Annotated in this window: 55 protein-coding genes and 5 tRNA genes (1 of these 60 only partly in view); 35 read left to right on the forward strand and 25 right to left on the reverse strand. The window is 70.6% G+C overall.

Annotation, left to right across the window (positions count from 1 at the left end; all coding sequences use genetic code 11):
* Positions 1-83 precede the first annotated feature (83 nt).
* From tadA to ACFVYR_RS14135, 7 genes are all read left to right on the forward strand, one after another.
* A complete protein-coding gene (gene tadA / locus ACFVYR_RS14105; RefSeq protein ID WP_384256142.1) occupies positions 84-515 on the forward strand; it encodes a tRNA adenosine(34) deaminase TadA in 432 nt (143 codons plus the stop codon).
* Between the two features lie 125 nt (positions 516-640).
* Positions 641-728: transfer RNA gene (locus tag ACFVYR_RS14110), tRNA-Ser, on the forward strand.
* A gap of 461 nt (positions 729-1,189) precedes the next feature.
* Entirely contained in the window at positions 1,190-1,369 is a 180-nt protein-coding gene (locus ACFVYR_RS14115; RefSeq protein ID WP_384263829.1) for a hypothetical protein, read from the forward strand.
* Positions 1,370-1,449: 80 nt separating this feature from the next.
* Positions 1,450-1,743, forward strand: coding sequence for a Dabb family protein (locus ACFVYR_RS14120; protein ID WP_062780948.1), 294 nt, complete (start codon positions 1,450-1,452; stop codon positions 1,741-1,743).
* Positions 1,744-2,064: 321 nt separating this feature from the next.
* The gene (locus tag ACFVYR_RS14125; RefSeq protein ID WP_384263831.1) at positions 2,065-2,886 is read left to right on the forward strand and encodes an RNA polymerase sigma factor SigF; all 822 of its coding nucleotides are present in this window, start codon (positions 2,065-2,067) and stop codon (positions 2,884-2,886) included.
* 244 nt (positions 2,887-3,130) lie between these two features.
* A complete protein-coding gene (locus ACFVYR_RS14130) occupies positions 3,131-3,994 on the forward strand; it encodes an RNA polymerase sigma factor SigF (protein ID WP_384263827.1) in 864 nt (287 codons plus the stop codon).
* 590 nt (positions 3,995-4,584) lie between these two features.
* Positions 4,585-4,884 carry a hypothetical protein gene (locus ACFVYR_RS14135; RefSeq protein ID WP_384263825.1) on the forward strand — a complete coding sequence of 100 codons (300 nt, stop codon included), beginning with the start codon at positions 4,585-4,587 and terminating at the stop codon, positions 4,882-4,884.
* 403 nt (positions 4,885-5,287) lie between these two features.
* Here the strand turns inward: ACFVYR_RS14135 and ACFVYR_RS14140 are convergent, their stop codons facing one another.
* Entirely contained in the window at positions 5,288-5,497 is a 210-nt protein-coding gene (locus ACFVYR_RS14140; RefSeq protein ID WP_384263822.1) for a hypothetical protein, read from the reverse strand.
* A gap of 173 nt (positions 5,498-5,670) precedes the next feature.
* Between ACFVYR_RS14140 and ACFVYR_RS14145 the strand changes: the two genes are divergently transcribed.
* From ACFVYR_RS14145 to ACFVYR_RS14155, 3 genes are all read left to right on the forward strand, one after another.
* The gene (locus ACFVYR_RS14145) at positions 5,671-6,210 is read left to right on the forward strand and encodes a MarR family winged helix-turn-helix transcriptional regulator (protein ID WP_384263820.1); all 540 of its coding nucleotides are present in this window, start codon (positions 5,671-5,673) and stop codon (positions 6,208-6,210) included.
* Positions 6,211-6,223: 13 nt separating this feature from the next.
* Complete coding sequence (locus ACFVYR_RS14150; protein WP_384263818.1) at positions 6,224-8,800, forward strand: MFS transporter; 2,577 nt, start codon at positions 6,224-6,226, stop codon at positions 8,798-8,800.
* A 203-nt stretch (positions 8,801-9,003) separates the two neighbouring features.
* A complete protein-coding gene (locus ACFVYR_RS14155; protein WP_384254674.1) occupies positions 9,004-9,825 on the forward strand; it encodes a YceI family protein in 822 nt (273 codons plus the stop codon).
* 40 nt (positions 9,826-9,865) lie between these two features.
* Here ACFVYR_RS14155 and ACFVYR_RS14160 read toward each other — a convergent pair whose 3' ends face one another.
* The 6 genes from ACFVYR_RS14160 to ACFVYR_RS14185 all read right to left on the reverse strand — a co-directional run bounded on the left by ACFVYR_RS14160 (position 9,866) and on the right by ACFVYR_RS14185 (position 14,886).
* Positions 9,866-10,663, reverse strand: a complete 798-nt coding sequence (locus tag ACFVYR_RS14160) for a TetR/AcrR family transcriptional regulator (RefSeq protein ID WP_384254672.1) — start codon at positions 10,661-10,663, stop codon at positions 9,866-9,868.
* A gap of 106 nt (positions 10,664-10,769) precedes the next feature.
* Complete coding sequence (locus tag ACFVYR_RS14165; RefSeq protein WP_384254670.1) at positions 10,770-12,275, reverse strand: MFS transporter; 1,506 nt, start codon at positions 12,273-12,275, stop codon at positions 10,770-10,772.
* Between the two features lie 230 nt (positions 12,276-12,505).
* On the reverse strand, positions 12,506-13,255 hold the full coding sequence (locus ACFVYR_RS14170) for a response regulator transcription factor (RefSeq protein ID WP_384254668.1): 750 nt from the start codon (positions 13,253-13,255) through the stop codon (positions 12,506-12,508).
* A gap of 230 nt (positions 13,256-13,485) precedes the next feature.
* Positions 13,486-14,424 carry a DUF2797 domain-containing protein gene (locus ACFVYR_RS14175; protein ID WP_384254666.1) on the reverse strand — a complete coding sequence of 313 codons (939 nt, stop codon included), beginning with the start codon at positions 14,422-14,424 and terminating at the stop codon, positions 13,486-13,488.
* Positions 14,425-14,509: 85 nt separating this feature from the next.
* Positions 14,510-14,582 (reverse strand) — tRNA-Arg (locus tag ACFVYR_RS14180).
* Positions 14,583-14,795: 213 nt separating this feature from the next.
* Positions 14,796-14,886, reverse strand: a tRNA-Ser gene (locus ACFVYR_RS14185).
* Positions 14,887-15,158: 272 nt separating this feature from the next.
* Between ACFVYR_RS14185 and ACFVYR_RS14190 the strand changes: the two genes are divergently transcribed.
* Positions 15,159-15,581, forward strand: coding sequence for an SSI family serine proteinase inhibitor (locus ACFVYR_RS14190; RefSeq protein WP_384254663.1), 423 nt, complete (start codon positions 15,159-15,161; stop codon positions 15,579-15,581).
* Between the two features lie 217 nt (positions 15,582-15,798).
* Positions 15,799-20,457: a PAS domain-containing protein gene (locus ACFVYR_RS14195; protein ID WP_384254661.1), complete on the forward strand. Its 4,659-nt coding sequence runs from the start codon at positions 15,799-15,801 to the stop codon at positions 20,455-20,457.
* A 74-nt stretch (positions 20,458-20,531) separates the two neighbouring features.
* On the opposite strand, the gene ACFVYR_RS14200 is transcribed toward ACFVYR_RS14195, so the two are convergent.
* Positions 20,532-21,107, reverse strand: coding sequence for a TetR family transcriptional regulator (locus ACFVYR_RS14200; protein ID WP_384254659.1), 576 nt, complete (start codon positions 21,105-21,107; stop codon positions 20,532-20,534).
* A 203-nt stretch (positions 21,108-21,310) separates the two neighbouring features.
* On the opposite strand from ACFVYR_RS14200, the gene ACFVYR_RS14205 reads away from it, so the two are divergent.
* The gene (locus ACFVYR_RS14205; RefSeq protein WP_384254656.1) at positions 21,311-22,624 is read left to right on the forward strand and encodes an MFS transporter; all 1,314 of its coding nucleotides are present in this window, start codon (positions 21,311-21,313) and stop codon (positions 22,622-22,624) included.
* A 119-nt stretch (positions 22,625-22,743) separates the two neighbouring features.
* Here ACFVYR_RS14205 and ACFVYR_RS14210 read toward each other — a convergent pair whose 3' ends face one another.
* From ACFVYR_RS14210 to ACFVYR_RS14250, 9 genes are all read right to left on the reverse strand, one after another.
* On the reverse strand, positions 22,744-24,414 hold the full coding sequence (locus tag ACFVYR_RS14210) for a long-chain fatty acid--CoA ligase (protein ID WP_384254653.1): 1,671 nt from the start codon (positions 24,412-24,414) through the stop codon (positions 22,744-22,746).
* A gap of 115 nt (positions 24,415-24,529) precedes the next feature.
* A complete protein-coding gene (locus ACFVYR_RS14215) occupies positions 24,530-25,111 on the reverse strand; it encodes a SigE family RNA polymerase sigma factor (RefSeq protein ID WP_384254651.1) in 582 nt (193 codons plus the stop codon).
* A gap of 182 nt (positions 25,112-25,293) precedes the next feature.
* Positions 25,294-26,136, reverse strand: a complete 843-nt coding sequence (locus ACFVYR_RS14220; protein WP_384254648.1) for a DUF1906 domain-containing protein — start codon at positions 26,134-26,136, stop codon at positions 25,294-25,296.
* Positions 26,137-26,188: 52 nt separating this feature from the next.
* Positions 26,189-27,355 (reverse strand): lipid-transfer protein, encoded by a 1,167-nt coding sequence (locus tag ACFVYR_RS14225; RefSeq protein WP_384254646.1) that lies wholly within the window; start codon positions 27,353-27,355, stop codon positions 26,189-26,191.
* Positions 27,352-27,759 carry a MaoC family dehydratase gene (locus ACFVYR_RS14230; RefSeq protein ID WP_384254644.1) on the reverse strand — a complete coding sequence of 136 codons (408 nt, stop codon included), beginning with the start codon at positions 27,757-27,759 and terminating at the stop codon, positions 27,352-27,354. Before ACFVYR_RS14230 ends, ACFVYR_RS14225 begins: the two co-directional genes overlap by 4 nt.
* Positions 27,756-28,874, reverse strand: a complete 1,119-nt coding sequence (locus ACFVYR_RS14235; protein ID WP_384254641.1) for an acyl-CoA dehydrogenase family protein — start codon at positions 28,872-28,874, stop codon at positions 27,756-27,758. The genes ACFVYR_RS14230 and ACFVYR_RS14235 overlap by 4 nt, the downstream gene beginning before the upstream one ends.
* Before the next feature lies 1 nt (position 28,875).
* Positions 28,876-29,892 (reverse strand): bifunctional MaoC family dehydratase N-terminal/OB-fold nucleic acid binding domain-containing protein, encoded by a 1,017-nt coding sequence (locus ACFVYR_RS14240; protein ID WP_384254695.1) that lies wholly within the window; start codon positions 29,890-29,892, stop codon positions 28,876-28,878.
* 41 nt (positions 29,893-29,933) lie between these two features.
* Positions 29,934-31,157: an acyl-CoA dehydrogenase family protein gene (locus ACFVYR_RS14245; protein ID WP_384254639.1), complete on the reverse strand. Its 1,224-nt coding sequence runs from the start codon at positions 31,155-31,157 to the stop codon at positions 29,934-29,936.
* Between the two features lie 238 nt (positions 31,158-31,395).
* Positions 31,396-31,707, reverse strand: a complete 312-nt coding sequence (locus ACFVYR_RS14250) for a hypothetical protein (protein ID WP_384254636.1) — start codon at positions 31,705-31,707, stop codon at positions 31,396-31,398.
* Between the two features lie 405 nt (positions 31,708-32,112).
* Between ACFVYR_RS14250 and ACFVYR_RS14255 the strand changes: the two genes are divergently transcribed.
* Positions 32,113-33,075 carry a bifunctional DNA primase/polymerase gene (locus ACFVYR_RS14255; RefSeq protein ID WP_384254634.1) on the forward strand — a complete coding sequence of 321 codons (963 nt, stop codon included), beginning with the start codon at positions 32,113-32,115 and terminating at the stop codon, positions 33,073-33,075.
* Between the two features lie 254 nt (positions 33,076-33,329).
* The gene (locus ACFVYR_RS14260; RefSeq protein WP_384254632.1) at positions 33,330-33,569 is read left to right on the forward strand and encodes a chaplin; all 240 of its coding nucleotides are present in this window, start codon (positions 33,330-33,332) and stop codon (positions 33,567-33,569) included.
* Between the two features lie 161 nt (positions 33,570-33,730).
* Here ACFVYR_RS14260 and ACFVYR_RS14265 read toward each other — a convergent pair whose 3' ends face one another.
* The 4 genes from ACFVYR_RS14265 to ACFVYR_RS14280 all read right to left on the reverse strand — a co-directional run bounded on the left by ACFVYR_RS14265 (position 33,731) and on the right by ACFVYR_RS14280 (position 36,253).
* Positions 33,731-34,282, reverse strand: coding sequence for an EF-hand domain-containing protein (locus tag ACFVYR_RS14265; RefSeq protein WP_384254629.1), 552 nt, complete (start codon positions 34,280-34,282; stop codon positions 33,731-33,733).
* Between the two features lie 209 nt (positions 34,283-34,491).
* Positions 34,492-34,570, reverse strand: a tRNA-Ser gene (locus ACFVYR_RS14270).
* A gap of 121 nt (positions 34,571-34,691) precedes the next feature.
* Positions 34,692-35,453 carry a glycosyltransferase family 2 protein gene (locus ACFVYR_RS14275; RefSeq protein ID WP_389611840.1) on the reverse strand — a complete coding sequence of 254 codons (762 nt, stop codon included), beginning with the start codon at positions 35,451-35,453 and terminating at the stop codon, positions 34,692-34,694.
* Positions 35,441-36,253, reverse strand: coding sequence for a GntR family transcriptional regulator (locus tag ACFVYR_RS14280; protein WP_384254627.1), 813 nt, complete (start codon positions 36,251-36,253; stop codon positions 35,441-35,443). Before ACFVYR_RS14280 ends, ACFVYR_RS14275 begins: the two co-directional genes overlap by 13 nt.
* Positions 36,254-36,888: 635 nt before the next feature.
* On the opposite strand from ACFVYR_RS14280, the gene ACFVYR_RS14285 reads away from it, so the two are divergent.
* The 11 genes from ACFVYR_RS14285 (at position 36,889) to ssb (ending at position 43,864) form a co-directional block, all read left to right on the forward strand.
* The gene (locus ACFVYR_RS14285; RefSeq protein WP_384254624.1) at positions 36,889-37,155 is read left to right on the forward strand and encodes a DUF6284 family protein; all 267 of its coding nucleotides are present in this window, start codon (positions 36,889-36,891) and stop codon (positions 37,153-37,155) included.
* A complete protein-coding gene (locus ACFVYR_RS14290) occupies positions 37,152-37,679 on the forward strand; it encodes a hypothetical protein (RefSeq protein ID WP_384254622.1) in 528 nt (175 codons plus the stop codon). Before ACFVYR_RS14285 ends, ACFVYR_RS14290 begins: the two co-directional genes overlap by 4 nt.
* Positions 37,676-38,683 carry a DUF2637 domain-containing protein gene (locus ACFVYR_RS14295; protein ID WP_384254620.1) on the forward strand — a complete coding sequence of 336 codons (1,008 nt, stop codon included), beginning with the start codon at positions 37,676-37,678 and terminating at the stop codon, positions 38,681-38,683. Before ACFVYR_RS14290 ends, ACFVYR_RS14295 begins: the two co-directional genes overlap by 4 nt.
* Positions 38,683-39,021 (forward strand): RRQRL motif-containing zinc-binding protein, encoded by a 339-nt coding sequence (locus tag ACFVYR_RS14300; RefSeq protein ID WP_384254617.1) that lies wholly within the window; start codon positions 38,683-38,685, stop codon positions 39,019-39,021. The genes ACFVYR_RS14295 and ACFVYR_RS14300 overlap by 1 nt, the downstream gene beginning before the upstream one ends.
* Before the next feature lie 58 nt (positions 39,022-39,079).
* Positions 39,080-39,589: a hypothetical protein gene (locus tag ACFVYR_RS14305; RefSeq protein WP_384254614.1), complete on the forward strand. Its 510-nt coding sequence runs from the start codon at positions 39,080-39,082 to the stop codon at positions 39,587-39,589.
* Between the two features lie 18 nt (positions 39,590-39,607).
* Positions 39,608-40,150, forward strand: a complete 543-nt coding sequence (traA, locus tag ACFVYR_RS14310; RefSeq protein ID WP_384254613.1) for a plasmid transfer protein TraA — start codon at positions 39,608-39,610, stop codon at positions 40,148-40,150.
* Positions 40,151-40,165: 15 nt separating this feature from the next.
* Positions 40,166-42,172, forward strand: coding sequence for a plasmid transfer protein TraB (gene traB, locus ACFVYR_RS14315; RefSeq protein ID WP_384254691.1), 2,007 nt, complete (start codon positions 40,166-40,168; stop codon positions 42,170-42,172).
* A gap of 171 nt (positions 42,173-42,343) precedes the next feature.
* Positions 42,344-42,814, forward strand: a complete 471-nt coding sequence (locus ACFVYR_RS14320) for a hypothetical protein (protein ID WP_384254610.1) — start codon at positions 42,344-42,346, stop codon at positions 42,812-42,814.
* Positions 42,815-42,828: 14 nt separating this feature from the next.
* Positions 42,829-43,188, forward strand: coding sequence for a ParB/RepB/Spo0J family partition protein (locus tag ACFVYR_RS14325; RefSeq protein WP_384254608.1), 360 nt, complete (start codon positions 42,829-42,831; stop codon positions 43,186-43,188).
* A gap of 4 nt (positions 43,189-43,192) precedes the next feature.
* Positions 43,193-43,390 carry a hypothetical protein gene (locus ACFVYR_RS14330; RefSeq protein ID WP_384254605.1) on the forward strand — a complete coding sequence of 66 codons (198 nt, stop codon included), beginning with the start codon at positions 43,193-43,195 and terminating at the stop codon, positions 43,388-43,390.
* A gap of 21 nt (positions 43,391-43,411) precedes the next feature.
* On the forward strand, positions 43,412-43,864 hold the full coding sequence (gene ssb / locus ACFVYR_RS14335; RefSeq protein ID WP_384254603.1) for a single-stranded DNA-binding protein: 453 nt from the start codon (positions 43,412-43,414) through the stop codon (positions 43,862-43,864).
* Here ssb and ACFVYR_RS14340 read toward each other — a convergent pair.
* Both ACFVYR_RS14340 and ACFVYR_RS14345 read right to left on the reverse strand, forming a co-directional pair.
* Positions 43,861-44,490: an HNH endonuclease gene (locus tag ACFVYR_RS14340; protein WP_384254600.1), complete on the reverse strand. Its 630-nt coding sequence runs from the start codon at positions 44,488-44,490 to the stop codon at positions 43,861-43,863. The two genes, ssb and ACFVYR_RS14340, sit on opposite strands and share 4 nt — an antisense overlap.
* A 3-nt stretch (positions 44,491-44,493) precedes the next feature.
* Positions 44,494-45,471, reverse strand: coding sequence for an HNH endonuclease (locus tag ACFVYR_RS14345; protein WP_384254598.1), 978 nt, complete (start codon positions 45,469-45,471; stop codon positions 44,494-44,496).
* 103 nt (positions 45,472-45,574) lie between these two features.
* Between ACFVYR_RS14345 and ACFVYR_RS14350 the strand changes: the two genes are divergently transcribed.
* The 6 genes from ACFVYR_RS14350 (at position 45,575) to ACFVYR_RS14375 (ending at position 50,995) form a co-directional block, all read left to right on the forward strand.
* Positions 45,575-46,660 (forward strand): DNA cytosine methyltransferase, encoded by a 1,086-nt coding sequence (locus ACFVYR_RS14350; RefSeq protein ID WP_384254595.1) that lies wholly within the window; start codon positions 45,575-45,577, stop codon positions 46,658-46,660.
* Positions 46,657-47,553: a bifunctional DNA primase/polymerase gene (locus ACFVYR_RS14355; protein ID WP_384254593.1), complete on the forward strand. Its 897-nt coding sequence runs from the start codon at positions 46,657-46,659 to the stop codon at positions 47,551-47,553. Before ACFVYR_RS14350 ends, ACFVYR_RS14355 begins: the two co-directional genes overlap by 4 nt.
* Before the next feature lie 91 nt (positions 47,554-47,644).
* Positions 47,645-47,923, forward strand: a complete 279-nt coding sequence (locus ACFVYR_RS14360) for a hypothetical protein (RefSeq protein ID WP_384254590.1) — start codon at positions 47,645-47,647, stop codon at positions 47,921-47,923.
* The gene (locus ACFVYR_RS14365; protein ID WP_384254588.1) at positions 47,920-49,182 is read left to right on the forward strand and encodes a DUF3631 domain-containing protein; all 1,263 of its coding nucleotides are present in this window, start codon (positions 47,920-47,922) and stop codon (positions 49,180-49,182) included. The genes ACFVYR_RS14360 and ACFVYR_RS14365 overlap by 4 nt, the downstream gene beginning before the upstream one ends.
* 156 nt (positions 49,183-49,338) lie before the next feature.
* Complete coding sequence (locus tag ACFVYR_RS14370; protein WP_384254586.1) at positions 49,339-49,527, forward strand: helix-turn-helix transcriptional regulator; 189 nt, start codon at positions 49,339-49,341, stop codon at positions 49,525-49,527.
* Between the two features lie 61 nt (positions 49,528-49,588).
* Positions 49,589-50,995, forward strand: a complete 1,407-nt coding sequence (locus ACFVYR_RS14375; RefSeq protein ID WP_384254583.1) for a tyrosine-type recombinase/integrase — start codon at positions 49,589-49,591, stop codon at positions 50,993-50,995.
* Between the two features lie 139 nt (positions 50,996-51,134).
* Here ACFVYR_RS14375 and ACFVYR_RS14380 read toward each other — a convergent pair.
* Positions 51,135-51,219 (reverse strand) — tRNA-Ser (locus ACFVYR_RS14380).
* Between the two features lie 54 nt (positions 51,220-51,273).
* Positions 51,274-52,854: a S1C family serine protease gene (locus ACFVYR_RS14385; protein WP_384254581.1), complete on the reverse strand. Its 1,581-nt coding sequence runs from the start codon at positions 52,852-52,854 to the stop codon at positions 51,274-51,276.
* Positions 52,855-53,108: 254 nt separating this feature from the next.
* Between ACFVYR_RS14385 and ACFVYR_RS14390 the strand changes: the two genes are divergently transcribed.
* The 3 genes from ACFVYR_RS14390 to ACFVYR_RS14400 all read left to right on the forward strand — a co-directional run.
* Positions 53,109-53,945 (forward strand): glycerophosphodiester phosphodiesterase, encoded by an 837-nt coding sequence (locus tag ACFVYR_RS14390; RefSeq protein ID WP_384254578.1) that lies wholly within the window; start codon positions 53,109-53,111, stop codon positions 53,943-53,945.
* Between the two features lie 53 nt (positions 53,946-53,998).
* Positions 53,999-54,616 carry an ATP-binding protein gene (locus ACFVYR_RS14395; RefSeq protein WP_384254576.1) on the forward strand — a complete coding sequence of 206 codons (618 nt, stop codon included), beginning with the start codon at positions 53,999-54,001 and terminating at the stop codon, positions 54,614-54,616.
* Positions 54,617-54,742: 126 nt separating this feature from the next.
* Positions 54,743-55,574: the 5' portion of a DUF5926 family protein gene (locus ACFVYR_RS14400; RefSeq protein ID WP_384254573.1), read on the forward strand. The gene runs 158 nt beyond the window's last position; 832 of the gene's 990 nt are visible here — the first part of the coding sequence; it begins with the start codon at positions 54,743-54,745; its stop codon lies off the right edge, out of view.

Genomic DNA, 55,574 nt, shown 5'->3' on the forward strand with positions numbered 1-55,574 from the left:
CTCCGACCGACCCCGATCCCGATCCCGATCCCGAGGTGCCTTTCACCGGGCAGGATCCCGTACGCGACCGCTGGCGGGCGCCCATGCGGCTCGCTCTCGCCGAGGCCGAGCTGGCCGCCGGGGGTGGCGACGTTCCCGTCGGCGCCGTCGTGCTGTCCCCGGACGGCACGACGGTGCTCGCCACGGGGTACAACGAACGCGAGGCGGCCGGCGACCCGACCGCCCACGCGGAGGTGCTCGCCCTTCGCCGGGCCGCGGCCGGGCTCGGCGAGTGGCGGCTGACCGGCTGCACGCTCGTCGTGACGCTGGAGCCCTGCACGATGTGCGCCGGCGCGATCGTGCAGTCCCGCGTGGGCCGGGTCGTCTACGGGGCTCTCGACGAGAAGGCCGGAGCGGTGGGCTCCCTCTGGGACGTCGTACGCGACCGACGGCTCAACCACCGCCCCGAGGTCATCCAGGGAGTCCTCGCGGACGAGTGCGCCACGCAGCTGACGGAGTTCTTCCGGAAACGGTGAACGGTGATACGGCGGTGATACGGCGGTGGTACGGGCGGTGCTACGAACCGTGATACCGGCGGTGATCCCGGGGGGCGGCCAAACGGATTTCAGAACACGGGCCACTTTGGGCTAGAGTTCCTCTCGGTAGCGTGTCCGAGCGGCCGAAGGAGCTCGCCTCGAAAGCGAGTGAAGGGTAACCCCCTTCCGTGGGTTCAAATCCCACCGCTACCGCTCGATACGAAGGGCCCGTCCAGCTGGACGGGCCCTTCGTCGTACACCCGGGGGGATACGAGGACGCGCGTGCACACGCGTACGTGCGCAGGCACACGTGCGCACGCGAAGAACCCCGGCACCTCCTGGGCGCCGGGGCTCTCTCCCGCAAGGACGGGGGAAGCGGCATCGGGGGGACAAGCCGCTCCCCCCGACGAGGACCGGTCCCTCAGTCAGCGCCGCCGTCGGGGGGAAGCAGACGGCGCGGACCCCGCAGTAGGGCCGGTCCCTCGCCCGTGGATTCCTGCCAGATCCGCCGGGCTCACCATCAATCCTGCGCCCCGTGCCACCCGGTCGGCGCGGGCAAAGGGCCTCTGCTGCCGGGCCGTTGGTCCCTAAAAGCCCCGTGAGTCCGGTCCGGGTTAGACTCACCGCCGTCACAGGGGTCACACGGGGCGCGGGCAATTGGGGAGGCCAGGGACGTGGCAGTGCAGTGGAAGAAGGTCGGCCTCTTCGTCGTGGTCGTCTTCGTGCTCTATGTGATCATCACCGACCCGGCCAAGGCCGCGGACTACGTCCAGATAGGGTTCGAAGGCGTTTCGAGTGCCGCTCGAAGCATCGGTGACTTCATGACGTGGGTCGCCAACGGCGGCAAGGACTGAGCAGCCGCCGCCAAGACTTCCGGCCGCCGGCGCTCCCGGCCGCCGCGTCACCAAAGCCCAGCCCTCTCCAAGGAGTGCCCGTGATCCGCCATCTGGTCCTCTTCAAGCTCAACGACGGTGTGCGGCGCGACGAGCCGCGTGTGGTCGAGGGCGTCGAGGCGTTCCGCGCCCTTGGCGAGCAGATCCCGGAGCTCACTTTCTGGGAGTGCGACTGGAACATCACCGACCGCCCCATCGCGTACGACTTCGCCATCAACTCGGCGGTCGAGGACACCGATGCGCTGAAGCGGTACATCGAGCATCCGGCGCACCAGGCGGGCGTGGCGCTGTGGCGCGAGTTCGCCACGTGGGTCATCGCGGACTACGAGTTCTGACCGCCCCTTCCAGGCTTCCGATCCCAGGTTTCCGATCCCAGGTCCCGAACGGCCCCGCACCACGCCGGTGCGGGGCCGTTCCGTGTCGTGCGCCGGGGCCACCCCGCGACCCTTGCCGCTCCTCAACACGTAGCTATGGGGTGCTTGCACACAGTGCACATGTCTTGTGATGCTATGACCGCTTTTGACGGATGAGTTGACCGAGGTCGACCGAGCTTGACCGTGCCTGTCTGAGAAGGGGTGGCGTTGCCCGTGCCGGCCAGTACTGCGCCCGAAGCTCCACCCGCGAAGGCTGCGTCCGAGGAGACTCCGCCCGCCAAGATCTCACCGGGCTCGGGCTCTGGCTCGGGGTCAGGCTCGGGCCCGGGCTCCGGGAGCACCAGGGGCGCCGACACCCGCGCCCTCACGCAGGTGCTCTTCGGCCAGCTCAAGGAGTTGGAGCCGGGCAGCCCCGAGCACGGCCGGGTGCGCGGCGCGCTCATCGAGGCCAACCTCCCCCTCGTCCGGTACGCGGCCGCCCGCTTCCGCAGCCGCAACGAGCCGATGGAGGACGTCGTCCAGGTCGGCACCATCGGGCTCATTAACGCCATCGACCGGTTCGACCCGGAGCGCGGGGTGCAGTTTCCGACCTTCGCGATGCCGACCGTGGTCGGCGAGATCAAGCGGTACTTCCGCGACAACGTCCGCACCGTCCACGTACCCCGGCGACTGCACGAGCTGTGGGTGCAGGTCACCGGCGCGACCGAGGACCTCACCACCGCCCACGGGCGCTCGCCGACGACCGCGGAGATCGCCGAGCGGCTGCGCATCACCGAGGACGAGGTGCTCGCCTGCATCGAGGCAGGACGCTCGTACCACGCGACGTCGCTGGAGGCCGCCCAGGAGGGCGACGGGCTGCCGGGCCTGCTCGACCGGCTCGGCTACGAGGACCCCGCGCTCGACGGCGTCGAGCACCGCGATCTCGTACGCCACCTCCTCGTCCAACTGCCCGAGCGCGAGCAGCGGATCCTGCTCCTGCGCTACTACAGCAATCTGACGCAGTCACAGATCAGCGCCGAACTGGGCGTTTCCCAGATGCATGTGTCGAGGTTGCTGGCCCGGAGCTTCGCACGCCTTCGGTCCGCAAATCGGATCGAGGCGTAACCGTATCGAGTGGAGTGCCGTCGGAGCCGTTCCCGACGGCACCCGTCGCCGAAAAGCCCCAGACCCCCTCTTTCCTGCACGGATGTCACCCTTGTTTGTCGACAAGTAACTACAGCGTGTTGCCGACATGTGACATTCTGCTGGAACCGCGTTTGCCGTAGCCCCACCTCCGGTATTCAGGTGGAGGCTGCGTTCCTCCGACGGGAGCGCCCGCCGCGACCGTCCGCGACCTCAAGGGGGTGGCATGTCCGCAGACCAGGGCAGCTCGAAGGTGCTCACGCTCACGCTCACGAAGAGCCCGAGCGAATCCGCGCCCGACGCGCTTCACAGCTCATCGGCCCCGGAAGCCATCGACACCCGGACCCTGTCCCGCTCCCTCTTCCTGCGGCTCGCCACGCTCGCCCAGGACAGCCCGGAGCGCGTCTATGTACGCGACACGCTCATCGAGCTCAACCTCCCACTCGTGCGGTACGCGGCGGCCCGCTTCCGCAGTCGCAACGAGCCGATGGAGGACATCGTCCAGGTCGGCACGATCGGCCTGATCAAGGCGATCGACCGTTTCGACTGCGAACGCGGCGTGGAGTTCCCGACGTTCGCGATGCCGACGGTCGTGGGTGAGATCAAACGCTTCTTCCGGGACACCAGTTGGTCGGTGCGGGTGCCGCGCCGCCTCCAGGAGCTGCGGCTCGCGCTGACCAAGACCAGCGACGAGCTGGCCCAGCGGCTCGACCGCTCACCGACCGTCCCCGAACTCGCCCTGGCACTCGGGGTGTCCGAGGAGGACGTGGTCGACGGGCTCGCGGTGGGCAACGCCTACACCGCATCCTCGCTCGACTCCCCGGCCCCCGAGGACGACGGCGGCGAGGGCTCCCTGGCGGACCGCCTCGGGTACGAGGACACGGCTCTGGAAGGCGTGGAGTACCGCGAATCCCTCAAGCCGCTGCTCGCCAAGCTGCCGCCGCGCGAGCGCCGCATCATCATGCTGCGCTTCTTCGCCAACATGACGCAGTCGCAGATCGGCGAGGAGGTCGGCATCTCGCAGATGCACGTCTCCCGCCTGCTCACGCGGACGCTGGCGCAGTTGCGTGAGGGGCTCATCTCGGACTGAGTCGCCTCCGGATGGCGCGTGGTGCTGACGGGGTTCCTAATTGACGGCCCGTCAGCCACACTGCCGCAATGCGACGTGGTCGACGTGGTGTTCTGAACGTGCTCGGCGTCGGTGCCGCCGCCGTCTGCCTGGGTGGCCTGCTGTCCGCCTGCGGTGGTGACAGCGGCGAGGGCTATGTGGCGGCCGGGGCGGGCCCTGGGCGGGGGCCCGGGGCGGGGAAGGCCGTGGGGCCGAGCGGTGAAGTGAGGCTGGTGCCGCTGGATGGCGGCGCGAAGGGTGGTCGTGACGGTGGGGGTGACGGTGGCGTACCGTCCACTTCCGCCTCGGGAGAGGGCGGCTCGGGCGGGAAGTCGCCTGCCGGTAGCGGTGGTTCGGGGCCCGTGGGTAGGGGCCAGGAAGGTGCGCGCGCGTCGGCCGGTGAGGGTGGCGCGCGTTCCGGTCGTACGGGTACGGGTACTGGTACTGGTGCAGGTACGGGTTCGGGGAGCGGCGCCGGTGCGCCATCGTCTCCGGCACCTCCGTCTCCGCCCCAGTCCCCGCCTCCGGCCACGGATCCGGGGACCGGTACTTCGCCCCCGCGGGGGCCCGCCGTGCTGAAGGTCGGCGATCCGGAGCGGAGTCCTGCGGACAAGCGCTGGTGCGAGGAGGTGACGGTCACCTTCCGGAACACCGGGGGTTCGCCGGTGCGGTCGGGGACTGTCACCTTCGGTACGCACGTCATCGGGGGGCTCGGTGTGGACTGGGCCACGATCGAGTCGACCGTGAAGCTGCCGGCGCCGATCGATCCCGGGCGGAAGCGGGAGCGGGGCTGGACGGTGTGTGTTGACGCGTGGCGGGTGCCTTTGGGGATGCGGGTGGAGACGCGGGACGTCTCGGTCGACTGGAGGTAGCCTTCGATCCGCCTCACGTCCGGTGCGGGCCCACCGTGGCTTTCGCGCAGTTCCCCGCGCCCCTGGGGAGCCTTCGATCCGCCTCACGTCGTGTGGCCCCCACCGTGGCTTTTCGCGCAGTTCCCCGCGCCCCTGAGGGACCCTTCGATCCGCCCCACGTCCAGCGGGCCCCACCGTGGCTTTGCGCAGTTCCCCGCGCCCCTGAAGGGCCGAAGGGGGGCCGAGCAATCCGGTAGCCAGGCGGCGGGTCTAACTAAGGGGCGCGGGGAACTGCGCGCTCAAGCCCCGCGGCGCAGCAGCCGGAAACGGAACGCCCACCCGCCCAAGGGGCCCCGCGGCGCCGCAGCCAAGAATGGAACGCCCCCCAACGACCGCGCCCCGGAACCGCTCAAGGCGCCCCGCCCTAAGAAAGCGCCAGCCAAGCCACACCCGCCACAACCAAGATCGCCAGCACCACGCCCACGATCAGACCCACCCGTGGGCCGGAAGAAGTCGCCGCCTGCTGCCTCCGCCCCTGCGACTGCGGCGCCTCGTCGACGAAGGCGCGGAACATCTGCGTACTACCGGCGGGGTCGGGGTTGTTGCCCTGAGGTCCCTGGGGGTTGTGTGCCATGAAGCAGGACCCTAGCGAATCCACCACCCCCCGCCCAACCCCCACTGGCCAGCGCCTTTACGCGCGAGCTTCCAGACCTTTGCCGACTCTTTAGCGCGCCGCCCGACTTTTAGTTTGCCTGCGGCAACCAACTTCTTCTATCGTTGCCCTAAGCAACAAATAGAGGAGGTGCCGTGGCCGCGCAACGTCAGTACGAGGAGCTGGCCCGACAGCTCAGCGCCATCGGTGCCGTGAAGCGCGGTCTCGGCCGGGGTCTCCCCCACGACTGCCCCGGCGGATCCGCCGCCGTACTCGTCCTGCTCGACCGCCACGGCGCGATGCGGATGAGCAGGCTGGCGGAGCTGCTCGCCGTCGACATGTCGGTGACCAGCCGGCACGTCGCCCATGTCGCGGAGAAGGAGTGGATCGTCCGCGATCCCGACCCCGCGGACAAGCGCTCCCGGATCCTGCGGCTCACGCCCGACGGCAAGGCCAAGGTGGACGAGCTCTCCGAGCTCTCCATCCGGACGCTCACCCATTACTTGCATGACTGGAGCGACGAAGAGGTCGTCCAGCTCAGCACGCTGCTCGGGCGCCTGCGCGACAGCTTCGGGGACTGCCGCACGGCTGCGGTCCGGCTTCCCCACGAGGTGCAGACACACGACGTGCAGACGCCCGCCGTGCAGACACCCGACGTGCAGATCACGTCAGAGACCACCCGTACACCCGCGTAAGAAGAGGAAATCCATGGCAACAACCACACCAGCCGGTGTGCGGGGCAGCCATGCCAAGCACGGAGCCCATCACTCCCACCCCGGTGAGAACGCTCCGATGACGCACCGGCAGATCATGGAAGCGCTGTCCGGGCTGCTGCTAGGCATGTTCGTGGCGATCCTGTCGTCGACGATCGTCTCCAACGCCCTGCCCGAAATCATCGGCGACCTCGGCGGCGGCCAGTCCGCCTACACCTGGGTCGTCACCGCGTCGCTGCTCGCCATGACCGCGACGACGCCCCTGTGGGGCAAGCTCTCGGACCTCTTCAGCAAGAAGGCCCTGGTCCAGATAGCCCTGATCATCTACGTCGGCGGTTCGATCGTCGCCGGTCTCTCGCAGAGCGCCGGGATGCTGATCGCCTGCCGCGTTGTGCAGGGCATCGGCGTCGGCGGTCTCTCCGCCCTCGCCCAGATCGTCATGGCCGCGATGATCTCCCCGCGCGAGCGCGGCCGGTACTCCGGCTACCTCGGCGCCACCTTCGCCGTCGCCACCGTCGGCGGTCCGCTGCTCGGCGGTGTCATCACCGACACCTCGTGGCTCGGCTGGCGCTGGTGCTTCTACGTCGGCGTGCCCTTCGCGATCATCGCGCTGATCGTCCTGCAGAAGACCCTGAAGCTCCCCGTCGTCAAGCGCGACGTGAAGGTCGACTGGGCCGGCGCCTTCTTCATCAGCGCCGCCGTCTGCCTGCTCCTCGTCTGGGTCACCTTCGCCGGTGACAAGTACGACTGGATGTCCTGGCAGACCGCCGCCATGGTCGGCGGCTCGATCGTCCTCGGACTGCTCTTCGTACTCATCGAGTCGAAGGCCGCCGAGCCGATCATTCCGCTGCGGCTCTTCCGCAACCGCACCATCACGCTCGCCTCGCTCGCCTCGCTCTTCGTGGGTGTCGCGATGTTCGCGGGCACGGTGTTCTTCAGCCAGTACTTCCAGCTGGCGCGGGGCGAGTCCCCGACCATGTCCGGTGTCATGACCATCCCGATGATCGGCGGACTCTTCGTCTCGTCGACCGTCTCCGGCCAGGTCATCACCAAGACCGGCAAGTGGAAGGCGTGGCTGGTCAGCGGTGGCGCACTGGTGACGGCGGGCCTCGGCCTGCTCGGCACCATCCGGTACGACACCGAGTACTGGCACATCGCGATCTTCATGGCCCTGATGGGTCTCGGCATCGGCATGATGATGCAGAACCTGGTCCTCTGCACGCAGAACCAGGTCGCCCCCGAGGACCTCGGCTCCGCCAGCTCCACCGTCACCTTCTTCCGCTCCCTGGGCGGTGCGATGGGTGTCTCGGCGCTCGGCGCGATCATGTCCACGCGCATCACCGACTACGTCAAGGACGGCATCACCGACCTCGGTCCGAAGGCGGCCGCGCAGTTCGGCCACGGCGGCACCGGTGGCGGCGGCATCCCCGACCTGGACAAGATCCCGGAGCCGTTCCGCACGGTGATGGAGAGCGCGTACGGGCACGGCATCGCCGACGTCTTCCTGATCGCCGCGCCGCTGGCGCTGATCGCCTTCCTGATCACGATCTTCATCAAGGAGGTTCCGCTGCGTACGTCGGGCGGCCTCGCGCAGGCCGCGGCAGGGGCCACGGACGGCGCGGCTCCGGCCGACGCCACGGCCACCCCGGCCGCCACGGCCACCGCGTCGACGGCGCCCACCGCCGAGCAGCCCGTCCTCGCCTCCGTCGCCTCGCACAACGAGGCCGGTCCCGAGGGCACGCAGCGCCTCGCCGCAGCGGCGTCCGCCACGGAAGCCGGAGCGGGAGCGGGCGGCCTGCCGCCCGTCACGGGCGGCATCCCGGTCCACGGCTACGTCCGCGGCGCCGAGAGCGTGCCGGTTCCGCAGGCCGCCGTCACGCTGATCTCCCTCGGGGGACGGCAGCTGGGCCGCGCGGTCGCGCAGGGCGACGGTGCCTACACCGTGGACGCGCCCGGCGCCGGGTCGTACGTGCTCATCGCCTCCGCCGACGGTTTCCAGCCGCAGGCCTCGACCGTGGTCGTGGGCGAGGACGCGCTGGCGTACGACATCCTCCTCAGCGGCACCAGCGGGCTGAGCGGACTCGTCCGCGACGCCGACAGCAAGCTGCCCGTCAGCGGTGCGATGGTCATCGTGACCGACGTACGCGGTGACGTCCTGGCCACCGGGCTCTCCGGTGAGCAGGGCGAGTTCACCTTCGCCGAGCTGGTCCCCGGCACCGTCACCATCGCGGTGAACGCCGCGGGCCACCGGCCGATGGCCCTGCCCGTCGAGGTCGGCGGCACCGGGGTCACCCGGGTCGAGGTCGAGCTGAACTCCGGCGCGCGGGTGCTCGGCACCGTGCGGGCGGGCGGCGCGGCGCTGAACGACGCCCGCGTCACGCTTGTGGACGCCGCGGGCAACGTGGTCGCCACCGCGACCACCGGTGCGGACGGCGCGTACGCCTTCACCGACCTGGACAGCGGGGAGTACACGGTCATCGCGACCGGGTACCCGCCGGTGGCCACGGGCCTGACGGTGGCCGGCAGCGGCATCGACGGCCACGACATCGAGCTCGCCCACCCGGGCGAGTGACCGGCCCCGGCCCGGTGCCGCGCTCCGAGCGGAAGCGCGGCACCGGGCCGGTTGCGGAAAGGGCCCCCGGGCCGGCGGTGACGTTCACGGCAGGGGACGGCCGGTCACCGCCGCCGGGGGTCATCCGTTCCGTATGTACAGCGTGAACGTGAGCTTGGACTTTGGGGCTTTCCGGAACGGGAGCCCGGCAAGGAGAAAACGGGATGGCACTCAACGCTCGGATCCGCACGCGTGACGGCTGGGCCGTGCCCCACGCGGTCGTCACGGTGACCGACATGACCGGGACGCAGGTACTGCGGGCCGAGGCGGACGACGAAGGCGCCGTACGGGACGGGACGGCGCTCGCCGCCGGGCCCTACACCGTCATCGTCACCGCCGTCGGGTACGCGCCCGTCGCCTCCACCGCGCTCGTCACCGCGAGCGGCCGTGCCGAGGTCGGCAACGTCGTCCTCGCCCGGCAGGGCGGCACGGAGCTGCCGCCGCCCGGACCGTGGACCGTCGACCCGGCGCACTCCACGGTGGGCGCGGTCGCCCAGCACCTCGGGATCACCAGTGTGCACGGGCGGTTCACGGAGTTCGGCGGACGGATCGAGATCGCCGAGGACGTCGAGAAGTCCCGCGTCGAAGCCGTCATCCGGTCGGCCTCGATCGACACGGGCAACGGAATGCGGGACGGCCACCTGAAGTCGGCGGACTTCCTCGACGTCGAGCAGTACCCGGAGATCACGTACCGCTCGAACGGTCTGACGCCCTCCGGCACCGACCGGTGGACGGTCCACGGTGAACTGGGCATGCACGGGGTCGTCCGCCCGGTCGATCTGGAGCTCAGCTACCTCGGCACCGGCGCGGACCCGTGGGGCGGCACGCGCGCCGCCTTCCGCGCCACGGCCGAGCTGCGCCGCGAGGACTTCGCCATGAACTACAACCAGGTGGTCCAGGCGGGCATCTCGGCGATCGGCACGACGCTCAAGGTCGAGCTGGACATCCAGGCAGTCCAGGGGGACGGCCTGCCGCAGGCGGGCTGAGCACGGCCGCCCTTGAACCGGGCGGCGGGGCACGGTCGGGTCACGAGCGGGACAGGAGGGTCTCGATGCCCGCGATCATCAGATCGAGGGCGATCGTGAAGTCCCTCTCCCACATCTCCTCGACCGTGTCACCGTCCCGCGCCGCCATCAGCTCGTCCGCGCTCTCCAGCAGCCCGTGCCCCGCGAGCTCGTCGCGCACGGCCCCGACCGCCTCGCGGTAGTACGCCTCCTGCGACATCCCCGCCTCCGCGCACCGCGCGATGAAATGGCCCTCGATCGTCCCGAAGCCGTACACGAACTGGAAGACCGCCGAGATCGCGCCGTTCTGCATGTATGCCGGAAGCCCGGTGTCACGCACCGCGTTCTGGATGGCCAGGGCGAACGCCAGCCAGTTCGGGCCCAGATTGAGGTATCTGCCGACCAGCGGCGAGATCCACGGATGGCGGATCAGCACCGCCCGGTACTCCTCCGCCAGCGCGCGGAGCCGCTCGCGCCAGGCCTGCGGCCCCGCCTCTGTGCCGGGTTCCGTGGCGGGTTCCGTGGCGGGCAGCCGCATCTCGCCGCACACCGCGTCCAGGGCGAGTTCGAGCAGGTCGTCCTTGGTGTCCACGTACCAGTAGACGGACATCGCCGTGACGTTCAGCTCCCCGGCGAGCCTGCGCATGGAGAACTTGTCGAGCCCCTCCGCGTCCAGGAGCCGGACCGTGGCCGCGGTGATGCGCTCCACGTCGAGGCCGCTCGGCTGGTCGCCCTTGCGGCCGCCGCCGCGAGGGGCCCTGGTCCGCAGCCAGACGCTCGTCCGCGCCGTGTGCTTCGTGCGGCCGGCTGCCTTCGCCATGGCGCACCTTCCTCGTTGGTCCTCAAGCCCGGAGCGGTCGCCTCCGGCTGGGGCGGCGTGGGAGGCCGGACGGCCCGGAACCGGGCGGTCCGGCCTCCCCCTGATGCTATGCCGCTGTCTTACCCACGGATCCTGCCCTCTCCGCCCTGCGCAGCAACACGGCCGCGAGGACGCCTCCGGCGAACACCGCCGCCGCGCCCACCAGCTGGCTCGTCTCCAGGCCCGAGGAGAACGCGTCGGCGATCCGTTCGCGCTCGCCCGCCGACTTCGCTGCCGCCATGGCCGCCGGGAACGACGCGGCGGAGACCGCGACCAGCGTGGCGAAACGGGAGTTGAGGACCGCGCCGAGCACGGCCACGCCGAGGCCGTTGCCGAACTCCGCGAGCGTGCCGTTGACGCCCGCGCCCACGCCCGCCTTCTCCGGCGGGATGGCGCTCATGATGGCGTTGGCCATGGCGGGCATGGCCAGCGCGATGCCCGCGCCCATGACGATCAGGCCGAACAGCAGGCCGTTGTAGTTGTCGCCGCCGAGCACCGCTATGGCCGCGAGGCCCGCGGCGAGCAGGCTCATGCCGGACATGATCGTGACGGGCGTGCCCATCCTGGCGTGCAGCTTCGCGCCGACACCGGCAAGGTTCAGGGCCACGATGGTCACCGCGAGCGGCGCCGTGCGCAGCCCCGCCTCCAACGGCTCGTAGCCGAGCACGAACTGGAGGTGCTGGGTGAGGAGGAAGAGCGAGCCGCCCATCCCGAAGGAGACCAGGATCGCGCCCGCCACCGCGCCGACGAAGCGCTGGTTCCGGAAGAAGTGCATGTCCAGCATCGGATACGGGATGCGCAGCTCCCAGAGCGCGAACGCGCAGAGCACGAGGATTCCGACGGCGGCGGAGACCAGTACCTGCGCCGACGTCCAGCCGTGTCCGGGCCCGGAGATGATCGCGTAGACCACCGTGGCCATGCCGATCGTCGAGAGCAGCGCGCCGAGCAGGTCGGGGCGGTCGCCATGGGGATTCCTGGACTCCGGGACCAACTTGACGACCGCGGCGAGACCGATCAGCGCCACGGGGATGTTGATCAGGAAGATCGAACCCCACCAGAAGTGGTCGAGCATGAAGCCACCGAGCAGCGGGCCCGCCGCGAACCCGAGGGAGTTGATGGTGGCCCAGAGACCGATCGCCTTCACGCGCTCCGCGTCGTCGAAGATCTGCACGACGACCGCGAGCGTGGTGGTCATGAGCAGCGCGCCGCCGATGCCCATGCCCGCGCGGGCGGCGATCAGCTGCCCGGAGCTCTGCGCGAGTCCCGCCGCGAGCGAGCCGATGCCGAAGAGGGCGAGCCCCGCCGCGAGCATCTTCTTGCGGCCGTAGCGGTCGGCGGCGCTGCCCGCGGTGAGCAGCAGACCCGACTGGACCAGCGAGTACGCGTTGATCATCCACTGGATGTCCGAGGTCGACGCGTCCAGCTCCCGGGTGAGGGAGGGGATCGCGACGCTGAGGACGGTGTTGTCGAGCAGCACGGTGAGTTGGGCCAGGCAGATGACGCCGAGGATCAGCCAGCGCTGCGGGTGCCGCCGTTCGGCGGCGGTCGGGGTCTCGGGGGTCGTCGCCGTCATGCGGGCCTCCCTCTCCGGTTCTACGGGATCTCAGTTCTACGGTGTACGAGGTGCGGGTGCGTCGTACACCGTAGAACAACTCCCTGTACGGCGTACAGGGATTTTCGGAGAGGGGAGATGGGTGCTCCCCGGAGAGGGGAGATCGGCGTTTCCCGGAGGGGGAGATCGGTGTTTCCCGGAGAGGGGAGGTCGAGGGCCGCGTCGCTACGAGCTTGCTGCTTCGAGTCGCTTCACACGGAGACGGGAACGGCGGGCTTGATCAGGTACCCCGCTCCTCGCCGCGTGTGGATCATCGGCTCACGTCCGGCGTCGATCTTCCTGCGCAGGTACGAGATGTAGAGCTCGACGACGTTGGCCTGGCCGCCGAAGTCGTAGTTCCAGACCCGGTCGAGTATCTGCGCCTTGCTGAGCACGCGCCGCGGATTGCGCATGAGGTAGCGGAGCAGCTCGAACTCGGTGGCGGTGAGGTGGATGGAGACCCCGCCCCGCGTCACCTCGTGGCTGTCCTCGTCCAGCGTCAGATCGCCCACCACCAGGGTGGCCTCGCCTCGCTTGTCCGCGGCGCCCGCGCGCCGGATGAGCCCGCGCAGCCGCGCCACGACCTCCTCCAGGCCGAACGGCTTGGTGACGTAGTCGTCGCCGCCTGCCGTGAGCCCGGCGATACGGTCCTCCACCGCGTCCTTCGCGGTCAGGAACAGCACGGGTACGTCGGGCATCTCGCGGCGCAGCCTGCCGAGTACGGCGAGGCCGTCCATGTCGGGCAGCATCATGTCGAGCACCACGACGTCGGGCCGGAACTCACGGGCCGCCCGCACCGCGCCCGCGCCGTCACCGGCGCTGCGGATCTGCCAGCCCTCGTAACGCAGCGCCATGGACAGCAGATCGGTGAGCGACACCTCGTCGTCCACGACGAGCACGCGGACGGGTCCCCCGTCCGGCCTGAGCGGTTCGGTAAGCGCCTGAGGCGAGGTCATGGTCATGCGCCACAGGCTGTGGCACGCCTCTGAGAGCACTCTTGCGCAAGCCTGTGAATTCCCTGAGAAAAATCGCCCTCAGCCGATCGCGGAGACCAGGGCGGCGTTCGTTCCCGTACAGAACCGCACGTCCATCCCTTTCCGCCACCCCGCACCCAACGGCCGCGCGGCGAGGCAGGCTTGGCCACCCGGCCGACATCCCCGCGCTCGTACCCCGGGCTCCGACCCACCGCCCCTCAGAAGAGCCCGTCCTGCTCAACACCTCCACCCGCGCCCCCACTTCCTCCCCGGCCCTCGCCCCCGCCCCCCACCGCGTACACCGGCACAGTGACGCCCGCCTCCGCGTCCGCCGCCACCAGTTCCCACCCCGCGAGCAACCGCGTGTCGACCACCAGCACGCCCCCGCCCGCGACCTCCATATGGAGGTCGGGCCCAGCCGCGGCGATCAGCCGCCCCGCGACCACCCCGCCATCGATCAACTCCCGCACCACTTCATCGACCACCCCAGCGACTGCCCCGACGACCGTCCCAGCCGCCGCTCCACCGCCCGCGCCGAGCCCGAACGCCCCCGAATGATCGACCGCCTCGAACGCCACCCGCTCCAGCGTCTCCGCCCACCCGTCGAGCCCCACGGCCCGCCGGTACAGCTCGTCCAGCTCCCGCGCCCGGTCCGCCCACGCGGGCAGCGCCCCCCGCACCTCCCGCTTGCGCGCATACGGCACCCGGTCCGGCACCCCGAGGGCCGCCCGCAACAGCTCCTCGGTGCGCCGGGCCGCCATCAACGGCCCCCGGCCGAGCCAGCAGAACGCCACCGCCCCCTGCTCCAGAAGCCGTGCGCCGCCCCGCTCCTCGGCCGTGATCCCGACCTTGACCAGCCCCGGCCCGAACCACGCCAGATACACCCGGTACGTACGCGGGTCGTCGGGCACGCCGTCCGCCGCCACCGAGAACGCCCGGTCAAGGCGTGCGCACTCCGGACAGCGCGCCTGCGTGGCCCTGCCCGGCACGACGGCCCGCAGGGGACACGGATTCCCCCGCGCCCCCACGCACCGCCGCTCACCGACGGCCCGGAACCCGATACCCGTCCCGTACGCGAGGGCGCTGCCCCGGCCGCCCTCCCACCGCAGCACGGGCCGCCCCCCGGGCCACCCGAGCCCCGCACAACGCCACTCCACGCCGGCAACTCCCTACTGGTTCTCCCGGAGCCGGACGACAACGCAAAAGGCCCCCGGATCATCTCCGGGGGCCTTTTGTCTGATGTGCACTCGGCAGGATTCGAACCTGCAACCTTCTGATCCGTAGTCAGATGCTCTATCCGTTAAGCTACGAGTGCTTGTTTTTTCTTTTGTTTTCGTCTCCGCTTCCCGGCCCTTCGGCCCGTTCGCGGCGACAGGAAGAACATTACATGACTGCCGCCGCCATGTGAAATCCGTTCGGCGGACCCCTTGTGACCTGCGGAAACACCCTCCGGGGCGACATGCGTTCGCACACCTCCCCTGACGCGCCGAAGCCCCGGTCCAGTGGACCGGGGCTTCGGATCAAGCTGCGGAGGCGGAGGGATTTGAACCCTCGATGGGCTTGAAGGCCCAAACCGCATTAGCAGTGCGGCGCCATAGACCGGACTAGGCGACGCCTCCAGCTTGCACACCTGCGCGAGCGCGGGGGGTGCGTGCAGATGATGACACAGCCGGGCGGCTCGTCACCAATCGTGGCCTCCACGGTACTAGTCCCACGCCCCGCGGGGCAAAGCGTTAAGCGGCACCGCAACGAAGCGCGCCGCCCGGCGTTAGAGCGGTAGAGCGGCAGTCCCACGCGCGCCACGAGTCCGGGCCGAGAGCCCGCTCCGGAGTGTGCGGGCCCGCCGCTCCCGGTCCGCCGTCCCCGTCCCCGTCCTCCGTGGAGCAAAGAAATGCTGCGTCGCCTCGTCCTCACCGCCGTCGCCTCCGCCGCCGCGCTGTCCGCCGTACCCGCCACCGCCCACGCCACCGCGCCCGTCCCGACTCCGGTCGACCGGCTCACCGTGACGGTCACCGACTCGGGCGGCGCGGGTGATGGAACGTACGTACTGAAGTGTCACCCGACGGGCGGCACCCATCCGCAGGCCGCCGAGGCGTGCGAGCGGCTCCACGAGGTCACGCGCTGGGGCAAGGACCCCTTCGCCCCCGTGCCGCGCGACGCGATGTGCACGATGCAGTACGGCGGACCCGCCACCGCGCACATCACGGGCACCTGGCAGGGCCGGCCCGTCGACGCCACGTACAAGCGCAGCGACGGCTGCGAGATCTCACGGTGGAACAACCTCGTGCCGGTGCTGCCCGCGACCTCCGCGTGACCAGGGGCCCGCGACCTCCGCGTGACCAGGGGCCCGCGACCTCCGCGTGACCAGGGGCTACGGAAAACTCACATCTTCTGCGTGCGACCTCCCTCGCATCCGGCGTCGCGCGCGCAACCACTCCCCGTAGACTCCCTCCCGTGACACGCCACGGGCCGAGGGGCAAGATGGCCTGAGCGAGTCGGCAAGAAGCGGTAATCAGGGAGGAAGCGTCGTCGTGAGCAGCAGGCCATCCCGAGGCGCTGCTCGCCTCGCAGCCATACTCGACGCACTGCCGGACGCGCTGGTCCTGGTCAACGCCAACGGCACGGTCGTCAACGCCAACGCCATCGCGCTGGAGGCGTTCGAAACGCCCGGGACCGCGCTCGTCGGGCGCGGTCTGCTCGATCTGCTGCCGGGGTTCGACTCCCGGCTCATCCCCGGCTCCATGCGGCGCCCGGACACCATCGACGAGCGCGGGCGCACCAAGCCGACGCGGATGACCGCACGGCGCACGGACGGCACCGAGTTCCCCGTCGAGGTCACCAGCTCCCCGCTGGAGGACGGCAGGACCGCGTACGACGCCCATGGGTACACCGGCGACGAACTGCTCATGCTGGTCGTCAGGGACCTTTCGGGCACGGTGGACACCGAGGCCGAACTCGCGCGCTCCCAGCGGCAGACCGAGATGATCCTGCGGGCCGCGGCCGAGGGCGTCGTCGGCACGGACACCGACGGACGGGTCGTCCTCGTCAACCCGGCGGCCGCCCAGATACTGGGTTTCCGGGCCAGTGACCTCGGCGGGCAGGAACTGCACCCGCTGGTCCTGCACTCGCGCGCCGACGGCGAGCCCTTCCCGTACGAGGAGTCCCCACTCGCCGACACGCTGCGCTCGGGCCGCAAACACCGGGTGCGCGGACAGGTCCTGTGGTCCAAGAGCGGCGCCAAGGTGCCGGTGGACCTGACGACGTCGCCGGTGCGCGACGGGGACCAACTGGTCGGCGCGGTGATGACGTTCACCGACCGCAGGCCCTACGACGAGCTGAACGAGAAGTACGAGGCCGCGCTCGCCCGGCACGAGGACGAGATCCGCGCCGCCGCCGAGCGGCGCGCCGCCGAGATCGAGGCCGCCGAGGAGCAGCGGGCCGAGGAACTCGCCGCCGAGCAGGAGCGGTACGCGGCGCTCGCCGAGCGCGAGAAGGACCGCTTCGAGGAACTCGCCGAACGCGAGAAGGGGCGGTACGACACCCTGGCCGCGCGGCACGAGCAGCTGCTCGCCGTCCTCGGCTCCTCGCTGCGCGGGCCCCTGGACGAGCTGCGCCGCGAACTGGCCGCGCTCGCCTCGGACGACGCGGGCCAGCTGTGGCCCGAGGCCAACCAGGTCCTGCACCACCTGTCGGCCGGGTACGCCCGGATGACCACCCTCGTCGACAACGTCCTCGGCTTCCAGCGGCTCGACGCGGGCGACGAACAGCTTTCCCGTACGACGGTCATGCTCGACGCGGTCGTCGCCGCCGGTGTGGAGGGCGCGGTCGAACTGATCGGCCCCGGCCGCGCGCAGTTCGCGGTGCACGCGCCGCCGATAGAGCTCACGGTCGACCCGGAACGCCTCGCCACGGCGCTCGCCCACCTCGTCGCGGACGTCGCGGGCATCGACGCGACCGGCAACACGCGCGCGGGTGCTGGTTCCGGTGCCGGTGTCGCCGGGGTCGCCGCGGCGGGTGGCTACGTCGACTCCACCATCGTCGTGGCCGCGGCCCAGCGCGGCGAGGTGGTCCGCATCGAGGTTCGGGGGCCTTACGCCGGGGGCGACCCGGTCCACGAGCCGATCGTGCGGGGCATCGTGCGGGCGCACGGCGGCGTGCTCCAGACGCACGAGGTGCCGGGCATGAGCGGCAGTGCGTACGTCCTCGAAGTACCGATGGGATCGGGCTCTTCGGAGAGCGGTGGTTCCGGGGGCGGCGCTACGGGTGTGGTGAGTGGGGGGCAGGCAGGCGACTCTTCGGCCGCTGTGGGCTCTTCGAGTTCTTCGGGCTCTTCGGGCTCTTCGGGCTCTTCGAGTTCTTCGGGCTCTTCGGAGAGGGCGATTTCGGCGGGGGCCGTCCCCGGGGCGGGTGCTTTTCCCGGTAGTTCGGTGATGGTGCCCGAGCAGGCCATGGGCGGCTCCGGTGGTGGCGGGCGTCGGCGGGCTCGGCGTTCCTCGGTGGACTCCTTCCTGGAGAGTGCTGTTCCGGGAGCCTCTGAGGGTTCTTCGGTTGGTACGGAGGGTGGCGCGGTGGCGTCGCCGACCGGCACGGGCACGGGCACCGGCACCGGCACGGGCACGGGGCGACGCAGGGGGCGGCGCGCGGCGGAGGCGGCCTCTTCGGAGACGCTCGGTTCCGGTTCGGTGACCGCTGATCCGGAGAGCGGTACCGGTGTGGGGGCGGACGCTTCGGAGACGTTCGGTGGCGTGTCCGGCGTGTCCGGCGTGTCCGGCGTGTCCGGCGCTTCCGGCGGTACGGGGCGGCGGCGAGGTCGTCCGAGCGCCGCGGAGGGCGCCGTGATGACGGCGGCCGAACACGCGGCCGGATCTGCCGCGTTGGGCGAGACGGTGCCACCGCAGGGCGTGCCCGTCGCCGATGCCGAAGGGGCGACCGGACGTCGGGCCCGTCGGATCGGCGAACAGCACGCGCTGCCCGCGCTGGCTTCGGGTTCTTCCGAGGCGTCCGGCGCCTCCACGGGCGCCGAGCTTGCCGCCGTCGAGGCCGGGGCCGGGCACGGCGACCCCACCACGCGGCCCACGGGACGGCGGGCGCGCCGTGCGCTGGCCGCCGCCAAGGAGCGTGCCGCCGCGGAGGAGGCGAACAGTGGACGCGTCTTCGCGCTGCCGCCCGCCACGGCCGACCGCACGCCGGGCCAGGACGTCGCGGGGTACGCCCCCGCCGGTCATGCCGCGGGCCAGGAGTACGCGGCCGCGCAGGAGATCACCGGGCAGCACGCCGCGACCGCGGGCCGAGGCGGCGACGACCACACGCCGCCGCAGCCCCATCCGACGCAGGCGCCGACGGGCCACCGTTCGCGCCGAGGGCCGGCCCAGGCGCCGCGGGCCGCGCAGGCCCCACAGGTTCCTCAAGCCCCGCAGTCCCCGCAGTCCCCGCAGGCCCCGCAGGCCCCGCAGGCCCCGTACACGCCGGAGGCCGGTCCGCAGGCGTCTGCGCCCGGTCGGGGCCGTCGGCCCCAGGACCAGACCGCGCCGCAGCCCCAGCGGAGTGGCGGTGGCGCCGCGCCCGGCCCGCTGCCCGCACCGCAGCCGTGGCCCGACGGCACGACTCCGCCCGGCGGCGTACCCGCTCAGGGCACCCCGCACGGGGCGGGCACCCCGGCGCACGGCACCCCTCACGCGGCGGGAACCCCCGCGCACGGCACCCCCGCGCACGGTACGCAGGCGCGAGCGGCACAGCTGCTGCCCGCCGAGGCTCCTGCCGGGGACCCCAACTCGACCCAGGGACGCTCGATCAGCGTGCGCACCCTCGGGCAGGGCGTGCCGTTCGGCCAGCAGGTGCCCGCCGAGCAGCAGCGCGGCCCGCAGGGCGGCACGTCCGTACCGGGTCAGGGCCACGGCCAGCAGCCGCCGAGGAACGCCCGGATCCCCCAGGCACCACAGCCTCCACAGCCCCCGTTGCCGCCCCAGGCCCCGGCGCCCGGCCAGGCGGCCACCGCGGCGGGTCCGATGCCGGTACCGCAGACCGCGCCGCCCGCCGGCGCACCTTCCCCCCACGCGCCGTCGGCCGCGCCCAAGGGCCGCCCGGAAGCGGGCCGGCCACAAAGTCCTGGCCAAAGCCAAAGTCCTGGCCAAGGCCAAGGTCATGGCCAAGGGCAGGCTCAGCCGCAGGTCGGCGCCGCGCAGTCGAACACGCTCGGCGGCTCCGGACGCCGACGCCGCCTCGGCACGCCCCCCGACCCCGCGACCGACGAGCGCCCCGAGGCCTCGGCCCGCCCGCACCCGCACCCCCAGCCGCCCACCTCGGCACACCCCCAGTCCCGTATCCCGTCCGCCACCGAGGGCGCCGGACGTTCGTACGCGATCGGTGCCCCCGACGAGGACGCGGACGAGGGCCCGGAGCCGCTGGACGGTCCCGGCGGTGCCGTCGAGATCGCGAACCGGCCCCAGCCCCAGCCGATGGACGACGAGTTGCCGCCCGAGCCGCTGGACAACCCGCGTCGTCTCCTGGTGTGGCCCGCGCCCGACGTCACCACGCAGCAGGCCCTGAGCGACCGCGGCTACCGCCCGGTGATCGTGCACTCGCGGGAGGAGGTCGACGCGCAGATCGCGGCGTTCCCCGCGGCGCTCTTCGTCGACCCGCTGACCGGGCCGATCACGCGTACGGCGTTGCAGTCGCTGCGTCAGGCCGCCGTGGCCGCCGAAGTGCCCGTGCTCGTGACGGCGGGCCTCGGGCAGGCGACGCGCGAGGCGGCGTACGGCGCCGATCCCGCCGTACTCCTGAAGGCGCTCGCGCCGCGCGACAGCGAGCAGCACCCTCCGCGCGTCCTGCTCATCGAGGAGCACGAGGAGATCGCGCTCGCCCTGACCGCCACGCTGGAGCGGCGCGGCATGCAGGTCGCGCGGGCCGAGAGCGACGCGGACGCGGTGACGCTCGCGGCGCAGATGCGGCCGAACCTCGTGGTGATGGACCTGCTCCAGGTACGTCGCCGCAGGGCCGGAATCGTCGACTGGCTGCGCGCGAACGGGCAGTTGAACCGCACTCCGCTGGTCGTCTACACGGCGGCCGTCGACAAGACGGACCTGCCGAAGCTCGCGGCGGGCGAGACCGTGCTGTTCCTGGCGGAGCGCTCCACCAGCACTGAGGTGCAGAGCCGGATCGTGGACCTGCTGGCGAAGATCGGCACGAACTAGCGGCACGGCGGCCGTCTGGCTCCAGGAGCCTGTGTGACACAGGCTCACACGGGCTCACAGGGCTCACACGGGCTCTAAGCAGTTATGCGCCGCACCGCCGCCTTGATCGAGGCGCGCAGCTGCTCGCGGTCGGTGTCCTCGTCGCCGACGAGGATGCGCCGCATCTGCGGCACGGCCGTGGACCAGCCGGCCAGCGCGACCACCATGAAGAGCAGGTGGGACGCGGGGATCTCGTCGCCGATGACGCCCCGGGCCTGAGCGTCGGCCAGCACGGCGACCTTGCGGTCGTAGTGGTCGCGGCGCTCCGGCTCGTCGGGGAGCTCGTCCGTGTCGTACTCGATGCCCTCCCAGAAGAGCAGGCGCAGCAGCTCGGGGTGGGCGGCGTGGTAGTCCATCAGCCGGTCCATCCAGCCGTCCATGTCGTCCGCGTCGACGGGGTTGGCGACGGCCATCTCCAGCATCCGCGCCTCCAGGACCTGCGTGAACAGCTCCGCCTTGTTGCCGAAGTAGGCGTAGATGAGCTGCTTGTTCGCCTTCGCCTGACTCGCGATGCGGTCGATGCGGGCGCCCGCGATGCCGTACCGGGCGAACTCGGCGACCGCCGCATCGAAGATCCGCGCCTTGGTGGCCTCGGGGTCTCTCACTGCCATGCGCACAGGGTAGGCGAACCCGTTCGGGTAACCAACTGTTTGGTTGCTTGACAGACCGGCCGCAGCAGGCGCAGACTTTTTCCAACCAACCAGTTGGTTGCCAGCACTCGACTGGCGCCCCGCCCATTCGTCACGGCAACCGGCTACGAGCTACCGGCTGCCGACTACCGGCCTGCGGCTACGCGAAGGAGTCCAGCTCCCTCATGCCTTCAGCACCCACCTCACCGCCCTCAACCACCGCACATGAAGCACCTGTACGTGAGGCACCCACTCACCAAACAACTGCACACGAAGCACCCGCTCAAGAAGCACCCCCCACCGCCGTACCTCAAGGCGTCTTCCTCGTCCTCATAGCCGTCTGCACCGCGGTGACGGCCGCCAACATCTACATCGCCGCGCCGCTGCTCCCCCTGATCGCCCGCGACTTCGGGTCCACCCCGTCGGCCGTCGCGTGGGTCGCCTCGGTGGCCCAGTTCGGTTACGCGGCGGGTCTGCTGTTCTTCGCCCCGCTCGGAGACCGGGTGAACCGCCGCGGGCTCGTCGCGGTGCTCTCCGTCGTCGCGGCGGTGGCGCTCGCCCTGGGCGCGACCACCTCGGGGACCACCGCGCTCGCCGCCACCGTCCTGGTGGCCTCCGCGGCCACGGTCGTGCCGCAGTTGCTCGTGCCGCTGGTCGCCGAGCGGGCGCCCGCGCACCGGCGGGCCAGCCATGTCGCGGCGGTCATAGCCGGTCTCTTCGCCGGAATCGTCGCGGCCCGCGTGCTCGGCGGCCTCGTCGGCCAGGCCTTCGGCTGGCGCTACGTCTTCGTGGGCGCCGCCGTCCTCACCGCACTGCTCGGCCTGGCCTCCGCCGCCGTGCTGCCCGCCGAGCGGCACCGTAGGACGGGACCGCTCTTCGCCGGTCTCGCCCAACTCCCCGGTGTGGTGCGCGGCTCCGCCGAGCTGCGGGGCGCCTGCGTCCGCCAGGCCGGGATGTACGGGGCGTGGAGCGCGCTGTGGACCTCCCTGGCCGTGCTGCTCACCGAGAGCGGAGACGGTGGGTACGGCATGACGACCGCCACCGCGGGCCTCTTCGGGCTCTTCGGTCTCGCGGCCGCCGTCGTGGCGCCGCTCGCGGGCGGGCTCGTCGACCGCTTCGGCGCGGCCAAGGTCGTCGCGTACGCGTATGCCACGGCGGCGGTCTCCGTGCCGCTCTTCTGGCTGGGCGGCGGCGCCCTCTGGGCTCTCTGCGCGGGGGCGGTCGCCCTTCACGTGGCGCTGGTCGCCAACCACATCGCCAACCAGACGTTGGCGCTGACGACCACCTCAACACCGGCGGTGGCCAACACCGCCTATGTGGTGGCCGGCTTCGCGGGCGGCGCGCTGGCCTCCGCCCTCGCGGGCACCGCGTTCACGCAGTGGGGCTGGACGGGTGTGTGCGCGGTCGCCGCCCTCTGGCTCGCACTCGGCTGGGCGTCGACCGCGATACCGGCCCGGCGCGGTGGCAGGAAGCCCGTCGGCACCGCCGGGACGGCGTGACGACCACCCTCAGCCGACTCCCGACTCCCGACTCCCGACTCCCGACTCCCGACTGCCAACTCCCAACTGCCAACCCCCGGCCCCGCCCCCGCGCCCGTCCCGCTCCGACCCTGGTCGCGTCAGAGCCGCGTGACGTCCAGCTCGCCCGCCGCGTACTGCCGGCGCAGGACCTTCTTGTCGAACTTGCCGACGCTGGTCTTCGGTACCGCGGTGACGATCGCCCAGCGTTCGGGTAGCTGCCACTTGGCGATGCTGCCCGCGAGGAAGTCACGGAGGGAGGTGTAGTCGGCGGTCGCGTTCTCCTTCAGCACGACTGTGGCGAGCGGTCGTTCGCCCCACTTGTCGTCGGGCACGGCCACGACCGCGGCCTCGGCGACGTCAGGGTGGGACATCAGGGCGTTCTCCAGCTCGACCGACGAGATCCACTCGCCGCCCGATTTGATGACGTCCTTGGCCCGGTCGGTGAGGGTGAGGAAGCCGTCCGCGGTGATCACGCCGACGTCACCGGTCTTCAGCCAGCCGTCCTCGCTGAACTTGTCCCCGGGCCTGAGGGCTTCACCGCCCGCGCCGCCGTAGTAGGCGCCCGCGATCCAGGGGCCGCGCACCTCCAGCTCCCCGGCCGACTCGCCGTCCCACGGCAGGTGTTCGCCACCGGGTCCGACCAGGCGGGCCTCGACCCCGGCGGGGAAGCGGCCCTGCGTGAGCCGGTAGTTGAACTCCTCTTCGGTGCCGACGGCGTGGGCCGGGGGGCGGGCCACCGTGCCGAGCGGGGACGTCTCCGTCATGCCCCAGGCGTGGCAGACCTGCATTCCGAGCCGGTCGAAGGCCTCCATCAGGGACGGCGGGCAGGCCGAGCCGCCGATGGTGACCTGGCCGAGCGAGCTGACGTCGCGCGGCTTCGCGGTGAGTTCGGCGAGCAGGCCCTGCCAGATGGTGGGGACGGCGGCCGCGTGCGTGGGCCGCTCCGCCTCGATCATCTCGGCGAGCGGGGCGGGCTGCAGGAAACGGTCCGGCATCAGCATGTTCACGCCGGTCATGAGGGTCGCGTGCGGCAGGCCCCAGGCGTTGACGTGAAACTGCGGGACGACGACCAGCGACGTGTCCGCGTCCGTGAGGCCCATCGACTGCGCCATGTTGACCTGCATGGAGTGCAGGTAGATCGACCGGTGGGAGTAGACGACACCCTTGGGGTCACCGGTGGTGCCGGAGGTGTAGCACATGGACGCCGCGGCCCGCTCGTCCAGCTCGGGCCAGTCGTAGGCGGTGGGCTTGCCCGCGATCAGTTCCTCGTACTCGTGCACCTGAACGTCGGCACCCGCCAGCAGGGAACGGTCGCCGGGGCCCGAGACCACCAGGTGCTCGACGCTCGTCAGGCGCGGCAGGAGAGGTGCGAGCAGGCCGAGGAGGGAGCCGTTGACGATGATGACGCGGTCGGCGGCGTGATTGACGATCCACGTCAGCTGGTCCGCGGGCAACCGCAGATTGAGGGTGTGCAGGATGGCGCCCATACAGGGCACGGCGAAGTAGGCCTCGACGTGCTCGGCGTTGTTCCACATGAACGTGGCAACTCGCTCGTCGTCCGTGACGCCGAGGTCATCGCGTAGGGCGTTGGCGAGCTGGGCCGTGCGTTCACCGAGCTCGCGATAGCTGCGGCGCTGCGGTGCGCCCTCGCCGGTCCAGGTCGTGACCTGCGATGCCCCGTGCACGGTCATGCCGTGCCGGAGGATGCGGGTGACGGTCAGCGGTACGTCCTGCATCGTGCTCAGCACGGCGTCCTCCTGGGGCGACATTGCCTACGCGGCAGTAAGGGCTGCGCTGATTCTGCGCGCATACCGCTTGGTATGTCACTACTCCAGAGGATGATCGATCATCGGCCGCACCCTTGACGGCCCTTGAACGCCCCGCTCAGCGGACCGGCGTCAGCTCCGGGTCCTCGCGCAGCTTGCCGAGCGCACGGGAGACCGCGCTCTTGACGGTGCCGATGGACACCCCGAGCACCTCGGCAGTCTGGGCCTCACTGAGGTCCTCGTAATACCTGAGGACGACCATCGCCCGCTGCCGCGCCGGCAGCTTCATGATCGCGCGCCACATCGCGTCCCGGAGCACCTGCTGCTCCGCCGGGTCCCCGACCGGCGTCACATCGGGCTCCGGCAGCTCGTCGCACGCGAACTCGTCGATCTTCCGCTTGCGCCACTGCGACGTGCGCGTGTTCAGCAGGGCCCGGCGGACGTACCCGTCGAGCGCACGGTGGTCCTCGATCCGGTCCCACGCGACATACGTCTTGGTGAGCGCGGTCTGCAGCAAGTCCTCGGCATCGCTCGGATTCGCCGTGAGCGAGCGGGCGGTGCGCAGCAGTACGGGCTGGCGGGCCCGTACATAAGACGCGAACGACGGGTACGCGGAGGGCCCGGTGGCCCTCATCGGCCCCGGGCGCCGCGTCGCGGCCTTCGATGCGCTGGTGCACACGGACACCATGGATGCGGTCATGGCTCCACGCTAGAAGCGCCCCCTACTTCTGCGGATCGGCCGCAGGTCCCGAAGCGGTGTCCGCCTCAGGTTGTACGAGTGGGGTTGGCTCCACCTCCTACAGGTGGAGGAGACGGAGCACCCCTCTGAGGGTTCACCCCCGAGAACCGCCCGGCGCACCTCGCCCCCGGACGGTGGTCGGCCTACCGAATGCGTGCCACGGGGGCGTGCACCTCATTGCGGTCGATCCACAGCGTGCGCCCGCCGTGCCGCTCCTTCACGTTCCCCGCGTACTGGTGGATGCGCCGGGCCGGCTGCCAGGCGTTGCGGGCGAGAACGGGCTCGCCGGCCAGGTTCGGCCTGGTGTGCCAGCGCGCGAACCACATGACGCCCGGCAGGTCCCGAACGCCCGCCCGCCGTGCCTGCTCCATGTGCCGCACACCGGCGTCGGCGCTGCTGTAGAACCCGGGGATGTAGCCGTGCTTGCGGACCTCGCGGCTCCAGGACCTGACGAAGGAGAGCGTGGTGTAGGCGCAGCTCTTGTTGCGGTAGTCGTACGCCTCCATGTCGAGGTAGAGCGGGCTCTGCTGCCGGAGCCCGAAGGCCTTCGCCACGCGTACCGCCTCGTGCCCCTCCTGGCTCCCCTGGCCCCAGGGGTTCCGTCCGATGCGTACGTGCTTCTTGTTCTTCGCGACCACACACGGCGACTGCGATCCGACGTACACCGGAAGGACCCGCCAGCCCATCCCCTTCATCGCGCGCATCCAGGCGTGGTTCAGGTTCGGTTGGTTCTTGCAGGCCCGGCCGTGGCCCGCGTAGTAGACGCCGACCGCGCCGTAGCTGGACTTGCGCCAGCGCCGCATCGTGTCGGTGGACGGGGTGATACAGGTGTCGAAGGCCCGGCCGTGGAAGGTCGACACCTTGGCGGGCGCCTGCGCACCGGGCCGGGCGGTACCGGCGGCGGCGTCCGGTGGCGACGCCGACAGGTCCGCCGTCAGGGCGGTCAGGACGAGGACAAGTCCAATGATCAGCTTTCTGAGACGCATAGGGCGAGTGAACGGGCCCGAGCGCGCGACAAGCCCGGGACACGCGGCACGTTCAGCCGTCCGCCCCCAGAATCAACCCCGATGTGGGAACACCCGTGCCCGCCGTGACCAAGGTGCGCGCGATTTCGGGTATCTGGTTCACGGAGGTGCCGCGCACCTGCCGGACGGCCTCCGCTATGCCGTTCATGCCGTGCAGGTACGCCTCGCCCAGCTGGCCCCCGTGCGTGTTCAGGGGGAGCCGCTCCTCGGCGACGAAGCCCGCGGCCTCCCCAGGAGGGCAGAATCCGAACTCCTCAAGCTGCATCAGCACGAACGGCGTGAAGTGGTCGTAGAGGATTCCGACGTCGATGTCGGCCGGGGCGAGGCCCGAGGTCCGCCACAGCTGCCGGGCCACCACATTCATCTCGGGCAGCCCGCTCAGGTCGTCGCGGTAGAAGCTGGTCATCTGCTCCTGCGCCCGCCCCGCGCCCTGAGCCGCCGCCACGATGACCGCCGGCGGGTGCGGAAGGTCGCGTGCCCGCTCCGCGCTCGTCACCACGATCGCCTGCCCGCCGTCGGTCTCCTGGCAGCAGTCCAGGAGCCGCAGCGGCTCAACGATCCAGCGCGACGCGGCGTGGTCCTCCAGCGTGATCGGCTTCCCGTGGAAGTACGCCGCGGGATTGGTGGCCGCGTACTTCCGGTCCATGACGGCGACGGGGCCGAAGGCGTCCGGCGCCAGCCCGTACGTGTGGAGGTAGCGCTGGGCCGCCATCGCCACCCAGGAGGCGGGGGTCAGCAGACCGAACGGCAGGGCCCAGCCGAGCGCGGCGCCCTCTGCGGACGGTTCCCGCTGCTGCACTCCGGAGCCGAACCTACGGCCCGAGCGTTCATTGAACGCGCGGTAGCAGACGACGACTTCGGCCACCCCTGCCGCCACCGCGAGCGCCGCCTGCTGAACGGTGGCGCAGGCTGCCCCGCCGCCGTAATGGACGCGGGAGAAGAAGGACAGCTCCCCGATACCGGCCGCCTGGGCGACGGTGATCTCCGGGTTGGTGTCCATGGTGAACGTGACCATGCCGTCGACGTCGGCAGGGGCGAGTCCGGCGTCGTCGAGCGCGGCGCCGACCGCCTCGACGGCTAGCTTGAGCTCGCTGCGCCCCGAGTCCTTGGAGAACTCGGTCGCCCCGATGCCGACGATCGCGGCCTTCCCGCCGAGGCTGTCGCGCGTACGGACACTCATGCGGCGCCTCCCGCGGGAACGGTCACCGTGACCGTGCCGGTGACGTGCTTGCCGATGGCGTTGGCCCCGACGACCCTGACAACGGCCGTCTCACCTCCGGGTGCGGGCTCGACCCGCTCGACGGTTCCCCTCAGGACCATCGTGTCTCCCGGATAGTTGGGCGCCCCGAGCCTGATGGCCACCTTGCGCAGGACGGCGGTCGGGCCGAAGTGGTCGGTGATGTACCGGCCGACCAGGCCGTTCGTGGTGAGTATGTTCATGAAGATGTCGGGGGAGCCCTTGGCCCTCGCCAGCTCCGCGTCGTGGTGCACGTCCTGGTAGTCGCGGGACGCGATGGCCCCGGCGACGATCAGCGTGCGAGTGATCGGAACCTCCAGCGGAGGCAGCTCTTCGCCCTGCGTCATACGGACTCCCCCTCGGCCACTGACTCCCCCTCGGCTATCGGCTCCGCCTGGGCCACTGACTCGCCCTCGGCTATCGGCTCACCCTCGGCAACCGACCGACTCTCCGCTATCAGCTCCCCCAACTCCTCCAGCACCTCGCTGCCGCAGCCCAGATACGCGTCCAGCTGTCGCCCCCACAGGAAGTGCCGGTGCACGGGGTGGCCCAGGTCGGCGCCCACGCCGCCGTGCAGGTGCTGGCCCGTGTGCACGACGCGGGTGCCCGCCTCCGACGCCCACCAGGCGGCGGTGAGCGCGTGCGTGTCGTAGGGAAGACCGGCGTCGTGGCGCCAGGCCGCCTCGTAAGCGGTGACCCGTATCGCCTCGGTGTCCATGTAGGCATCGGCGGCCCGAAGTTGCACGCCCTGCTTGGCGGCCAGAGGGCGGCCGAACTGCTCCCGCGCGTTCGTGTGGGCCACCGCGCGGGCCAGCGAACCCGCACACACCCCGGCCTGCAGCCCGGCGAAAGCCGTACGCGCACTGGCCAGTACGTCTTCGTACGCCGAGGGGCCGCCGAGACGCTCCCCCGGAGCCCGGTCGAGGACGAGCCGCCCCGCCGCCCAGGGCGCGGTCAGCTCCACCGGCTCCACCCGCGCGTCGGCCACCCGCACCAGCCACAGACTCCGGTCGGCGGCCGCCACCAGGACCTGCGTCGCATCCCGCAGCCAGGGCACCCACGACACCGTGCCGCTCAGCACCCCGCCCCCGGCCGCCTCGACCCCGCCCCGGGCAGGAAAGGCACCCGTCACGACCACGCTCCCCTGCCGCAGTCCGGGCAGCAGCCGGTCCCGCTGCGCGGGCGTGCCGTGCGCGGCCACCGCGAGCAGGCCGTAGACACAGCTTGCTGCGAACGGCACCTGGGCCGTGGTCCGCCCCTGCTCCTCCAGGAGCAGCACGAGTCCGAGCAGCCCGATGTCCTCCACCGCGCCCGGCAGCCCCGCGGCGCACAGCGCCTTCCACAGCTCGGCGTCCGAACCGGTCCCGGCCGCCGCGAGCCGCTCCGGTGTGGCCAGATCGGTGAAGATCTCCCCGGCGAGGTCCCGCGCGGCCGCCTGCTCCTCCGTGGGCGTGAAGTCCATGTCAGCCTCCACTCCCCGCAGCGCCGCCCACGGCACGGAACATCGGCAGCTCCAGCTCGTCGTCGACGCGCCGGAATTCGAGCCGCACCGGCATCCCGATGCGCACCTTGTCGTACGGCACGCCGGTGACGTTGCTGATGATGCGCACGCCCTCCGCCAGTTCGACGAGCCCCACGGCGTAGGGCGGGTCGAAGGCCGGGAACGGGGGGTGGTGCATCACGACGTACGAATAGACCGTGCCCTCGCCGCTCGCCTCGACCGTGTCCCACTCGGGCGAACCGCAGACGTTGCAACCCGGCAGCCAGGGGAAGCGGAGCTCGCCGCAGCCGGCGCAGCGCTGGATCAGCAGGCGGTGGTCGGCGACGCCCGCCCAGAATCCGGCGTTGTCGCGATTGACGACGGGGCGGGGTCGGGGGCGCGTGCCCTTCGGTGGCTGCTTCGACGGCTGCCCCGCCGACTCTGCCGATCCCGCCGCCCCCGCCGATCCCGTTCCCATCGAACCCGCCGCCCCCGCCGCCCCCGCCGCCCCCGCCGGTGCGTACTTGAGGATGCGGAAGCGATGCGTTCCCGCGAGTTCGCCGCCTGCGCGGACGTCCATCCGGGTCGTGACGAAATGGCCCGTACCCAGTTTGGTCGTCTTGCGCTCCGAGACCGATTCGATCATCGCGTCGAAGGTGATCTCGTCACCGGGCCGCAGCGCCCGTAGATACTCCTGCTCGCAGTCGGTGGCGACCACTGAGGTGTACCCCGCGTCGTCAAGGAGCGCGAACAGCTCGTCGTGGGCTCGGAAACGCCCGCCGTTCGCGGAGAGGCCGCCCATCGTCCAGGCCTGCAGCATGGTCGGCGGCGCCACCGGATCCGCGCCCGCATACGCGGCATTGGTGTCGCCCATCGCCTCGCACCAGTGCCTGATCATCGGCCGATTGACCGGGTCCTTGCCGCGACCCTCCTCCTCCGCCGCCCTGCCCTCGAACGCCTTCAACTCCGCGTACGCGATGTCCTTCACCGTCGTCGCCATCGTCGCCGTCGCACTCACCCCTGCCACTCCCCTCACCCCCATCACCGCCGCCCCCTTCGCATGCCGAGCCGCATCGTCGCGACGATCTCCCGCTGCACCTCGCTCACCCCGCCCCCGAAGGTGTTGATCTGCGCCGCCCTGTTCATCCGCTCCAGCTCGCCGTCCCCGAACCGGCCCGGCGAACCGGCCCGGACGAGCCCCGCCTCCCCCGTGATCTCCTGACATATTCGGTACACCGCCACGGCCGATTCGGTTCCCATGAACTTCACGCCGCTCGCGTCGCCCGGCGCCGGACCACCCGCGCCCGCATCGCCCACATCACCCACCAGACGCCAGCTGAGCAGGCGCGTCGCCGCCAGGCGCGCATGCGTCTCGGCCAGCCGCGACCGCACCCACTGCGCGTCAATCCGGCGCTCGCCCGTCACCGGATCGAGCAAGCCCGCATGGTCCAGGGCGGCTGCGTAGAAGTCCTCCGCCTGCATGCCGAGCGCGGCGAGCGCCACCCGCTCGTGGTTGAGCTGGTTGGTGATGAGGCTCCACCCGCCGTTCTCCTCACCGACGAGGTTCGCGGCGGGGACCCGGATCCCGTCGTAGTACGTCGCCGTCGTCGTCAGCCCGCCCACCGTCTCGATGGGCGTCCAGGAGAAGCCGGGGTCGTCGGTCGGTACGAGCAGGATCGAGATGCCCTGGTGCTTGGGGGCGTCGGGGTCGGTCCGGCAGGCCAGCCAGATCCAGTCGGCGTTCTGCGCGTTCGAGGTGAAGATCTTCTGGCCGTCGATCAGCCAGTCGCCACCGCCGTCACCAGCACTGCCATCGGAACTGCCATCGGAACTGTCATTGGGACCAACCCGTACCGCCCTCGTCCGCAGCGACGCGAGATCCGTCCCGGCTGACGGCTCGCTGTAGCCGATCGCGAAGACGAGGTCACCGCTGAGGATGCGCGGCAGGAAGGTGGCCTTCTGCTCCTCGGTCCCGTACTTCATCAGCGTCGGCCCGACGGTGTTCAGGGTGACCATCGACACCGGCGCGCCCGCGCGGTAGGCCTCGTCGAAGAAGACGAACTGCTCGTCGGCGCCGCGCCCTTGGCCCCCGTACTCAACCGGCCAGCCGAGCCCGAGCATGCCGTCGGCGCCGATCCGGCGCAGCAGGCGGCGCTGGGCCTGCGCGTCGGTGCTGTCGGGCGGTCCCTCCGGCATCACGTCGCGGAAGTAGGCGCGCAGTTCGGCGCGGAGTCGGCGCTGACGTTCGGTGGGGGCGAGGTGCACGGTGGCGGCCTCTCCATCTCGTACCGACAAGGGTTTCTGACTGTCCGTCAGATACCGTACCGGTGTCAAGAGATCGCCCGGGGCGGGCTCCCGAGCATCACCCCCCTCCCTCTGCGCCCGACAGCGCCCCACCCCGAACACGCCTGTGCGGCGGCGCCGAAGCACCGCCGCACAGGACGTCACACCCCACAGCGCACGCCCCCAGGAGTCGTCCCGAGCGACTCCGGAGGCCGACGGCTCACCAGAGGTTGGCGAAGTTGACCGCGACGTTCTCGTTCGACTGGTAGATCGGCGTGAAGGCGGAGCCGTTGGCCTGGGCGGTGTTGCTCTGGTTGGAGGCGCCGCTGCCGACGGCCTGCTGCTGCGTCGTGGACGAGTTGCCGCTGTTGTTGTGGCCGACGCCACTGCCGTTCACGGTCGCCACACCCGCGTTCGATCCGTTGTCCGCGAATGAGCCGTTGTCGGCCGTCGCGATGCCCGAGAAGAGCGCCGCAGCCAGCGGCACAGCGGCGGCGGCGGCGATGATGCGGGCGGTACGGATGCTTGCCATGTCTATTCCTCCAGAGCACGAGATACGCACCGGCCGAGAGCCGGCTGTACCGGAAGTAAGGCTTGTGCCATGGCGGTTGGCCTGCCGCCCTGGCGATCTGCACGACGTCGCGACTCCAGAGTTGCCCACCGAATCCCCGGCGAACCACCTTGGAAGTGCCGATTCCCCCGCAAGCGTGGTGACTTATTGATAAACATTCTTCGCGCCCCCTGAGCCCCGGTGCGGTTCGGCGCAGACTCTGTCCAACCGCAGCTCAGGCCAGGCGCCGCACGGGGCGAACCGTTCCGGCAGGTCTTCATGACCGCCCCGCGCGAGGGGGCGCCGCCCCCTCCCAATCGCGCTCCCCCCGCCGCCTCCACCCCACCGCCTCTTCCCTTCTTCGAACGTACGTACGAAAATGGAGTCATGGCCCCCACCGACCGCCATGCCGCCGACCGCGACACCCCCGACCACGACACCCCCGACCCCCTCGCTCCCGACCGCCGAACCTCCACCCTCGCGCTCGCCCACGCCCTGTCCGCCGCCGAGCGCGGCCTCGCGGTGATCCCGCTGTCCCGCACCAAGCTCCCCGCCCTGCGCTCGCCCCACCACGAGGCCCCCCAACCGGCCCTCTGCCACGGCGAATGCGGCCGCCCAGGGCACGGTGTGTACGACGCGACGACCGACCCTCAGCGCATCCGTGAACTCTTCGCCGCAGCCCCCTGGGCCACCGGTTACGGCATCGCCTGCGGACTGCCGCCGCACCATCTGATCGGCGTCGACCTGGACACCAAGTCCGGTACGGACGCTCCGGCGGCCCTGCGCGAACTGGCGCTTCGCCACCTCTTCACGATCCCCGACACCGTCGTCGTGGCCACGCCGAGCGGCGGTCGTCACATCTGGCTGACAGGACCGGCCCACACCGTGGTCCCCAACTCGGCGGGCCGGCTCGCCCCCGGCATCGACATCCGGGGTGCGGGCGGCTACCTCGTCGGCCCCGGGTCCCGCACCGAACACGGGCTCTACACCACCGTGCCCGGCACCGCCCACCTGCCGCCCGCACCCTGCCCACCCGCGCTGCTGCGCCTGCTCGTGCCCCCACCGCGCGCCCACCACCGGCCGTCCCGCCCCGCGATGGACCTGCCGACCGGGCACCCCGACCCGGACTTGGACCCCCAACGTGGCCAAGGACTGGTTCAGTTCGTGCTCGCGGCGCACGACGGGCAGCGCAACACCCGCCTCTTCTGGGCCGCCTGCCGCGCCTACGAGAACGGCATCGGCGAGGCGCTGGCCCCGCAACTCGCCGATGCCGCCCTCCGCGTCGGCCTCACCGAACGCGAGGCCCACTCGACGATCGCCTCGGCGGCCCGACTGACGGGACACGCCTGACGGGGGCGCCTGAGGGGACGCCTGAGGGGACGCCTGACGGGCGCAGGAACGCCCGCGCTATCGCACATCCGTACGTCGCCGACCCCGCGCGGATGTCCACTGCCCCGAATGGAGGGCATGAACGTGTCCAGTGGCGCGACGACGCGTTGATCACGCGGGCGCCCGACAGGTGTGCTGCTCCTCTGCCGGAGCGACGTCTCGTTGTGGCCCGGCAGGGCGCCCTTCGACTGGCACGTACTCAAGGAGAAACAAGCATGTCCGCAATGAAGAAGACCACCGCTCTCGTGCTGGGTGCCGGCGCCCTCGTTGTGGGCGGGGCCGGTCTGGCCTCGGCCGACGCCGGTGCCCAGGGTGCCGCCGTGAACTCCCCGGGCGTGATCTCGGGCAACGCCATCCAGGTCCCGATCCACGTCCCGATCAACCTTTGCGGCAACACCATCGACATCATCGGGCTGCTCAACCCGGCCTTCGGCAACACCTGCGTCAACGACTGATCAAGTCCGTCGCGCTGACCAACCAGAGCACGTCGTAATCGGCTCAGCACACACGCCGTTGCAGGCGCAGCAAGCCGAAAGTGGCCCCTGGGAGAATTCCCAGGGGCCCCTTCACGTACAAGCCTCGTGGAGAGCGTGGCGTCCGAACGCAGCAGCCCTGATCAGGACGCCGGCGCCGATGGCACCGGGGCGGCCGGCGGTCGTCCGGCTCCGTACGCCGCGGCCATGGGGGAGTTGCCCGTGGTCACGAAGCTGCGGATGCCTTCCAGGTAGGTGTCGCGGTCGATCAGCCCGTCAAGGTCGGTGTCGAGAGCCTCGAATGCCGCGTCGGCGTCGCTTGCGGCATTCCCCGTCGCTGTACGAAGGCGGGTGAACTCCGCACGGCTCAGGCGTCCGTCGGAGTCGGTATCGGCGATGTCGAACAGGGAGCCCAGGGCGGGTCGGCAGGAGCGTTCAAACGCGTCACGCCCCACCCATGTGCGGTACTCCTCGAACGTCACGCGCCCGTCGCGGTCGCCGTCCATGTCCGCGAAGACCGCCTCGTGAGCGGCTCGCGAAGCAGCGACGACGGGATGATGGGCGTCGCGGCCCATCGCGGAGGCCGCGCGGTCGACCCGTGCGAGGTATTCCGCATGCGTGATCACGCCGTCTCCGTCCACATCCAGCATGGTGAAGATGCGGTGTTGCGGTGAGTCGAATCCTGAGCTGGACACTGGTTTTCCTCCCGGCCGCTTGCGCTGACGGCGCCAAGGTACCCACGAATCCGACAAAAGCGGCGCATCGGAGGCGACAGGGCGTGTGGCGGCTTTCCGACCTGCCCAACAGCGGGTCTGACGCTGATCAAGGCGAGACAGCGAGCACGAAAAGGGGTGTCCCTGAACGGGGACACCCCTTATGACCTGCGCACGCACTGAACTGCAAGCGGTGGGTGTGGGATTTGAACCCACGGTGGCGTGAACCACGACGGTTTTCAAGACCGCTACTGTTCCGCCACCCCCACCCCGGTTGATCTGCATCGCAGCATCAGATCAGCGTGGGAGTCACAACCCTGGCCCACCTATGGCCCACAGACTCCCCGGATGCGTCCGTACAGGCGGTGCCGGTCACTGCCGACAGCAGTCATCAGCGGCTGCCGCGATACCGAAGGGCAAGAGCTTCTGCGTGCTTTCGGATCGCTCCCATCCGCGCTTCCCACTCGGCCCCCCCGCGATGTTCGGGGTGGGCGGTCGTCTGCTCTGAGTGTTTGCGGTAGTGGAGTCCTGCCTCACCAATAAACCAGCCGTCGGCCGTGAGGTCGAGAGCCATTAGGAGCGCGGTGTCCTCCGAGGCCGGCAGGGCCATCCACCCCCCAATTTGAGCGAGCAGGCCATCCCGGATACAGAGCGATGCGGGGTGCACCTTGGGGCGGTGCGTTGTGGACCAATAGGCGTATAGCTCGCCCCGCCTTAGCGGCCCGGGAGCGGGATCCCCAACCGGGTAGCGCTTGAGCGAGCCGTCAGCCATGAGGTCGTGTGCATTGCACACAGTCCAACCTACGGATGGGTGCGCCTCCAGGACTTCAATGTCCCGAGCGAGGGCGCCGCCCGGCAGGATGTCGTCAGCGTCAAGCACCTTCACCAGTTCGCCCTGACTCCTCCCCCAGGCCATGGTCCGCGTCACCCCCGGGCCGCCGCGTCTATTTCCACTGACCTTGACGCGTGGGTCATCGAGGATGTCTGCGGGCACCTCTGCTCCCGATCCGCCATCAACTTGGACCATCCACTCCCACTCCCAACTACCGGGCAGTTTCTGGGCTCGGAGTGAGGTATAGACCTCGGGAAGGAACTTCAGGGCAGTGTCGTGGACCGGAGTCACGACGGACACGATCGGATTCACTGGGCCCACCTTTCGAGCGGGACGGAGTACTGCAATTCGGTCCGCTCGCCAGGTAGAACAACGTGCGAGTACTCGACAACATCACCACCCGTCGAAACGCTGGTCTTGTCGAGGAGGAGCACAGCGCTGCCGACCGGGATACCCAACTTCCGCGCCTCTGCCGGAGTGGCCAGACGGGTCCTGATGCCGTCATCTATGCGGTCGATCTCAATCCCGATGGTGCTCAGCTGGTGATGTGTCCCCCCTGGCCATGGCTCCTTCGAGCTATCCAACAGATCGGAGTTTCGCGCGGCCACCTCATGAACCAGGTAGGAATCGATCAGGGAAAGCGCGGTCGAATCCCCAGCGGTGCTGTGCCAGTACTGCCGGTGCAGCATCAAGGTGCCTACGTCCACCCCGAACCGTTTGGCGAGGTCCGAGTCCGCGGGAATGGCGCTGAATGTCGCATGGGTCTCGATCTGGTCATGTTCCAGGCCGGTGTCCTTGTCGATCACACCGCTGTTGCGGCGCACCTCGTCAGGTCGCTGCGCCAGCCTCTTCTCCCAGACATAACGCTCCTGATGGCGGCGGATCTGGTGCGGCGGGCGCTGACGAACCTTCGTACCGTGCCCCCGGATCATGGTGACCAGCCCCTCAGCCTCCAACGCCTTGTACGCCGCAAGGATGGTGGTCTTCGATCCCTTGCCCTGCGCCACCAGGTCTCGAATCTGGGGGAGCTGATCGCCAGGGCGATACCCGACGCTGCCGGCTGCGATGTCCCGAGCAATCTGATCTGCGAGTCCACGCCATTGCGGCGTTTTGGGTGCCATACAGAACCCTCCTTCTCAACCCTGCCAGTGAATCACAGTCCCGGGATTGATCGGTGTCCCGGGACTGTTGACAGTCCCGGGACTTCATGCCAATCTCTTGGCCATGCCCGATCCGTAGTCCCGGGACAGTAGCCAGAGACGACTCGGGGCATAGGTCGTGGCTTGCTGACCCTGCGCAAACGCAGAGGGCGGGGACGCTGCAATCCCGCTAAAGGCCAGACATCAGGGCTTAGGCCCGACTGGCGAGGTGGCCCGGTGACCGCGAGCAACGGCCGGAGGGTGGGGACGAGGTCCCCCTTGCAGTGCGTATCCCCTGTTCAACGAGTTGCAGGAGTGGCAGTGAATCGACGAAAGCGATGGGCCCGGCCGTGATCGACCGGCATGGCGGCGCCGCTTCACCTCTGGTCCAAGGCTGCGATTGAGCGCCACGGACAACCGGTCAACTTCAACCGCTTCACGGCGACTATCCGCCGTGCCGGTTGCCTCCTCCGCCCGTCCGGACGCCCTGCGGGGCGGTCCTGTACGGGCGGGGTCGAGGGGAGCCGGATCACCCCGACTTCAACGGCGTGCGGCCCCGGTGCTGGAACACCGGGGCCGCTGTTCGGGCCGTACCTACTGCTAGGGAGAGACGACCCATGGACTACATCGTCACTGTTCAGCAGGCTGTTACCGCGTTTGCTCCGTTTATGGAGCCCACGGACGCGGAGCTGGACGCCATCGAGCACGAGGCGCCGCTGATCGCTGCGGAGCTGGACCTGCTGGACGTGCAGATCGCTCTGCTGGACCGGCCGGTGTCGCCGCTGGACGAGCGGCGGTTGCGGCGGGCCGCGAACAAGGTTCTGGCCGCGCGGACCGTGATCGCTAATTACGGGGACTCGGTTCGCGAGGGTGATGCCGCGTGATCCGCATCGTCACCACGAGTCGCCTGGGTCAGCTCGTGCACGAGGCCCGTGCTGCGCACGAGCAGACCCGGCACATCGCCGTCACCGCGAGCGAGGCGTTCGGCCGGCACGTCCGGGAGCTGTACGCCGTCACCGACCGCGCGGAGCGGGCAGAGGCGGCCACCTTTGAGGTTAGCGGGATGCTGGCCCGTGTATTCGAGGAGCTGTCTGGGGCGCAGGAGGAACTCCTCCTGAAGGACATCGAGACCCGCAGGCTACGCAAGGAGCTCAACGCGCCGATCGTGGGGCGGACGCTGACGGTGCTGTCGCACTATGGCGAGCCGCACACCATCTACCGCACGCGTGAGGACGCGCACGCCGACACGGCCACCCACGGGGTGCCTGCGGACGCGTGGGTGCCCGCCGGTGAACGCCCGGCTGCTGAGTGCGCGTGGCGGCTGTCGGCGTTCCTCTACGACGCCACATCGAACGGGTTTCGCGCGGCGTTCATGCCCGCGCCGGAACCGATCGGGGGCGCGGCATGAACGGTGTTCAGACGCGTTCAGCAGAACGTGCGCTGTCGGGTGGCACCTGGTCCATCGTGTCGGGCGCGATGCTCTACTCCATCCTGACCGTGACGCCGTTGATGGCGGCGCACACGGCCGCGGAGTGGGACTGGACGGCACCGATCCTGCCGCTCGTGGTGGATGCCGCGGTCGTCATCGTGGTCAAACTTGATGATGTCCTGGCCCGCCTGGGTGGAAGCGGTGGGCGGTGGCCCATCACGCTGCGTTGGATGACCGGCCTGATGACCCTGGCCCTGAACACCGCTGACTCCGCACTGAAAAGGGACCTGGTCGGCGTGGCCATCCACGCGGTGGCGCCGCTCCTGCTCATCGTCACCGCGGAGACCAGCCTCGCCTACCGGCGGGCTATCGCCGCCGCGGTCGCGGCCTTGAAGGCGGAGCAGAACGCAGAACGCGAGCGAGCCGAGCAGACGGCTCTGCAGCGCGCTGAACGGGCCCGTGCGCAGGCGCGCGAGGAGCGCGAGCACGCCGCGATGCTGGCGCGTGAACAGCGTGAGCACGAAGCTGCCCTTGCCCGCGAAGAGAGCGAGCGGGAGGAGCGCTGGCGCCGCGAAGAGCGCGAGCGTCAGGAGCGGGCCGAAGCGCGTGAGCGGGAGGCTCGTGAACGCCGTGAACGCGAGCGTGAACAGCGTGAACAAGAGCGTCTGGGCCGTGAACGCGCGGAGCGGGAGCGGGCGGAAGCGGTGCGCCGTGAGCGTGCCGAGGCCGCCGCGCGTGAACAGCGTGAACAAGCAGAGCGCCGCGAGCGCGAGCGGGCAGCGCTCCTTGAACGCGGTCCCGCCCCGGTCAAGCTGCCCGAGGAGGAGGCCCGTCGGATCGTGATCGCCGCGTACGAGGTGGGGGTCAAGGTGCGCGAGGCCGCGGACCTGTGCGGCTGGTCGGTGGGCTGGGTCTCCACCCGCTATGCCGAACTCCGCGACCCCGGCGCCGACGGTGCCGCGCTGGCGATTGCGAGCCGGTGATGGGTGCCTTATCGGTCTATCCCTGGCGGTTGGCCCCGGACGGTTTGGCCACGCGTCGCCAGCTGCGCGCCCTCGGTTTGCGGCCCGGTGGTCAGGACGTGGTCGCGCAGGTCGAGCGCCCGCGCTATCGGCGCGGCCCGCTGGTCGCCTACCTCTACCGCGTCGATCGCGCGAAACCGGTCCGGCCGATGACGCTGGCCAAGCGGGCGGCGCTGGCCAAGGCGAATGCCGCGCGCCGTACCTGCCCGCAGTGCCGCACGGATGCCGGATACGTCATCCCTGCCGCGCTCGGGGCGTGCGTGCCCTGCGCCTATCCCGATGAGCAGCGCGCCGCCTGAAACCCCTTCTGACCTGCACAGCACCCCTATCCGTTCGCTTGCTGCGAGGAGTTTCGCTGTGTCCAGTCGTACCCGTGCCCGCCGCGGCGCCGTGAAGGTGCCCATCGGCGCGACCACTGTCCGTATCCCGCGTCAGCGTGGCCGGCGCTCCGGTCAGCCGTTCATCGTGGTCGTCCCTGACCGTCCCTCCCTCTCTCGTGAAGCCCTGGGCTGGGTGGGGCGGCTGCTGTGGACGCATCGCCGCGCCCTCGCCCCGTTAACCCTCGCCGTCACCGCCCTGCCTCTCACGGCGATTCTGCACGTGCTGGCGTGGTGGTCCGGCCTCGCGCTCGCGCCGCTGGCCGCGGGCCCGCTGGTTTGGTTGGCGCTCATGCAGCGCCGCCGCCCGGCCGGCGACCGCGGCGTGCTGGGCTGGCGCATCGGCCTGGCCCTGCTCGCCACCGCCGCCACCGCCTGGATCGCCCTCGCCGCGGCGTTCGGGCCACTCGCGGGCCCACTGGAACTGCTCTGGCTGCTCACCCTGATCACCGCTCAGAGCACCTGGTTCATCATCCGCCGCGCTCACTGACCTGAAGGAGAACGTCTGATGGCGCAGAACACCAATGGCCAGCGGCGACGCGCGGCCACGGGAGACCCCAAGACCGGCAAGTTCGCCAAAGCGGGCGCCGCGGCCGGCGGGTTCGTCGGTGCGATGGGCGGCTCGTTCGTCCCGCCGGTCAACCTCACCGTGAACAACAACAAGGCCACACCCCGCAACGGTGGTCGGCCCCGCTCCGACTCGCTGTTGCCGGCCCCGGAGTTCACCTCGCCGGCGCAGGTGCGCAACTACTGCAACACCCTGCGCGCCGGCGCGGTGACCCTGGCCATCGAGGTCGCCATGGGCGCGGAGATCCTCAAAGGGGTGCTGGCCGCTGTGCCGGATCCCGAGGGCAAGGCGTTCGGCTCGCGTCTGCGCGCGGCGAAGGTGGCCCGCAAGCTCAACAAGGCCGCCGACGATCTGAAGTCCGCGGCCAAGAACGCCGCCGCCTGCTACGCCACGTTCCAGCAGGAGTACGAGGAAGAGATCAACCGCGTCCGTCACCGCGCCCGCAAACCGGTTCGTCCGGTCATGAACTGGGCTCAGCAGTAAGGAGGCAGCATCGTGATGCGACGTAGCGACCACGACGAGCAACAGCAGCTCCTGCACCTGATGGAGACCCAGCGTGGCACCTCCGACGGTGGCGGTGTGGGCGCCTACCTGATGCACCGCGCCAAGCCGCACATCCCGCCGTGGTTGGGCATGGGCGGCATCGGCCTGGCCGGCGTGCTCGGGCACCTTAGGTGGGCGGAAAGCACACCGGCCGCGGTCGGCCTGACCCTCACCTCGGTGGCCCTGTCCGGCGGCGCCTACGTGATCGGCAAGACGACCAGCAAGCAGCGCCGTCTGCACTCCGCCATCACCACCGGCATGGCGTCCGCGTGGCTGACGGCCGCATGCCTGGCCGGCCCCACCGCGGGCCCGCTCGATGACCTCTACCTCATGGGCGGCCCCGCCGCCGCCCTGTCGTGGAACATCCGCATGCTCATGCGCCACAACCCCGACGGCTCCGGCGAAAGCTCGGACGCAGGGCTGCTGGAGAAGGTGGGACTCGCCCGCACGAAACTGGGTGCGGCCAAGGTCGAGGCGAACCGCGTCACCGTGCCTTACGCGGTGCCCGCGGGGGAGGCCACCAACGACGACGTGGCCAAGGCCCTGCCCAAGCTCGCCAGCGCGCTGGACGTGCCGCCCAACGCGGTCCGCCAGCAGCGCGACCCCGAGTCCGGCCGGCGCGGTGAACTGGTCATCGTCCCGCAGGACATGCTCAAGCAAGTCACCTGGTTCCCCGGTCCGTCCGCACCGGGCGGCTCGATCGCTGACCCCCTGGTCATCGGCCTGTACGACGACGGAAGCCCGCTGCTGCTCACCCTGCCCGAGGCCATTCACCTGCTCATCATGGGTGTGACCGGCGCGGGCAAGACCGAGGGCGCCCTGGACATCCTCGCGGAAGTCCTGACCCGGTCCGATGTGGCAGTGTGGCTGTCCGACCACGTCAAGAAGGGCCAGGATCTCGGGGAGGTCTTCCCCGCGTGCGACTGGGTGGCGACCACCCCGCAGGACACCGAGATCATGATCGAGGCGGTCAAGGCCGCCATCCCGGCGCGCACCGCTTGGCTGGGAGCGCACAGCTACCGCGCGTGGTGCCGCGAGGCCGCACAGGCGCAGAACGATTCGGCGCACTCCTGCCGCAAGGACGGGCGGGCGTGCGGCTGTGCGGGCATGCCCTACCTCCTGACCTGGTTCGAGGAGGCCGCCAACACGTTGGCGCGCCTGGACGACGACGTGTTCACCACCATCGCCCAAGAGGCCCGCTCCGCCGGTATCTCACTGGTCATCTCGATGCAGCGAGCCAGCGGCTACCAGATCAGCACCGACACCCGCGCGAGCCTGCCGTCTTCGCTGTGCTTCGGCGTCGACGAGAAGGACGCCAGCTTCGCCCTCTCGACCGAAGTGCTCGATGCGGGCGCCAACCCCGGCGCGTGGAAGAACCGCAAGCCGGGCTACTGCTACCTGGTCGCCGCCGGCATCGAGGAAGAGCTGTACGCCAATCCGGCCCGCACCTTCCGCAACGACCCCGTGACCCTGGAATGGGTCGCGCGCGAGTTCGCCGGCCACCGGATGCCGCTGGACATGGTGAGCGCCGGTGCGGCGGCGAGCGTCGCCGGCCGCGCCTACACCGACCGCACCCGCCCCGAAAGCCCGATGGATCCTGCGGAGGACGACGTGGACGACGAGCAGGGCGCCGGCGTGGACCCCGAGGACGCGCACATCGACCCCGAGGCCGAACTCCCCGAACCGGAAGCGGGCGACGAGCAGCCGCTGTTCGGGCAGGAGGCCGGCCGTAAGCCCTCCCCGGAGGAGGCGCGGCGCCTGCTCGCTGAAGCGCTCGCGGAGTTCGAGGCCGAGGGGCGCATGGTGGTCGGCCCGAAGGACTTCACCGACTGGTGCGACGAGCACGACCTGACCCGCTCGTGGGTGTCCAAGCGCCTCAAGGACGCCGCCTTGGACGGCCGGTTGGAGCCGACGAACCAGACCGGCCGGTGGCGGATCGTCCCGGCTCTCACGCCGGCCTGACGCCCGTCACACCGTGACAGTCCCATCACACCCAAACCCCTAGGTAGACGTGGTGTGACGCAACCATCACACCACCCCGTCACACGGCATCACACCTCACCGTCACACCCTTGCCCGCGGGCCCCGTCACACCCAGACGGGGGCCCGCCGGCGCATCCCCAGGGAGGTCCCGTGAACCATCCCGACCGGCCCGCGCCCCCGGCGGCGCTCGAAGTGCACCACCCGATACCGATCACCACCGTCGACCCCTGCCCGGCACCCTTCGCCCCCGCCCCCTCGGGGAGGGAGCGTCAGCCGGTGGTGTGGGTGCCCGACGCCTACGGGCGGATGGTCCCCATGCCCAAGCACCTCGCCCCCGCCCCGATGGAGCGCCCCGAGCCGCGCGACCTGACCCCGCTCCCACTCCTCGACCCGACCGCACAGCGTTTCATCGGCGCCGGCATTGGTGGCGGCGCCCTGTCGGCCGGCCTCGGCTACGCCACCGGGCAGGTCGTCACCGCCGCCGCCGGATTCACCTCCGGTGCCGGCGCCTGGTTGCTGATCCTGCTGTTCCTCATGCTCCGCGCGCCCGCCGCCTCTCGCGGAGGGAGCACGGTCCACATCCGCAAGGCGGTCATCAAGCGCAACCGCTTCTACGGCTGATCCTGGGGGGAGCGATGGCCTACCGCGGAATGATGCCCACCTCGTTCCTGGTCAGCGGGCAGATCCAGCCCACGGAGTACCGGCGCTGGGCCGATGCCCGTCGGCGCTTCGCCCACCGGGAGAGGGACCGGGTCAAGGTCGAGAAGCTGAAGGAGTCCATCCCCCAACACGGGCTGAGAGAGCCGCTCGTGCTTGGAGTCGATGACCGCTACTTCGACATCTACGTCGGCGACGGACACCACCGGGCGGTCGCCCTGATGGACCTCGGCATGCGGACCTTCCCGTTCCGCTGGTACTGGATCCGATCCTTCGGCGTCCACATGGAACACACCCCCTTCCCCTTCCACCTGCTCCGCGACCCTGCGAAGGAGTAGCGCCATGACCTGCCGCTACTGCACCGGACACCACCCGATCCGCATCGACGCCTACCCCGCCGGCAACCCCCGCGCCTCCCTCACCGCCGCACACCGCGCAACCACGGCCCGCGAGGAGGCGCCCGGCCCCGTCCACGTCCACTACGACGTGATCAGCGACACCTTCGCCGTCATCCGCACCGACACCCCCGAGCACGTCTGACCGCCCACGAAGGAGACCCGCATGTCGTTCGGAGAGACCCCGATCACCGTGATCGGCAACCTGACTGCCGACCCTGAGCTGAGGTTCACCGAGGGCGGCGCCGCCCTCGCGAAGTTCACCATCGCTGCGACCCCGCGCATCTTCGACCGTGAGAGCAATCAGTGGAAGGACGGCAACGCGACGTTCTTCCGCTGCGCCGCCTGGCGCCAGCTTGCCGAACACGCCGCGGACTCCCTGACCAAGGGCTCCCGCGTCGTTGCACAGGGCCGGATCCGGCAGCACGACTGGGAGACCGACCAGGGCGAGAAGCGCTCGATGCTCGTCATGGAGGTCGATGAGATCGGCGCGTCTGTGCGGTTCACCACCGTCACCATCAACGCCAAGCCCGCCAGGAACGCCCCGGCGCCCGGTGACGACGCGTGGACCGTCAACGCATCGGCCGCCAGGCAAGAGGGCGACGAGCCGCCCTTCTAGCAGAAGGGAATCTTCCAGTCGGCGGGATCCAGGGACTCCACACCCCATTGCCGGTGCTGATAGATCCGGAACGGGGGCCAGTGACCTGTGGTCCAGCCAGAGGTCGCGGCCTTCGCCAGGTACGCGGCGTTGAAGCCGCGGAAGACGGCAGCCCTGACGCGGATCGTCGGCGGCACCTTGGTGTTGAAGTAGGTGTTACGCAGGTCGTGCTGGAACCAGGCACGGCGGCGCGGGTTTAGTACCTCAACCTGTGTGAACTCGATGCGCTCCACCCAGACCTCGTAGCGTCGGCGCAGGTCGTCGAGTTCGTCGTGCAACCGCCCTCGGCCGGGGTGCCGTCCCGGGCGCCAGGTGCCGGGGTTGAGTGAGACGGCGGCGAACTCCAGCGGTGTGCGCTCACCCTTGCCGAGGTTGCACGCTACGCAGGCCGGGACGAGGTTGTGCGGGTCATCGCCCCCGCCCCGTGCGTAGGGAATAACGTGATCTTTGACCTCGGAAGGGGCCAGACAGTACACGCACCGACCGTCGTGTGCGGTCAGGACCGTGAGTTCTTCCCAGAGCGGGAAGTAGCGCCGTCTGGGCCGTCCGGAGGAACGGCCCGGGCCTGATGGCAGCTGCTCGCTCACCTGTCACTCCTGGGCCTGGCCCTGACCGGTGCGGGCGGCAGGCACCAGGGCTGCCGTCGCGCGCCGGTGGACCTCCCAGTGCGCCCGCAGCCACCTGCGGTGGCCGGAGGCGAGAGGAACGGTCAGCGGCGCTCCCGCCAGCGCCGCATACGCCGGATAGGGCCGCAGTTGCACGGCGGCATCCACAGCCCAGCTGACGGGATCGACGGCCAGGAGACCGAGGTCGAACAGGCGGTGGACGTCCCGGCGCAGCAGCAGACCGCCGTCGCTGCGGTGTTCACCGCTGGCCGCGTAGCTGTAAAGGTGGGCGGCCTCCAGCACCGCCGCCGGGGCGGGCCCGGTGATGGCGCAGACCTCACCGTGGGCGTGCAGGAGCTGGCGGCGGAAGGCGGCCTGTCCCAGCCGGGCGCGCACGGTGGTCTGCCGGTGCCCGCCGGCGATGGCACGCTGCGCGCCGTCGGCGATGTCCACGCTCGTACTCGCGCCGGTCGCCTCGATCGCCTCCCGCAGCGCTTCCCAGCGCATCGCGCGCAGACTGTGCTGGGTGCGGGGGTTATCGCACAGAGCGCGCAGTTCAGCGCCGCTCAGAACCCCGGGCATGTCCACCCACGCCGCTCCGTGGCGTGAGCGGTAGGTCGTCACGGTCTTGCTTGCGGCCGTGGGGACATCGAATTTCGCCGGGCACTTCAGGCAGACGTACACGGGCCGCTTCGTCTTGCGCGGCTGGAAGTCCGACTTACCGCACTCGGGGCAGCGGTAGATCTCCTTGACGGCCTGTCCGGTCTCGATCCCCTCGATCACGGAAACGCCCAGCAGCGCCGCCTTGTCCCACACGGCGATCACGTCCCCCGCGGCCAGGGACGCGTGATGCGGGACCGAGCTGTCCCAGCTGTAGTGCTCCGACGGCAGATCGTCATAGCCGCCGTTTCCCCCGTGCTTGCGGTTGTCACCCGCCGCCAGAACCAGCCAGGCCGTGGCCAACGCTCTCCCCTTCCCTCCCTTACACACCCGGGCCGGCCGCGCTCTGTCCAAAGCCCGCGGCTGACCCGGCTCCTCACCACTCATCAGCAAGGAGGAACCCAGCATGAACCACCCCACTGACATCCGGTACGCCTCCGGCTCACCGCCCCGCATCCTCGGCCTGTGCGCCGGCTACGGCGGCCTGGAGGCCGCCGTGCGCGCCCACATCGGCGGCCGGATCGTCGCGTTCGCGGAGAACGACCCCTACGCCGGCAACGTCTACACCGCCTGCCACCCGGGCGTGCCGAACCTGGGGGACATCACCGCCACCGACTGGGAGCGGGTGCGGGACCTGTACGCCCCGGACGTGGTCGGAGCCGGTTTCCCCTGCCGTAACACCTCCAACGCCGGACGAAGGGACGGGATCAATGGGAAGTGGTCGCGAGTCTGGAAAGATGTCGCTGAGGCTGTGGGCGTCCTTCGACCGCGTCTCGTCTTCCTGGAAAACGTGGCGGCGCTCCGCTCGCGGGGGCTGGACGTCGTCGCCCAGGACCTGGCCGCGCTCGGGTATGACCTCCGGTGGACATGTCTACGAGCTGGTGACCGAGAAGTCGGCGCCCCGCACCCGCGCGACCGCTGGTTCGCCGTCGCCTATCCCCCTGCTGAAGACCCCCACCTCACAGCTCGGCATCAACGGCGGACCGCAGCCCCCGGCCAAACGCAAGGCGGGCGGGCACGGCCCGACGCTGGAGGACGAGGTGGTCTTCCTGCTCCCGCCGCCCCCGCCCGGCACCTGAGGCTGCTGCCCACGCCAAAAGCCTCCGACGGCCCGCACGGCGGCCCCAACCAGCGTGACACGAACGGCAACTACTACCTGCCCGGCCAGGCCGTCCGCCTGAACGAGCGGTGGACCGCCCCCGACGGCACCGACTACGGCCCGGCCATCCGCCGCTGGGAGGACGCCACCGGCCGCCCGGCACCGTGCCCGACCGAGCCCGGCGGGCGCGGCAACCGCCGCCTGGCACCCGCCTTCGCCGAATGGATGATGGGCCTCCCCGCAGGCTGGGTCACCGCCGTGCCCGGCATCCCCCGCAAAGAACAGCTCCGCATCATCGGCAACGGCGTCGTGCCCCAACAAGCCCACCACGCCTACGGGCTGCTGCTCGGCTCCACCGCGGCCACGCCGCAGAACATGGGGGCAGCGGCATGACCTGCAACCTCGCCCTGCTCGCTTGGGCACTTGAAGCCGCCCGCCGCGGCTGGCACGTCTTCCCGCTCCGTCCCGGCGACAAGCGGCCCGCCGGACATGCCGAACGGCTCTGCCCCGGCACCGGACGGTGCACCGGCGGGCACCGCAAGCCCGAACAGCGCGCCACCACCGGTCCCGACCTGATCACCGCCGCATGGTCCGCGCAGCCGTACAACATCGGCATCGCCACCGGCCCCTCTGGGCTGCTCGTCGTCGACCTGGACGTGGTGAAGCCGGACGAGCAAGAGGGAGCGCCTGACGGCGCGCAAAGCCTTTTGGCGCTCTGCGAACGCGCCGACGAGACCCTTCCGCCCACCTTCCAGGTGCGGACTCCCAGCGGGGGCCACCACCTGTACTTCACCCAACCGGACGGGGCGCGGCTGCACTCCACGGCGGGCCGGCTCGGTCACCACATCGACACCCGCGGGTGGGGCGGCTATGTCGTCGCCCCCGGCAGCACCACCCCCACCGGCACCTACACCGTCACCGACGAATCTCCCGTGGCGCCGCTCCCGACGTGGCTCGCGGAGCGGTTGGGCGAGCAGCCGCGGCCCGATCCGCGCACGGTCATGACGCCCGTGCGCGACGGGACCAAGGCTGCTCGGGTGGCGCTGGATCGCGAATGCGGTGTGATCCGGGCGGCGGGGGAGCACAGCCGGAACGACACGCTGCACAAGAGCACGTGCAAGGTGGCCCGGTTCGTCGCCTGGGGGAACATCAGCCGCGCCACCGTGGAGGAAGCAATCCAGGCGGCGGGGCAGTCAACGGGACTGTCCGCTGCCGAGTGCACCACCACGATCCGCAGCGCCATGGAGTGGATCCTCGCCCACGCCACCCCCAGGCAGGCGACATGACCACACCCGCCGCCGTTCCTCCCCTGGATTGCCTCTACCCGGCCACGACCAGCCGCGAGGAAGCCGCCAAGGCGCCCCGCCGCTGTGTGCCGTGCGGCCGAAGGACGACGCCGAAGGCGTCCTTTCAACCCTCCCCTGCACCGCCCTCGCCGAGGATGACGCCGACGCCCCGGCCGACCCGCAGATCGTCGGATACCTGGAGATCAGGGCGCCCCACAAGCGTCCCCCCACCGCCCGTTCAACCTGCGCGTGCGGGCGCGACATCGCTGCCCGCGGTGTGGCCGACGTCCACGCGCTCATCGACTCCCACGCCTACCACCGCACCGTGTGCCCCCTGCACGATCAGCCGGAAAGGAGGAACGCCGCATGACCCAGACCACGCAGGCCACGCCCATCGACGGTGCCGCCCTGCTCGATGAAGTCGAGGCATTCCACCGCCGCTTCAACATCTTCCCCACCGAACACGCCTACACCGCGGTCACGCTGTGGGATGCCCACGCCCACCTCATGGACGCGCTCGATGGCACCGCCCGCCTGGCGTTCCTCAGCCCCGAGCCGGGGTCGGGCAAGTCGCGAGCCCTGGAGATCGTGGAAACCCTCACCCCGCGCGCGGCGACCACCGTCAACGCCTCCGCAAACGCCCTGTTTCGGCTGGTCGCGGCCGACGGGGGCACTCCGACGATCCTCTTCGACGAGATCGACACCGTCTTTGGCCAGAAGGCCGGCGGAAACGAGGAGGTCCGTGGGTTCCTCAACTCCGGCTACCGGCGCGGCGCCAAGTCTCTGCGCTGCGTCGGAGACGGCTCGAACCAGACCACGGAATGGTTCTCCTCGTTCTGCGCCGTGGCCATGGCCGGACTCGGCTCCCTGCCCGACACGATCCTCACGCGCTCGGTCATCATCCGCATGCGCAAGAAGGCCCCCAACGAGAAGTGCGAGCCCTACCGGCGCCGCACCCACGAGAAGCAGGGGCACGCCCTGCGCGACCGCCTCGCGGAGTGGACGGCCACTCTGCACGAGCAGGTAGCCGAGGCGTGGCCCGGGATGCCCGAGGGCGTCTCCGACCGGCCGGCCGACGTGTGGGAACCGCTCCTCGCGGTCGCCGATGCAGCCGGTGGTCACTGGCCCGAGCGGGCACGCGCCGCGTGCGTCGCGCTCATCAAGGCCGCGACCGATGGCGACGAAGCATCCCTCGGAGTACGGCTGTTGACCGACCTGCGCGACCACGTGTTCTGCGGCGCCGACCGAATGCCCACCGCCGCCATCCTCGAAGTCCTCCTCGGACTCGATGACGCCCCGTGGGGCGACATGAGCGATGACGGACACACCAGCAAGCCGCTCACGGCGCGCGCCCTGTCCGCGCTCCTGCGGCAGTACGTGCGGCCCGACAACACCCCGATCCGGCCCCGGGGCATCCGGGTGGGCAGCGGCACCCCCAAGGGCTACTACGCGGAAGACCTCAGCGACGCGTGGGCCCGCTACTGCCCCCCTGCCCCCGGAGAATCCGCAACAGCCGAAACATCCGCAACATCGCAGGTCAACGGGGGTGAATCTGTGGCGGAAGGCCTTTTCGACAGCCGCCACATGTCTACGGAAACCGACACACGCCCGCTCCGCAGCGTCGGCTGACCAACCGTGCTCGTCAGGTGCCGCCGCGCTCGCGCGTAGCGGCACCTATCCGCAACACAACAGGCATCCGCCACAGATCCAAGCCGCTGACCAGCAATGTTGCGGCGTGGCGGATGTTGCGGATTCCCAGAAGGCCAAAGACGAGGGGTCGCAACGATGGCTCGCTCCAAGATGCTCAGGCTCGCTGAAGTCCTCGAAGAGATCGACATGAGCCGCGCCGCGTTTTACCGCATGCGCGCCCGCGGCCAAGCACCGCGACTTCGCAAACTCCCGAACGGTCAACTCCGCGTCAGCCGCGCCGACCTGGACGCGTGGTGGGAGCGCTGCGAGAAGTCCGCCGCTTAACGTCCGTCTGCCTGAGCCCGCCCCTCCCCAGGGGGCGGGCTCCCCCATGCTCCGGAGAGTCATGCTCACCTATGAGGTAGTCGTTTACTCCATTCGTCAGCGACGCGGACGGTCGAAGCCGTGGGAACTGCGCTGGCGCGTCGGAACCCGCCCTCACTCGAAGAACTACCAGCTCAAACCGCAAGCCGATGGCCGACGATCTGAGCTGATGGCCGCCCTACGGGAGGGCCAGCAGTTTGACGTCGAAACGGGCCTCCCTGCCAAGGAGGTGACCGCTCTCTCCATGCCTACCTGGTTCGAGCACGCCAAGGCATACGCGATGATGAAGTGGCCGTCAGCGGCGGCCAAGCACCGGGCGAGCATCGCGGAATCGCTCGCCGTGGTCACCCCGGTATTCGTGGCCACGAAACAGGGGAGCCCGGACCCGAAGGTTCTCCGGGACGCGCTCTATCAGTGGGCCTTTCGGGCCGTCCGGTCGGAGGCTGGCGAGTACATCCCGCGATGCGACGCTGAGGGCACTCCTGCTGAGATCAGCGAAGCTCTGGCGTGGATCGCAACGAACTCGCTGAAGGTCGATGATGCGGCTCGGCCTGAGCACATCCGCGCGGCGTTCACCGCGCTGTCCAAGCTGCTGAACGGGGCGATGGCGGCAGAGAATACGGCCAACCGCAAACGCATGGTGCTCAGCAACGCGTTCCGGTACGCCGTGGAGGAGCGGGCCTTGCTGCCCCGGCATCCGTTCCTTGCTGTCGACTGGGCTGCACCGGCCACATCGGATGAGGTCGATTTCCGGTACGTCCCGGGGCCACAACTCGCGCGCAAGCTACTCGCTGCGGTGGCCAAGCAGGGGCGGCGGGGCGAACACCTGGAGGCTTTCTACGGCGCGATCTACTACGCCGCCACCCGCCCCGGGGAGGCCGCTGCTCTCTATAAGGACGACTTGGTCCTGCCGCCCGAGAATGAGCCTGAAGCCTGGGGCGAAGTGCTGGTTTCGGAGAGCCGCCCAGAGGTTGGCGCTGGTTGGACCGACAGCGGTAAGTCCTACGACGAACGTGGGCTCAAGCATCGCGCCCGAAAGACCGTCCGCCCCGTGCCGATCCCGCCCGTCTACGTGCGGATGGTGCGCTCGCACATCGCGCGCTACGGCGTGGCCTCTGACGGACGGCTGTTCCGCGCGGCGAACGGCGGACGGGTCAGGTCCACGGAGTACTGCGCCATCTGGGAGGGGGCTCGTGAAGCCGTTCTCAGCCCACAGGAGTTCCAGACCGAGCTGGCCGAAGTGCCGTACTGCCTGCGGCATGCCGCCATCTCGCTCTGGATCAAACGTGGCGTGGACCCCGTGGAAGTCGCCTACCGCGCCGGCCACAGCGTCGCCGTCCTCTACCGTTTCTACGCCAAGATCCTGAAGGGGGGATCGGCCCACGCCAACCGTCTCATTCAAGAGGGGCTCGAAGCCGAGGAGGAGTGACGGGTCTGGCCCACGTATGGCCCACACGCCCTGGTCAGACCTGGGATACGGGCGAAACCAGGTGAGACAGGTTGAACGTCAGAAGGGGTGCCCCTCATGCCGGGGCACCCCTTCTGAACTGCCAATTCTCTGACCTGCGCGGTGGGTGTGGGATTTGAACCCACGGTGGCGTGAACCACGACGGTTTTCAAGACCGTTCCCTTAGGCCGCTCGGGCAACCCACCCCGCGCCGTCCGACCGGAAACGGATCAGGACGGCGCGGGGACAAGACTAGCGGGTCAGCTGTCGCCCTTGCGCTGGCCCAGGGTTACGTCGACCGTGTGCTCCTTGCCGTCGCGCTCGTAGGTGATCTTCACCGAGTCGCCCGGCTTGTGGGTCCAGATCTGGCCGATGAGGGTCGGGCCGCTGTCGATCGTCATGCCGTCGAGCTCCGTGATGACGTCGCCGGGCTTGAGGCCCGCCTTGTCCGCCGGGCCGTTCGGGGTGACCGGATCCGAACCGTCCGCGCCGCTGCGCGGGCTGATCGTCGCGCCGGCGCCGTCCTGCTGGAGCGAGACCGAGGCACCGATCACCGGGTAGACCGGCTGGCCGGTCTTGATCAGCTGCTGGGCGACCTGCTTCGCCTGGTTCACCGGGATCGCGAAGCCCAGGCCGATGGAGCCGGACTGACCACCGCCGCCGAAGCCACCGCCGCTGTCGGCGGGCTTGATCGCGGAGTTGATGCCGATGACCGCCCCGCGCGCGTCGAGCAGCGGGCCGCCGGAGTTGCCGGGGTTGATGGAGGCGTCGGTCTGCAGGGCGCTCATGTACGAGCTCTTGCCGCTCTGGCCGCCGTCGCTGGAGGTCACCGGGCGGTTCTTGGCGCTGATGATGCCGGTGGTGACGGTGTTCGAGAGGCCGAAGGGGGCGCCGATCGCGATCGTCGAGTCGCCGACCGCCACCCGGTCGGAGTTGCCGAGCTGGAGCGGGCGCAGGTCGCCCGGTGCGTTCTTGAGCTTGATGACCGCCACGTCGTAGCCCTCGGCGCGGCCGATGACCTCGGCGGCGTACTTCTTGCCGTTCGAGAACGTCGCCTGGAGCTTTCCGCCCTCGGCTGCCGACGCCACCACGTGGTTGTTGGTGAGGATGTGGCCCTGCTTGTCGTAGACGAAGCCGGTGCCCGTGCCGCCCTCGCCGCCGCCGCTCTGCGCCTCGATGGTGACGACGCTCGGCAGGGCGTCGTTCGCGGTCTTGGCGACCGATCCTGGCGCGCGCTTGAGGTCGGCGGGGGTGTCCGCGGCGGAGACCGTCGTCGAACCCGTGTCGTTGTCGTTCCGCTCGGCCGCCCAGTAGCCGACGCCACCGCCGATGCCGCCCGCCACCAGGGCAGCCACGAGCACCGCGGCGACCAGGCCGCCGCGCCGGCCGCCGGGCTTCGGCTCCTGCGGCTGGTACGACGCGCCCCAACCCGACCCGGAACCACCGCCCGTGGCGTACGAGGGCACGGCGGGCGGCTGCGGAGGCGGCCAGTTCCCGGCGCCGGAAGCGCTCTGCGGAGCCCCCGCGTGCGCCGGGGTGGGGGCGTGCCCGGGAGCGGCGTGCGCCCCCCCGTGGCCCGGCTGCCCGGTGGGCGCGGGAGGTACGGAAGGTGCGACGGCATCGGCGGGCCCCGGGTGCACGGCGCCGTGACCGGCACCATGACCCGCCCCGTGGTCGGCACCACGACCCACCCCGTGATCGGCGCCGTGGTCGGCCCCGGCGACGGGTCCGGCCGCGGGACCGGCGGCAGCGGAGTCGGCAGGAACTGCGGGAGCGTCCACCGGCGCGGGAGGCGCGGACGGGGCCTTGGGTACCTCGTTGCCCTCGTTCTCGGTGCTCACAGCTCTTCTCCTCGGTCCATGCTGTCGTTGCGTGCGTTCTCGGTCACGGCCTGTGGCGCCGACTGTGCGTCCGTCCGTCCTCTATGGACATCCGGACAGATGGGCATCTGTCCATGTAGGCATCTGTCCATCTGTCTGCAGTCAGCTTTTCCCATGGGCTGTCAGGGCACCATAAGCCGAGCCTGTGTGTCCGGCGCCCCCGGAGGGCACCGTCCGGCGAGCCGCCGAGTACCCCGTGATGGCACCATGACGCGGTGACCCTCGCACGACAGCACCAGATCCAGGTCGTCGCCCACCGTGGAGCGTCCGAGGACGCTCCCGAGCACACGCTGGCCGCGTACAAGAAGGCGGTCGAGGACGGCGCCGACGCCCTCGAATGCGATGTCCGGCTCACCGCCGACGGCCACCTTGTCTGCGTCCACGACAGGCGCGTCAACCGTACGTCGAACGGCCGCGGCGCCGTCTCCGCCCTCGAACTCGCCGATCTCGCCGCCCTGGACTTCGGGTCGTGGAAGAGACACCACGGCGAGGCCGAGGAAGGGCCGGACTGGGAGGGCTCCACGGGCGCCGACACGTCCGTCCTCACCCTGGAGCGGCTGCTGGAGCTGGTGGCCGAAAGCAATGCATCGGGGCGTCGCGTACGGCTCGCGATCGAGACCAAGCACCCCACCCGTTGGGCGGGCCAGGTGGAGGAGCGCCTGCTTCTGCTGCTCAAGCGCTTCGGCCTCGACGCCCCCTCCTCCGAAGGCGATTCGCCGGTACGGGTCATGAGCTTCTCGGCGCGCTCACTGCACCGCGTACGGGCCGCGTCGCCGACGCTGCCGACCGTCTACCTGATGCAGTTCGTCTCGCCGCGCCACCGTGACGGGCGCCTTCCGGAAGGCGTACGCATCGCAGGCCCCGGCATGCGGATCGTGCGCGGCCACCCCGGGTACGTGGCCAAGCTGAAGCGCGCGGGACACCAGGTGCACGTGTGGACCGTGAACGAACCGGAGGACGTCGAACTCTGCGCCGAACTGGGTGTCGACGCGATCATCACCAACCGCCCCAAGCAAGTTCTGTCCCAACTGAATCAGCTGGGACTTCATTAACTCCGGTTACAGGGTGTGCACCGGCGCGTTCGGTACGTATTCGATCGTTACGAGTGCGTCACCGGACGTCGAGTGGCCGGTTTCCGGTCCAGTCCATTGGGGCATCCACACCGTGGCGTGGGGCGAAGGAGGTCTCGGGGGTGGCGTTGGTGGTGGCACGGGAGGTGCCCACGTCGTCGAGCATGGCCGTACCCCATGGCCCTGCGGGCGTGGGGGAAGCAAGACACCGGATGCGCAGTCAGCTGCGCATGAGCGGGGTCTCGGAGTCGGTCGTCGACGATGCCGTACTGGTCCTGTCGGAGTTGCTCAGCAATGCCTGCCGGCACGGCAGGCCGCTGGGCCGCGGGATGGTCGGCGACGGTGACGTGCGGGCGGCGTGGCATGTCGACAAGGCGGGCCTGCTGACGGTCGAGGTGACGGACGGCGGCGGACCGACCCGCCCGCTCCCGGCCACCCCGTCGGTCACGGCGCACGGCGGCCGCGGGCTCAACATCATCACGGCGCTCGCCGAGACCTGGGGCGTCCGCGACGACGCGCACGGCGAGGTCACCGTGTGGGTCGTCCTGCGAGCGGGGCACCGTCACGAGGACTTCGCTACGCGCGTCGCCGCGCCGTCGGCGGCCGCGATATCCGACCTCGCCTTCCCGGACCCCTTCGACGACCTCGACTGAGGCAACCGCCGGGCACCGCACGGGCACCTGCCGGGCGGTCGCCGGGCCACACGTCCCGACGGCCCCCGTACCAACGGCTAGGCTCGCGCCCGTACGCAAGAGACCCGTAGCCGGGAGACACCCAAGATGGCCAAGAAGCGCCCCCAGACCAAGGGCAAGCAGTCGCAGCTCAAGAGCGGGACCGGCGCCTCGGGCGCCGATGAGAACTACCCCGTCGTCGGCGCCCGCGAGCCCTGCCCCTGCGGTTCGGGCCGCCGCTACAAGGCCTGTCACGGCCGGGCCGCCGCCCACGCGGTGACCGAGCTGGTGCAGCGCCCCTTCGAAGGCCTGCCCGGCGAGGGCGACTGGGTCGCGCTGCGCGAGCTGGTCCCCGCCGCCACGGTGGAGCTGACCCTCAAGGGCGGGCTCCCCGAGGGCGTTCCCTCGGTCTCCCTCGCCACCGTGCTGCCGATGGCCTGGCCCGCGCTGCGCCGCGACGACGGCTCGGTCCTGCTCGGCCTGCAGAACGACACCGCGTCCGGCGACATCAGCCGCGACCTCGCCGACACCCTGCAGCGCGCCCTGGAGGCCGAGCCGGGTACGCCGGTGAAGGGCCGCCGCGCCCCGGCCGACGGTCCGCGGCTGCAGGACCTGCTCGACCCGGCGGGCCCGTTCGAGCCGGTCGTGCACTCCGGCTTCGAGTTCTGGGTGCCGGACGCGGAGAACGCGACGCCGGAGGTCTCCGCCTCCCTGGAGCGGGCGAACGACGCCGCCATCCCGACCGCCAAGCTGACCGGCGTGGACGCCGCGTACTGGTGCGAGACGCCGGACAAGAACCACCTGCGCTGGGTCATGCCGCACCCCGAGGAGCAGCTCCTTGACGCGCTGGCCCGGCTGCACGCGGCCGGTACGTCGAGCCTCGGCGAGGGCACGCGCCTGGTCGGTTCGTTCCGTGCGCACGGTCTGACCGTGCCGGTGT

The sequence above is a fragment of the Streptomyces sp. NPDC058284 genome (genome assembly GCF_042881135.1).
Classification (GTDB): Bacteria; Actinomycetota; Actinomycetes; order Streptomycetales; family Streptomycetaceae; genus Streptomyces.

What these genes read in the sequence shown, in the direction of transcription:
- tadA (WP_384256142.1), top strand. Translation starts at nt 84, where the DNA reads ATGCGGCTCGCTCTCGCCGAGGCCGAGCTGGCCGCCGGGGGTGGCGAC.
- ACFVYR_RS14130 (WP_384263827.1), top strand. Translation starts at nt 3,131, where the DNA reads ATGTCCGCAGACCAGGGCAGCTCGAAGGTGCTCACGCTCACGCTCACG.
- ACFVYR_RS14140 (WP_384263822.1), bottom strand. Translation starts at nt 5,497, where the DNA reads ATGGCACACAACCCCCAGGGACCTCAGGGCAACAACCCCGACCCCGCC.
- ACFVYR_RS14150 (WP_384263818.1), top strand. Translation starts at nt 6,224, where the DNA reads ATGGCAACAACCACACCAGCCGGTGTGCGGGGCAGCCATGCCAAGCAC.
- ACFVYR_RS14155 (WP_384254674.1), top strand. Translation starts at nt 9,004, where the DNA reads ATGGCACTCAACGCTCGGATCCGCACGCGTGACGGCTGGGCCGTGCCC.
- ACFVYR_RS14160 (WP_384254672.1), bottom strand. Translation starts at nt 10,663, where the DNA reads ATGGCGAAGGCAGCCGGCCGCACGAAGCACACGGCGCGGACGAGCGTC.
- ACFVYR_RS14165 (WP_384254670.1), bottom strand. Translation starts at nt 12,275, where the DNA reads ATGACGGCGACGACCCCCGAGACCCCGACCGCCGCCGAACGGCGGCAC.
- ACFVYR_RS14170 (WP_384254668.1), bottom strand. Translation starts at nt 13,255, where the DNA reads ATGACCATGACCTCGCCTCAGGCGCTTACCGAACCGCTCAGGCCGGAC.
- ACFVYR_RS14190 (WP_384254663.1), top strand. Translation starts at nt 15,159, where the DNA reads ATGCTGCGTCGCCTCGTCCTCACCGCCGTCGCCTCCGCCGCCGCGCTG.
- ACFVYR_RS14200 (WP_384254659.1), bottom strand. Translation starts at nt 21,107, where the DNA reads ATGGCAGTGAGAGACCCCGAGGCCACCAAGGCGCGGATCTTCGATGCG.
- ACFVYR_RS14205 (WP_384254656.1), top strand. Translation starts at nt 21,311, where the DNA reads ATGCCTTCAGCACCCACCTCACCGCCCTCAACCACCGCACATGAAGCA.
- ACFVYR_RS14210 (WP_384254653.1), bottom strand. Translation starts at nt 24,414, where the DNA reads ATGTCGCCCCAGGAGGACGCCGTGCTGAGCACGATGCAGGACGTACCG.
- ACFVYR_RS14215 (WP_384254651.1), bottom strand. Translation starts at nt 25,111, where the DNA reads ATGACCGCATCCATGGTGTCCGTGTGCACCAGCGCATCGAAGGCCGCG.
- ACFVYR_RS14220 (WP_384254648.1), bottom strand. Translation starts at nt 26,136, where the DNA reads ATGCGTCTCAGAAAGCTGATCATTGGACTTGTCCTCGTCCTGACCGCC.
- ACFVYR_RS14225 (WP_384254646.1), bottom strand. Translation starts at nt 27,355, where the DNA reads ATGAGTGTCCGTACGCGCGACAGCCTCGGCGGGAAGGCCGCGATCGTC.
- ACFVYR_RS14230 (WP_384254644.1), bottom strand. Translation starts at nt 27,759, where the DNA reads ATGACGCAGGGCGAAGAGCTGCCTCCGCTGGAGGTTCCGATCACTCGC.
- ACFVYR_RS14235 (WP_384254641.1), bottom strand. Translation starts at nt 28,874, where the DNA reads ATGGACTTCACGCCCACGGAGGAGCAGGCGGCCGCGCGGGACCTCGCC.
- ACFVYR_RS14240 (WP_384254695.1), bottom strand. Translation starts at nt 29,892, where the DNA reads ATGGCGACGACGGTGAAGGACATCGCGTACGCGGAGTTGAAGGCGTTC.
- ACFVYR_RS14250 (WP_384254636.1), bottom strand. Translation starts at nt 31,707, where the DNA reads ATGGCAAGCATCCGTACCGCCCGCATCATCGCCGCCGCCGCCGCTGTG.
- ACFVYR_RS14255 (WP_384254634.1), top strand. Translation starts at nt 32,113, where the DNA reads ATGGCCCCCACCGACCGCCATGCCGCCGACCGCGACACCCCCGACCAC.
- ACFVYR_RS14260 (WP_384254632.1), top strand. Translation starts at nt 33,330, where the DNA reads ATGTCCGCAATGAAGAAGACCACCGCTCTCGTGCTGGGTGCCGGCGCC.
- ACFVYR_RS14280 (WP_384254627.1), bottom strand. Translation starts at nt 36,253, where the DNA reads ATGGCACCCAAAACGCCGCAATGGCGTGGACTCGCAGATCAGATTGCT.
- ACFVYR_RS14285 (WP_384254624.1), top strand. Translation starts at nt 36,889, where the DNA reads ATGGACTACATCGTCACTGTTCAGCAGGCTGTTACCGCGTTTGCTCCG.
- ACFVYR_RS14295 (WP_384254620.1), top strand. Translation starts at nt 37,676, where the DNA reads ATGAACGGTGTTCAGACGCGTTCAGCAGAACGTGCGCTGTCGGGTGGC.
- ACFVYR_RS14300 (WP_384254617.1), top strand. Translation starts at nt 38,683, where the DNA reads ATGGGTGCCTTATCGGTCTATCCCTGGCGGTTGGCCCCGGACGGTTTG.
- traA (WP_384254613.1), top strand. Translation starts at nt 39,608, where the DNA reads ATGGCGCAGAACACCAATGGCCAGCGGCGACGCGCGGCCACGGGAGAC.
- traB (WP_384254691.1), top strand. Translation starts at nt 40,166, where the DNA reads ATGCGACGTAGCGACCACGACGAGCAACAGCAGCTCCTGCACCTGATG.
- ACFVYR_RS14325 (WP_384254608.1), top strand. Translation starts at nt 42,829, where the DNA reads ATGGCCTACCGCGGAATGATGCCCACCTCGTTCCTGGTCAGCGGGCAG.
- ACFVYR_RS14330 (WP_384254605.1), top strand. Translation starts at nt 43,193, where the DNA reads ATGACCTGCCGCTACTGCACCGGACACCACCCGATCCGCATCGACGCC.
- ssb (WP_384254603.1), top strand. Translation starts at nt 43,412, where the DNA reads ATGTCGTTCGGAGAGACCCCGATCACCGTGATCGGCAACCTGACTGCC.
- ACFVYR_RS14350 (WP_384254595.1), top strand. Translation starts at nt 45,575, where the DNA reads ATGAACCACCCCACTGACATCCGGTACGCCTCCGGCTCACCGCCCCGC.
- ACFVYR_RS14355 (WP_384254593.1), top strand. Translation starts at nt 46,657, where the DNA reads ATGACCTGCAACCTCGCCCTGCTCGCTTGGGCACTTGAAGCCGCCCGC.
- ACFVYR_RS14365 (WP_384254588.1), top strand. Translation starts at nt 47,920, where the DNA reads ATGACCCAGACCACGCAGGCCACGCCCATCGACGGTGCCGCCCTGCTC.
- ACFVYR_RS14370 (WP_384254586.1), top strand. Translation starts at nt 49,339, where the DNA reads ATGGCTCGCTCCAAGATGCTCAGGCTCGCTGAAGTCCTCGAAGAGATC.
- ACFVYR_RS14375 (WP_384254583.1), top strand. Translation starts at nt 49,589, where the DNA reads ATGCTCACCTATGAGGTAGTCGTTTACTCCATTCGTCAGCGACGCGGA.